At 67.4% G+C, this 57,671-nt stretch carries 41 protein-coding genes and 2 pseudogenes (2 of these 43 only partly in view); 20 read left to right on the plus strand and 23 right to left on the minus strand.

Annotated elements, in window-relative coordinates:
* The 6 genes from ACWCPQ_RS00800 to ACWCPQ_RS00825 form a co-directional block, all read right to left on the minus strand.
* On the minus strand, window positions 1-1,517 hold the 5' portion of the coding sequence (locus ACWCPQ_RS00800) for a hypothetical protein (RefSeq protein WP_449893256.1). It extends 340 nt beyond the left edge of the window; only the first 1,517 of its 1,857 coding nucleotides appear in the window; it begins with the start codon at window positions 1,515-1,517; its stop codon lies off the left edge, out of view.
* A 908-nt stretch (window positions 1,518-2,425) separates the two neighbouring features.
* Window positions 2,426-2,617: a hypothetical protein gene (locus ACWCPQ_RS00805; RefSeq protein ID WP_449893258.1), complete on the minus strand. Its 192-nt coding sequence runs from the start codon at window positions 2,615-2,617 to the stop codon at window positions 2,426-2,428.
* 19 nt (window positions 2,618-2,636) lie between these two features.
* Window positions 2,637-20,834 (minus strand): amino acid adenylation domain-containing protein, encoded by an 18,198-nt coding sequence (locus ACWCPQ_RS00810; RefSeq protein ID WP_449893260.1) that lies wholly within the window; start codon window positions 20,832-20,834, stop codon window positions 2,637-2,639.
* 999 nt (window positions 20,835-21,833) lie between these two features.
* The gene (locus ACWCPQ_RS00815) at window positions 21,834-22,160 is read right to left on the minus strand and encodes a hypothetical protein (RefSeq protein ID WP_449893262.1); all 327 of its coding nucleotides are present in this window, start codon (window positions 22,158-22,160) and stop codon (window positions 21,834-21,836) included.
* Complete coding sequence (locus tag ACWCPQ_RS00820; protein ID WP_449893263.1) at window positions 22,153-22,443, minus strand: hypothetical protein; 291 nt, start codon at window positions 22,441-22,443, stop codon at window positions 22,153-22,155. Before ACWCPQ_RS00820 ends, ACWCPQ_RS00815 begins: the two co-directional genes overlap by 8 nt.
* A 95-nt stretch (window positions 22,444-22,538) precedes the next feature.
* Window positions 22,539-22,889 carry a hypothetical protein gene (locus tag ACWCPQ_RS00825; protein WP_449893265.1) on the minus strand — a complete coding sequence of 117 codons (351 nt, stop codon included), beginning with the start codon at window positions 22,887-22,889 and terminating at the stop codon, window positions 22,539-22,541.
* A 179-nt stretch (window positions 22,890-23,068) separates the two neighbouring features.
* Between ACWCPQ_RS00825 and ACWCPQ_RS00830 the strand changes: the two genes are divergently transcribed.
* The 4 genes from ACWCPQ_RS00830 to ACWCPQ_RS00845 all read left to right on the plus strand — a co-directional run bounded on the left by ACWCPQ_RS00830 (window position 23,069) and on the right by ACWCPQ_RS00845 (window position 27,291).
* Entirely contained in the window at window positions 23,069-23,476 is a 408-nt protein-coding gene (locus ACWCPQ_RS00830; RefSeq protein WP_449894358.1) for a Fur family transcriptional regulator, read from the plus strand.
* A gap of 24 nt (window positions 23,477-23,500) precedes the next feature.
* Window positions 23,501-25,684: a catalase/peroxidase HPI gene (gene katG / locus ACWCPQ_RS00835; RefSeq protein WP_449893267.1), complete on the plus strand. Its 2,184-nt coding sequence runs from the start codon at window positions 23,501-23,503 to the stop codon at window positions 25,682-25,684.
* A 188-nt stretch (window positions 25,685-25,872) separates the two neighbouring features.
* Window positions 25,873-26,757 (plus strand): SCO6745 family protein, encoded by an 885-nt coding sequence (locus ACWCPQ_RS00840; RefSeq protein WP_449893269.1) that lies wholly within the window; start codon window positions 25,873-25,875, stop codon window positions 26,755-26,757.
* A gap of 54 nt (window positions 26,758-26,811) precedes the next feature.
* Entirely contained in the window at window positions 26,812-27,291 is a 480-nt protein-coding gene (locus tag ACWCPQ_RS00845; protein WP_449893270.1) for an OsmC family protein, read from the plus strand.
* Window positions 27,292-27,297: 6 nt separating this feature from the next.
* On the opposite strand, the gene ACWCPQ_RS00850 is transcribed toward ACWCPQ_RS00845, so the two are convergent.
* The 4 genes from ACWCPQ_RS00850 to ACWCPQ_RS00865 all read right to left on the minus strand — a co-directional run bounded on the left by ACWCPQ_RS00850 (window position 27,298) and on the right by ACWCPQ_RS00865 (window position 29,621).
* Window positions 27,298-27,690 (minus strand): SRPBCC family protein, encoded by a 393-nt coding sequence (locus ACWCPQ_RS00850; RefSeq protein ID WP_449893272.1) that lies wholly within the window; start codon window positions 27,688-27,690, stop codon window positions 27,298-27,300.
* 5 nt (window positions 27,691-27,695) lie between these two features.
* Window positions 27,696-28,283, minus strand: coding sequence for a CGNR zinc finger domain-containing protein (locus ACWCPQ_RS00855; protein WP_449893274.1), 588 nt, complete (start codon window positions 28,281-28,283; stop codon window positions 27,696-27,698).
* 115 nt (window positions 28,284-28,398) lie between these two features.
* Entirely contained in the window at window positions 28,399-28,938 is a 540-nt protein-coding gene (locus tag ACWCPQ_RS00860) for a hypothetical protein (protein WP_449893276.1), read from the minus strand.
* A 38-nt stretch (window positions 28,939-28,976) separates the two neighbouring features.
* Window positions 28,977-29,621 carry a DUF308 domain-containing protein gene (locus ACWCPQ_RS00865; protein WP_449893278.1) on the minus strand — a complete coding sequence of 215 codons (645 nt, stop codon included), beginning with the start codon at window positions 29,619-29,621 and terminating at the stop codon, window positions 28,977-28,979.
* A 103-nt stretch (window positions 29,622-29,724) separates the two neighbouring features.
* Between ACWCPQ_RS00865 and ACWCPQ_RS00870 the strand changes: the two genes are divergently transcribed.
* From ACWCPQ_RS00870 to ACWCPQ_RS00880, 3 genes are all read left to right on the plus strand, one after another.
* On the plus strand, window positions 29,725-30,060 hold the full coding sequence (locus ACWCPQ_RS00870; protein ID WP_449893280.1) for a DUF6191 domain-containing protein: 336 nt from the start codon (window positions 29,725-29,727) through the stop codon (window positions 30,058-30,060).
* A gap of 108 nt (window positions 30,061-30,168) precedes the next feature.
* Window positions 30,169-31,386, plus strand: a complete 1,218-nt coding sequence (locus ACWCPQ_RS00875) for a TerC/Alx family metal homeostasis membrane protein (protein WP_449893282.1) — start codon at window positions 30,169-30,171, stop codon at window positions 31,384-31,386.
* Between the two features lie 213 nt (window positions 31,387-31,599).
* The gene (locus ACWCPQ_RS00880; RefSeq protein ID WP_449893284.1) at window positions 31,600-32,280 is read left to right on the plus strand and encodes a hypothetical protein; all 681 of its coding nucleotides are present in this window, start codon (window positions 31,600-31,602) and stop codon (window positions 32,278-32,280) included.
* Window positions 32,281-32,353: 73 nt separating this feature from the next.
* Here ACWCPQ_RS00880 and ACWCPQ_RS00885 read toward each other — a convergent pair whose 3' ends face one another.
* Both ACWCPQ_RS00885 and ACWCPQ_RS00890 read right to left on the minus strand, forming a co-directional pair.
* Window positions 32,354-32,983 carry a maltokinase N-terminal cap-like domain-containing protein gene (locus tag ACWCPQ_RS00885; protein WP_449893286.1) on the minus strand — a complete coding sequence of 210 codons (630 nt, stop codon included), beginning with the start codon at window positions 32,981-32,983 and terminating at the stop codon, window positions 32,354-32,356.
* An 18-nt stretch (window positions 32,984-33,001) separates the two neighbouring features.
* Complete coding sequence (locus ACWCPQ_RS00890; RefSeq protein ID WP_449893288.1) at window positions 33,002-33,976, minus strand: hypothetical protein; 975 nt, start codon at window positions 33,974-33,976, stop codon at window positions 33,002-33,004.
* Between the two features lie 395 nt (window positions 33,977-34,371).
* Between ACWCPQ_RS00890 and ACWCPQ_RS00895 the strand changes: the two genes are divergently transcribed.
* On the plus strand, window positions 34,372-35,574 hold the full coding sequence (locus ACWCPQ_RS00895) for a tyrosine-type recombinase/integrase (protein WP_449893290.1): 1,203 nt from the start codon (window positions 34,372-34,374) through the stop codon (window positions 35,572-35,574).
* Between the two features lie 245 nt (window positions 35,575-35,819).
* Window positions 35,820-36,320 (plus strand): hypothetical protein, encoded by a 501-nt coding sequence (locus tag ACWCPQ_RS00900; protein WP_449893292.1) that lies wholly within the window; start codon window positions 35,820-35,822, stop codon window positions 36,318-36,320.
* A gap of 259 nt (window positions 36,321-36,579) precedes the next feature.
* On the opposite strand, the gene ACWCPQ_RS00905 is transcribed toward ACWCPQ_RS00900, so the two are convergent.
* On the minus strand, window positions 36,580-37,350 hold the full coding sequence (locus ACWCPQ_RS00905) for an SDR family NAD(P)-dependent oxidoreductase (RefSeq protein WP_449893293.1): 771 nt from the start codon (window positions 37,348-37,350) through the stop codon (window positions 36,580-36,582).
* 214 nt (window positions 37,351-37,564) lie between these two features.
* Between ACWCPQ_RS00905 and ACWCPQ_RS00910 the strand changes: the two genes are divergently transcribed.
* On the plus strand, window positions 37,565-37,792 hold the full coding sequence (locus tag ACWCPQ_RS00910) for a hypothetical protein (RefSeq protein WP_449893295.1): 228 nt from the start codon (window positions 37,565-37,567) through the stop codon (window positions 37,790-37,792).
* Between the two features lie 16 nt (window positions 37,793-37,808).
* Here ACWCPQ_RS00910 and ACWCPQ_RS00915 read toward each other — a convergent pair whose 3' ends face one another.
* Entirely contained in the window at window positions 37,809-40,637 is a 2,829-nt protein-coding gene (locus ACWCPQ_RS00915; RefSeq protein WP_449893297.1) for an ATP-binding protein, read from the minus strand.
* 242 nt (window positions 40,638-40,879) lie between these two features.
* On the opposite strand from ACWCPQ_RS00915, the gene ACWCPQ_RS00920 reads away from it, so the two are divergent.
* On the plus strand, window positions 40,880-41,239 hold the full coding sequence (locus ACWCPQ_RS00920) for a VOC family protein (RefSeq protein ID WP_449893299.1): 360 nt from the start codon (window positions 40,880-40,882) through the stop codon (window positions 41,237-41,239).
* A 60-nt stretch (window positions 41,240-41,299) separates the two neighbouring features.
* Window positions 41,300-41,770: an iron chaperone gene (locus ACWCPQ_RS00925; protein WP_449893301.1), complete on the plus strand. Its 471-nt coding sequence runs from the start codon at window positions 41,300-41,302 to the stop codon at window positions 41,768-41,770.
* Window positions 41,771-41,816: 46 nt separating this feature from the next.
* Here the strand turns inward: ACWCPQ_RS00925 and ACWCPQ_RS00930 are convergent, their stop codons facing one another.
* Complete coding sequence (locus tag ACWCPQ_RS00930; protein WP_449893303.1) at window positions 41,817-42,254, minus strand: MarR family winged helix-turn-helix transcriptional regulator; 438 nt, start codon at window positions 42,252-42,254, stop codon at window positions 41,817-41,819.
* Between the two features lie 84 nt (window positions 42,255-42,338).
* Here ACWCPQ_RS00930 and ACWCPQ_RS00935 point away from each other — a divergent pair, with 84 nt between their 5' ends.
* Together ACWCPQ_RS00935 and ACWCPQ_RS00940 are read left to right on the plus strand one after the other, a co-directional pair.
* On the plus strand, window positions 42,339-43,580 hold the full coding sequence (locus tag ACWCPQ_RS00935; protein ID WP_449893305.1) for an epoxide hydrolase family protein: 1,242 nt from the start codon (window positions 42,339-42,341) through the stop codon (window positions 43,578-43,580).
* A 491-nt stretch (window positions 43,581-44,071) separates the two neighbouring features.
* The gene (locus ACWCPQ_RS00940) at window positions 44,072-44,800 is read left to right on the plus strand and encodes an alpha/beta hydrolase (protein ID WP_449893306.1); all 729 of its coding nucleotides are present in this window, start codon (window positions 44,072-44,074) and stop codon (window positions 44,798-44,800) included.
* Between the two features lie 485 nt (window positions 44,801-45,285).
* Here the strand turns inward: ACWCPQ_RS00940 and ACWCPQ_RS00945 are convergent, their stop codons facing one another.
* The 4 genes from ACWCPQ_RS00945 to ACWCPQ_RS00960 form a co-directional block, all read right to left on the minus strand.
* Complete coding sequence (locus ACWCPQ_RS00945; RefSeq protein WP_449893309.1) at window positions 45,286-46,164, minus strand: hypothetical protein; 879 nt, start codon at window positions 46,162-46,164, stop codon at window positions 45,286-45,288.
* A gap of 114 nt (window positions 46,165-46,278) precedes the next feature.
* On the minus strand, window positions 46,279-46,500 hold the full coding sequence (locus tag ACWCPQ_RS00950; RefSeq protein WP_449893311.1) for a WXG100 family type VII secretion target: 222 nt from the start codon (window positions 46,498-46,500) through the stop codon (window positions 46,279-46,281).
* 218 nt (window positions 46,501-46,718) lie between these two features.
* Window positions 46,719-47,717, minus strand: coding sequence for an NADP-dependent oxidoreductase (locus ACWCPQ_RS00955; RefSeq protein WP_195071851.1), 999 nt, complete (start codon window positions 47,715-47,717; stop codon window positions 46,719-46,721).
* Between the two features lie 137 nt (window positions 47,718-47,854).
* Window positions 47,855-48,415: a TetR/AcrR family transcriptional regulator gene (locus tag ACWCPQ_RS00960; RefSeq protein WP_449893313.1), complete on the minus strand. Its 561-nt coding sequence runs from the start codon at window positions 48,413-48,415 to the stop codon at window positions 47,855-47,857.
* 262 nt (window positions 48,416-48,677) lie between these two features.
* Here ACWCPQ_RS00960 and ACWCPQ_RS00965 point away from each other — a divergent pair, with 262 nt between their 5' ends.
* Window positions 48,678-49,511: an alpha/beta fold hydrolase gene (locus ACWCPQ_RS00965; RefSeq protein ID WP_379265523.1), complete on the plus strand. Its 834-nt coding sequence runs from the start codon at window positions 48,678-48,680 to the stop codon at window positions 49,509-49,511.
* Window positions 49,512-49,580: 69 nt separating this feature from the next.
* Entirely contained in the window at window positions 49,581-50,441 is an 861-nt protein-coding gene (locus tag ACWCPQ_RS00970) for an alpha/beta fold hydrolase (RefSeq protein WP_195071854.1), read from the plus strand.
* Window positions 50,442-50,652: 211 nt separating this feature from the next.
* Here ACWCPQ_RS00970 and ACWCPQ_RS00975 read toward each other — a convergent pair.
* Window positions 50,653-51,892, minus strand: a pseudogene (locus ACWCPQ_RS00975) (transposase); the annotation flags it as partial.
* Between ACWCPQ_RS00975 and ACWCPQ_RS00980 the strand changes: the two are divergent.
* A pseudogene (locus tag ACWCPQ_RS00980) lies at window positions 51,882-52,397 on the plus strand (alpha/beta hydrolase); the annotation flags it as partial. The pseudogenes ACWCPQ_RS00975 and ACWCPQ_RS00980 overlap by 11 nt on opposite strands.
* Before the next feature lie 421 nt (window positions 52,398-52,818).
* Here the strand turns inward: ACWCPQ_RS00980 and ACWCPQ_RS00985 are convergent.
* The 3 genes from ACWCPQ_RS00985 to ACWCPQ_RS00995 are packed head-to-tail and all read right to left on the minus strand — an operon-like array spanning window position 52,819 to window position 55,747.
* Window positions 52,819-53,739, minus strand: coding sequence for an NAD-dependent epimerase/dehydratase family protein (locus ACWCPQ_RS00985; RefSeq protein WP_449893316.1), 921 nt, complete (start codon window positions 53,737-53,739; stop codon window positions 52,819-52,821).
* Between the two features lie 33 nt (window positions 53,740-53,772).
* Complete coding sequence (locus ACWCPQ_RS00990; RefSeq protein ID WP_449893317.1) at window positions 53,773-54,552, minus strand: alpha/beta fold hydrolase; 780 nt, start codon at window positions 54,550-54,552, stop codon at window positions 53,773-53,775.
* Entirely contained in the window at window positions 54,539-55,747 is a 1,209-nt protein-coding gene (locus ACWCPQ_RS00995) for a saccharopine dehydrogenase family protein (RefSeq protein ID WP_449893319.1), read from the minus strand. The genes ACWCPQ_RS00990 and ACWCPQ_RS00995 overlap by 14 nt, the downstream gene beginning before the upstream one ends.
* 70 nt (window positions 55,748-55,817) lie before the next feature.
* On the opposite strand from ACWCPQ_RS00995, the gene ACWCPQ_RS01000 reads away from it, so the two are divergent.
* The 3 genes from ACWCPQ_RS01000 to ACWCPQ_RS01010 form a co-directional block, all read left to right on the plus strand.
* On the plus strand, window positions 55,818-56,393 hold the full coding sequence (locus tag ACWCPQ_RS01000; protein ID WP_449893321.1) for a TetR/AcrR family transcriptional regulator: 576 nt from the start codon (window positions 55,818-55,820) through the stop codon (window positions 56,391-56,393).
* A 104-nt stretch (window positions 56,394-56,497) separates the two neighbouring features.
* The gene (locus tag ACWCPQ_RS01005; protein ID WP_449893323.1) at window positions 56,498-57,427 is read left to right on the plus strand and encodes an acetoacetate decarboxylase family protein; all 930 of its coding nucleotides are present in this window, start codon (window positions 56,498-56,500) and stop codon (window positions 57,425-57,427) included.
* 7 nt (window positions 57,428-57,434) lie between these two features.
* Window positions 57,435-57,671, plus strand: the 5' portion of a protein-coding gene (locus tag ACWCPQ_RS01010) for a succinic semialdehyde dehydrogenase (RefSeq protein ID WP_449893325.1). 1,350 nt of this gene lie beyond the right edge of the window; the window shows 237 of its 1,587 coding nt (coding positions 1-237); it begins with the start codon at window positions 57,435-57,437; its stop codon lies off the right edge, out of view.

Consider the following 57,671-nt stretch of genomic DNA (forward strand, 5'->3'; position numbering starts at 1 on the left):
ACAGCAGCGATCTCGGGATGGTCGACGTACTCCTCGAGGGCCCTCAGGGCTTGTTCGGCGGAGTATGCCTCAGCGAGTTCAAGAGCGTCCGGGATCACCTCGAGGCGGGCTTCCAATGTGGGATTACCCAGATGGGGCTGTGCTTCCTGTGCGATCGTCAGTGTCCGGGCACTGAGCAGGCGGGCTCGATCCGCCGGATCGGCAGGGTCGTGGAGGACGGGTTCGGGCGGCGGTGTACCCGCCAGCTGTTTGGCCAGTACTCGACCGGCGACCGATCCCATGACAGAGACATCGCCCTCCCCGGTCATCGCGGCGTGACAAACACCGAGGTAGCTGGCGACCCGGTTGGCGCTGAACATGCCCTGGGCAGCCATTTTCACGCGGCAGTCGGTGACGGTCTGCAGTGCGTGCCGCTGGATGAAGTCTTTGGCCAGCATCACCGCCACCACCGGCTCGCGAGCGGTGAGATCCGCACCCACCAGCGATGTCTTCACCGCGTTGCCGTAGAGGGTGCGGCCGACGGTGCCGGCCAGATCGGTGAGCAGTGTGTCACGCACATGAGGGATGTCGAGCATGGTCGGCTTGTCGGTGCGCGTCATCGGAACGACTCGCCTGCTCGCGTAGTTCAGGGCGATGTAGAGCGAGGCCCGGGCCTCGGCGTTCAGACACGAGGACAGCGCTAGACGTCCGACGGTCAGCTGACTACTCGCCGAGGCGAACGCACGTTTGCGACTTGCCTCGTCGCGCCAGGTGAGGACACCGGCGTCGTCTATGGTGGCGAGGTCGTTGCTCAGCCAGGCGTCCCGGTCGACTCGGAGGTTGTCGAAGCTGATGACCGAGTTGTCCATGATGACCAGCGGCTGATGACCGAGCTGGGTGATCGTCACACCGGCGGCCGGGGCGCCGTCGGCGTCGCGAAGACGTGCGGTGAACAGGTGGACGCCCTGATCGACACCTGCCGAGTCGATGAGCCGGGCTCCGACGACGCATACTCGAGACACCGGAATCCCGACGCTGGGCATAAATTTGCGGGCTTGCGGATCCGGCGTATTGAGCACGAACCCGTCGCCGTCCCAGGTTGCAGTGGTCCGCATGTACTGGATGTTGGAGCCGCACTCGTACTCGGTCAGCAGAATGACACCGACAGCGGTGGCATCGTCGAGATCCAGCAGGTACGGCGTGGCCGAATCGGAGTCGGTGAGTGTGGCCAAGCTCCCCGTGGCCAGGTTGTAATGGCCGGAGATCAACGGAATCAGGTCTGTCGCCAGCACCGCGCATTGATCGAACACGGCGAACAGCTTGGGGAGGTCGGTCGCGACGGCGCGGGCGCCTATCTGTCGGACGAGGTCGCCCAACTGGTCGTAGGCGTTGAGGCGCCGCTGTTCCTGGTTCTGCTGCTCCGTGACTGCGTAGTCCGGGTTGTTCAGGATCTTCTGCAGCTGCTGATGGAACTCCGGACTGCCGTGCCGAATGACCTCGGCCAGCGAAGTCTGGTCCACGTCCGCGTCGGTAGCCATAACCGCCTCCTACTAGATTCCGTCCCGACGGTCGCTCGTGCACCGCTGGGCATACTGGGCCATCACCTCCGAACCTCGACGCAAGACGAACCAGGCGGCCACCGCATATCACACGGACGCCACCGGGACCGGAGCAAAGAAGCCGGAGGGATCACCTGTCAATAGATCAATTCACCACGCACCTTCGCCGTGGAGCCTCGTGCCGTGGGCGGCCACCGGCAGCTGCGCGCCGCGGCCGATCCTGGGCGCGTGCGGATTCCGGTCGCCTCCAGGATCGCGATAGGGCGCAAGGAAGTTCCGGCGACCGGAACCCCACCGTCCGGGGTGGCGGGTGGGGTAGGCAGTCCGTTCGGATCGGTCGGCCTGTGGTCTGGCTGTATGGTCGAGCCGATGTTGCGGTCGCTTCGAACTGTGGCACTATCTTTGCCACCCAGTTGCTATCGATCGACCGAGGCACGAAAAGTATTGTCTCACAATCGGTCTTCACGCTCATGGGGAACAATCACAACAATTGGTCTAGGCCGATGACCTGCTAATCCGCTGATACCGGCTGACCAGGCCGTACTCTGCCACGACGAGACATCTCGCCTGTCTGCAAGTTCGCCAGAATTATTAGCCGACGAAACGGTCGGTACTGTTTGTGGCTTCCAGTGATCGAGGCGTGCGTCGATGATTCGGGCGATCTACCCAACGCCAGGAGCCGATCATGGCCGGATGAGCTGCGTGTAAACCGATCTTCGAGAACTGGCCGCCAATCCTTGGCTCCGCCCTCGAAACCAGCGGCGTGGGGGTGCGGTCCACCGTCACCGTGAAGTTACAACAGGTCCTGCCGAGGGCCTGCGGCTACCGAACACCCGGTGAACCCGCAGTTCCCCGCGAGCATGAGGAGAGCGCCAGCCGCCCGACAGTCAGCTGGCTATCGCCGAGGCGAAGGACCGCTCGCGGCTAGTTTCGTCGCGCCAGGTGAGGACACCGGCGTCGTCTATGGTGGCGAGGTCGTTGCTCAGCCAGGCGTCCCGGTCGACTCGGAGGTTGTCGAAGCTGATGACCGAGTTGTCCATGATGACCAGCGGTTGATGGTCGAGCTGCATAATCGTCAATACGCCGTGTAACGAAGGTTCAGTCCAAGCGGGCGTTGAGGATTCGGGCTATCTGCTCGACCGCTACCGGTTCGGTCATCGCGAGGTGTGCGGCGTCGATATCGATATTCGCGATCTCGCCGCGGACCACCGGTGCCCAGCCCGCGGAACCGGTGGCATCGGGGCTGCGGTCCACGGTGGCGGTGAAGTAGAGCAGATCGGCGTCGAGGACTTGTGGCTGCCAGATACTCGACGCGCGCATGGACTGGTTGTAGGCGTCGGTCATTCGCTGGATCATGTCGGCGTCCACCGCGAACCCCTCGCCGAGATGTTGCTCGATGAGGGTGGCGGCCTCCTGCGGGGTGGCGTTCTCGTCCACGAAATCGATACCCAGGACCGGACCGAGGTTGCTGATCAGTTCACCGGCGGTGACCGTGGTGACCTCCGCCGGGTCGATATTGCCCGCCTCGGCGTCCAGCAGGGCCAGCAGGGCGACCTGCTCCCCCGCCGCTCGCATCTCGACCGCGATTGCCTGGGCTATCTGACCACCCAGTGACCAGCCGAGCAGGTGGTAGGGACCGTGCGGCTGGATGCGCTGGATCTCGGTGACGTATCGGCGGGCGGTTTCTTCGATGGTGGCGGGCCCGGGGACCTCGCCGCTGATCTGGGGTGCCTGGATTCCGTAGATGGGCCGACCGGGTGTGAGATATTCGGCGAACGGGCGGTAGCTCCAGGCCAGGCCGGAGGCCGGGTGGATACAGAACAGCGGTTCCCGGTCGCCGCCGGTGCGGATGGGCAGCAGGACATCGAAACCGAAGGCGGTGGCCGGATCGGCGTGGGTCTCGCCGGAGCGCATACCCGATTCGATCCGCTTGGCCAGGTCCGCGGGCCGGGGATCGGACAGGATCCAGCTCACCGGGACGTCGTAGTCGAGTTCCTTCTTCAGTTCGCTCACCACCTGCACCGAGCGCAGCGAGTTCCCGCCGAGGGCGTAGAAGTCGTCGTCGGCGCCGACCCGTTCCACGCCGAGCACGTGCCCGTAGGCCCGGGCCACCTCGCCTTCCAGCCAGGAGGCCGGTTCCCGGTACTCCCCTACCGCGAATTCGGGTTCCGGGAGGTGGTTGCGGTCGAGCTTTCCGGAGGCTGTGAAGGGGACGCTGTCGAGCACCATCACGGTCGTGGGCACCATATAGCCGGGAAGTTCGGTGGCGGCGTGCGTGAGGACCGCGGCGGTGTCGACGACGGCGCCGGCCGCGGGTGCGAGATAGCCGACCAGTTGGTCACCGGCCGGTGTGGTGTGTATCGCGACGATCGCGCGGGCGACGGTGTCGTGTTCGGCGAGCACGGCTTCGATCTCACCGAGTTCGATCCGCAGACCACGTAATTTCACCTGGAAATCTGTGCGGCCCAGATATTCCAGTTCGCCGCTGGGCAGCCGGCGGGCCAGGTCGCCGGTGCGGTACAGCCGCTCCCCCGCGGTGAACGGGTCGGGGACGAACCGTTCCGCGGTGAGGCCGGGGCGGTCCTGGTAGCCGCGGGCGGCCTGATTGCCTGCCAGATACAGGTCTCCCGCCACGCCGGGTGCCGACGGCCGCAACCGGCTGTCGAGTACGTAGGCGCGGACATTCCATACCGGAGTGCCCATGGGGATGTTTCCGCCGTCGGCGGCGGTGACCAGGTGTTCGGTGGCGTGCAGGGTGAATTCGGTGGGTCCGTACAGATTGTGCAGCCCGACGTCGGGCATGACCCGGCGGGCGGCGGACACGACCTCTTGGCCGAACGCTTCACCGCCCACGAGCAGGGCCCGCAGCGATGCCAGTGATCCGTCGGGTGTCGCGTCGGCGAACGCGGCGAGCATGGAGGGGACGAACGAGGTGAGGGTGACGCGGTGGGCGGCGATGGTGTCGGCGAGGTAGGCGGGATCGGTGTGCCCGTACGGTTCGGCGACGACCATGCGCGCCCCCGCGATCAGGGTGGCGAACAGTTCCCACACCGACACGTCGAACGTCGCGGGAGTCTTCTGCAACACCACATCGTCAGGGGTGAGCCAATAGGTGCCGTTGATCCAGTGCAACTGGTTGAGCACCGCACGGTTCGGTACGGATACGCCTTTGGGGCGCCCGGTGGAACCGGAGGTGAACAGAACGTAGGCGACATTGTCCGGCCGCAGCGAGGTCAGGCGCTCGCTGTCGGTGACGGGGCTGTCGTCGTATGCGGAGGCGTCCAGATCGTCCAGGGTCGACAGCACCAGGACCGGGTTCGCGGTCGCCAGCATGTAGTCGATTCGTTCGGCCGGGTGGTCCGGGTCGATCGGGACGTACCCGCCGCCGGCGGCATGTATCGCGTACATGGCGGTCACCTGATCCAGTGACCTGTGCATCCGCAGTGCCACCAGGGTTTCCGGGCCCACACCGCGGGCGATGAGCAGTCTGGCCAGGCGGTTGACGCGGGATGCGAACTGCCCGTAGGTCAGGGTCTCCTCGGCTGTGGTGATCGCGGTGCGGTCGTGGTGGATGCGCACCGAGTCGGTGAACGCGGAGGCGAGTGTTTCGTCCGGTGCGAGTGGGTAGCTGGTGTTGTTCCACCACACCAGTTCGGCGTCGCGTTCGTCGGCTTCGAGCAGGTCCACATCGTGTACGGTCCGGCCGGGGTCGGTGGCCATGGCGTCGAGCAGGCGCAGCAGGCGGTCGACGATGCTGGTGGCGGTCGCTTCGTCGAAGAGGTCGGTGGCGTAGGTGATACCACCGGAGATCCCGGTCGGGGTGCCGGCGGTGTCATGGGAGTCCGACACTGTGACCTGGAGGTCGAACAGGGAGGTTCCGGTGTCGGCTTCGACGGCCGATACCGACAGGTCCGGTAGTTCGAAGTCGGTGGTGCCGAGGTTCTGGAACGCGAGCATCACCTGGAACAGCGGGTGGTGGGCGTGGGTCCGCACCGGGTTCAGTTCCTGTACGAGCCGTTCGAACGGGACGTCGGCGTGCCCGAATGCGGCCAGGTCGGTGCCGCGTACGTGTTCGAGCAACTGGGTGAATGTCATTCCCGCGGTGAGCCGGGTGCGCAGGACGAGTGTGTTGACGAACATGCCGACCAGATCGTCGAGTTCGGGTTCGCCGCGGCCCGCATAGGGGGTGCCGATGGCGATATCGTCGGTGTGCGCGAGGCGGCCCAGGGTGGCCGCCAGGGCGGCGTGGAAGACCATGAACAGGGTGGTGTTGTGCGCGCGGGCCACCTGTTCCAGTTTCGCGTGTAGTTCGGCGTCGAGTTCGATCGGTACGTTCGCGCCCGCATAGGTCTGCACGGGTGGCCGCGGCCGGTCGGTGGGTAGTTCCAGCAGCGCGGGCAGGTCGCCGAGCTGGTCGGTCCAGTAGTCGATCTGCGCGCGGAGCAGCGAACCCGGGTCGTCTTCGGTGCCCAGGACGCTGTGCTGCCAGATGGCGTAGTCGGCGTACTGGACGGCGAGCGGTGGCCAGCCGGGCGGTTCGTGGTGCAGCCGCGCCGAATAGGCGGCCATCATGTCCCGGGCGAGTGGGGCCAGTGAGGATCCGTCTCCGGAGATGTGGTGCAGCACGACGGCGAGGATCCATTCGTCGTGGCCCAGTTCGTACAGGCGTACCCGGAACGGTACTTCGGCGGTCAGATCGAACACCGCCGAGACGAAATCGGAGAGTTCGGCCACCAGTTCGGCCTGTTCGACGGGGATGACGGCCATCGGGGGTGCCGTTTCGGCGGCGGGGAGTACGAGCTGTGCCGGTTCGCCTCCGGACTGCGGGTAGACGGTGCGGAGCACTTCGTGCCGGGTCATCACATCGGCGACGGCGGAGCGCAGGGCGTCGATACGGAGCTGTCCGGTCAGCCGGATGACAATCGGGATGCTGTAGGCGGCGGAGTCGGGTTCGAACCGGTTCAGGAACCACATGCGCTGCTGCGCGTAGGACAGCGGGATGTGATCCGGACGCTGTTGGGCGGTCAGCGAGATCCGGCCGGTATCGGCATGCGATTCCGCGCGCGCGGCCAATTTCGCGACGGTGGGCGCTTCGAAGATGATCGACACCGGTACCGAGGCGTCGAGCGCGGCACCGATCCGGGCCGCGACGCGAGTCGCGACCAGGCTGTTGCCGCCGAGTTCGAAGAAGTCGTCGTCGGCGCCCACCGGGCCGTCGACGCCGAGCACTTCGGCGTACACGGCGGCCACGATCTCCTCCACCGGTGAGGACGGCTCCCGGAACTGCCGGGCCTGGAGCACCGGCGCGGGCAGGGCCTTGCGATCGAGTTTGCCGTTGGGTGACAGCGGAATCTCGTCGAGGACCAGTACCGCGGCGGGAATCATGTAGGAGGGCAGTGTTTCGGCCGCTGTCGCGGCGAGTTCTTCGCCGGTGATGTCGGCGCCCGGTGCCGGCACCACATAGGACACCAGCAGAACAGGGCCCGTACCTTCGCGGCGAGGTACGGTCACGGCGAACGATACGTCGTCGCGGGCGCTGAGGACCGCGTCGATCTCGCCGAGTTCCACCCGGAAGCCGCGGACTTTGACCTGGAAGTCGTTGCGTCCGACGAATTCGAGGTCGTGGTCGGCGTTCCAGCGCACGACGTCGCCGGTGCGGTACATGCGCAGGCCGCTGTCTCCGTAGGGGCAGGCGACGAAACGTCCGGCGCTGGTGCCGGTCCGGTTGAGGTAGCCGCGGGCCAGTCCGGGGCCGGCCAGATACAGTTCGCCGGACACTCCGACGGGCACCGGCTGCAGCCGGTCGTCGAGTACCAGGGCGCGCATTCCGGGGCGCGGTCCGCCGATACGTGGCCGGGCGCCGGGCAGCATATGGGGGGCGCCGGTGGCGACGACCGAGGTTTCGGTGGGCCCGTACAGGATCCGGAATTCGCGGGTGCCGGCGGCGTCGGTACCGGCCCACCGTTTCACCAGGTCCGAGGGGACCTCTTCGCCGCCGGACATGACGACCTGGAGGTCGTCGAGTCCGGCGGGGTCGACCGACGCGAGGGCGACCGGGGTGACGAACGCGTGGGTGACCCGTTGGGTGCGGAGGAGTTCGGCGAGTTCGCTGCCGCCGTACATTCCGGGCGGGGCAAGCACCAGTACGGAGGCGTTGCCGAAGGCGAGCAGGATTTCCAGCAGTGAGGCGTCGAAGGACGGCGAGGCGAAATGCAGGACCCGGGAGGTGTGTCCGGTGGTGTGGCCGGCGCGCTGGGCCGCGAGGTAATCGGCGATGGCGCGGTGTTCTACGGCGACACCCTTGGGCACACCGGTGGAGCCGGAGGTGAAGACGATGTAGGCGGTGTGGCCGGCCCGCAGTGGCGCCGCCCGATCGCCGTCGGTGACCTGATCGCCGGGTAGTGCGTCGATCCCGGCGCGGACGGTGTCGTCGTCGAGGACGAGCCAGTCCAGGGCGTCGGGCAGTTCGGTCCGTGCAGTTGTCACCGTGACACCGAGCTTGGCACCGGAATCGGCGACCATCTGCTCGATGCGACTCGCCGGGTAGCGGGGGTCGACCGGGACATAGGTCGCCCCGGATTTGACGACCGCCCACCAGGCGACCACCGATTCGATCGACCGGGTCACGGCGACCAGCACCGGGTCCTCCGGTCCGGCGCCGCGCCGGATCAGTTCCCGGGCCAGCCGGTTCGATCGGATATCGAGTTCGGTGTAGGTCAGTTCGGTATCGCCGGAGACGAGGGCGGCTCCGGCACCGTTGTCGCGTACCGCCGCGGCGAAAGCATCCGGGAGCAGGGCGGGTGCGCCTTCGATACGCGGGCCGACCCGGGAGACCAGCGTGGTGTGTTCGTCGGCGTCGAGCCAGTCGATATCGCCGACGGCGGTGGACGGGTCGGCGGCGACGGCTTCCAGTACCCGGATCAGGCGCTGGGCGAAACCGGCGACGGTCGTCTCGTCGAACAGGTCGCGCGCGAACATCATCATGCCGGATATCCCCTGGGCGGTACCGGCTTTCCCGTAGGAGTCGGAGACGACGAGTTGCAGGTCGAACTGGCACATCCCGGTGTCCACGTCGTCGCGGGATACGGTGACATCGGGCAGCACCACATCGACCGAGGACAGGTTCTGGAACGCCAGCGCCACCTGGAACAGCGGATGCCGGTCTGCCGATCGTTGTGGTTTCAGTTCTTCCACGACTCGTTCGAAGGGGACGTCGGCGTGTTCGAACGCCTGCAGATCCGTTTCCTTCGTCCGGGTCAGCAGGTCGGCGAACGATTCGCCGGAGCGGATCGGGGTGCGCAGTACCAGGGTGTTGACGAACATGCCGACCAGGTCGTCGAGACCGGGTTCACTGCGTCCGGCGATCGGGGTACCGACCACCACATCGTCGGTGCTGCTCAACCGGCCCAGCATTACCGCGAGCGCGGCGTGCAGGACCATGAACAGTGACGAGCCCCTGGCGTGGGCCAGTTCCATCAGCCGTTCGTGCAGGCCGGCCCCGATTTCGAGGGGCACCCGGCCGCCGGACAGGGACGCCACTGCCGGGCGTGGCCGGTCGGCCGGCAGGTCGAGCCGGTCGGGGGCACCCGCGAGGGCGGCGCGCCAGTATTCCAGCTGCGCCGACATGAGCGAATCGGGATCCTGCGCCGATCCCAGCATCCGGCGCTGCCACAGTGCGAAATCGGCGTATTGCACCGGTAGCGGCTCCCACAGCGGCGCGTGTCCGGCGACCCGGGCAGCGTAGGCCCACATCACGTCGCGGGCCAGCGGGCCCATGGACTGGCCGTCGCCGGCGATATGGTGGACCACCAGTACCAGCAGGTACTCGGGTTGCTGGTCGCCGCCGGTCCGGAACAGCCCGACGCGCATCGGCACCTGCACGGTGACATCGAAGCCGCGCCGCAGGAATTCGGTGACCACCTCGCGGATCGCGGCAGGGTCCACCCGCACCGGTTCCGGCGCCATTTCGGGTTCGCTCAGGATCACCTGTTCGGGATCACCGGCGGTTTCCGGGTAGATCGTCCGCAGCACCTCGTGGCGGTCGGCGACGTCACGCAGCGCCGCGGCCAGGGCGTCGGTGTCGAGGCGGCCGGTCAGCCGCAGCATCACCGGAATGTTGTAGGCGGCCGAGTCCGGTTCGAACCGGTTGAGGAACCACATCCGCTGCTGTGCAAGCGACAGCGGGATCGGGTCGGGCCGAACGCCCGCGGTGAGCGGTACCCGATCGCCGCCGTGCAGGGATCCCGCGTATTCGGCGAGACCGGCGACAGTGGGCGTCTCGAATATGGACCGGACCGGCACCCGCACGTCCAGGGCGGCGCCGACCCGCGCCACCACCAGCGACGCGCTCAGCGAATCGCCACCGAGATCGAAGAAGTCGTCGTCGGCTCCGACCCGTTCGACGCCGAGGACATGTTCGAAGGCCTCCGCGACCACGGTTTCCACCGGGGTGGCCGGGGCGCGGAACTCCCGCGTGGTGAACACCGGTTCCGGTAGACGGTCGCGGTCCAGTTTGCCGTTGGAGGTCAGCGGTAGCTCGTCGAGCAGTAGTACGGCGGCGGGCACCATGTACGGAGGCAGCGCTTCGGCCAGGGCAGCGGTCAGTTCCACCCCGGTGACAGTGGTGCCGGGCTTGGGCACCACATAGGAGACCAGGGCTACGGGACGGCCCTCGGTGCTGCGCGGCACGGTCACCGCGAACGCGATATCGGCGCGAGCGCCGAGGGCGGCGTCGACCTCGCCCAGCTCGACCCGGTTGCCGCGGACCTTGACCTGGAAATCGTTACGGCCCACGAATTCGAGGGCGTCGTCCCGGTTGCGGCGCACGATATCGCCGGTGCGGTACATGCGGTGGCCGGGGTCACCGAACGGGCAGGCGACGAAACGCGCCGAGCTGAGCCCGGTACGACCGATGTAGCCGTCGGCCAGGCCCGGTCCGAACAGATACAGTTCACCCGCCACACCGGCCGGGACGGGTCGCAGCCAGGTGTCGAGGACCGTTGCCGAGACCGGTCCTACCGGTCCGCCGATCGTGATCGGGGCCCCGGGGGCCAGTGCGCTGTCGGCGGTGGCCCAGATCGTGGTTTCGCTGGGGCCGTACAGGTTGACCATGGTGCGTCCTGGAGCCCACCGGTCGACCAGTTCGGGTCCGACGGGTTCACCGGCGGAGGACAGTACTCGCAGTTCGCCGAGACCGTCGTGTGGGAGGGTGGCCAGCGCCGACGGGGTCAGCAGAGCGTGGGTGATGTGTTCGTGCCGGATCAGCTCGGCCAGTTCGGGTCCGCCGTACACATCCGGGGGCGCCACCACCAGCCGGCCGCCGGAACCGTGCGCCATCAGCAGCTCGAACACCGAGGCGTCGAAATTGGGTGAGGCGACCTGTAGAACCGTCGAGTCCTGGTCGACGCCGAGGATCCGGCGCTGCGCCGCCGCGACATCGGCGAGTGCGCGGTGGGCCACCAGCACGCCCTTGGGTGTGCCGGTGGAGCCGGAGGTGTAGATCACGTATGCCGGGTGGTCCGGCCTGATCGGTCCGCCGCGGTCGGCGTCGGTGACCGGTGCCGCGATCTCCGGTTCGTCGCTCGCGGTGTCGGTGTCGGTGTCGACGATCAGCCAGTCGACGGTGTCGGGCAGGTGCTGCCGGGAGGCGCTGTCGGTGAGTCCGAGGGTGGTGCCGGAATCCGACAGCAGGAACTCGATACGTTCCGGGGGCAGGTTCGGATCCATGGGCAGGAACGCGGCACCCGCTTTCGCGGCGGCCCAGATCGTGACGATCGTGTCCAGGGATCGGGGCAGTGCGACGGCGACCAGGGTTCCCGGTCGGCCGCCGTGCCGGATCAGCCGGCGGGCGAGCCGGTTCGCGCGTTCGTCGAGTTGCCGGTAGGTCAGTGCGACTGATCCATAGGTGGTCGCGGTCGCGTCGGGGGCGGCGGCCGCGGTCGCGGCGAGCAGGCCGCCCAGCGTATCCGCCGGGAGATGCTCGGTGCGGGGGGCGGGCATGATCGGGTCCCGGATGTCGGCCGGGGCGAGTTCACCGAGCCGGGTGGCCGGTGCGTGTGCGATGCGGTGCAGTATTTCGACGAAGCGGTCCAGGATCCGGCCGGCCTGCCCGGTATCGAATTCCCGGTCGAGGAAGCGCAGCGTGATCTGCAGACCCTGCCCGTGCTCGTCCTGTTTCGGTGCGACCACCAGGCTCAGCGGGAACGGGGTCGCGTCGACACCGGTGATCTCGTCGACGCGCAGACCCGCCGATTCGACGAGCTGCTGCAGGGCGGGGCGGTCGACCGGGAAGGACTGGAATGCGATCGCGGTGTCGAAGAGTTCGGTCACTCCGGCGCTGCGATGGATATCGGGGAGCCCGATGTAGTGGTGGTCGAGCATGGTGGCGTGCTGTGACTGGATGCGGGTCAGCAACTCGCGCAGCGAGACCGCCGGATCGAGCGCGACCCGGACCGGGATCGTGTTCAGGAACATACCGAGGGTCTGTTCCACCCGAGGCAGTTCGGGTGGGCGGCCCGACACCGCGGACCCGAAGATCACATCGGTTTCCCCGGTGAGGGTGCGCAGGTTCAGGGCCCATGCGGCGGCGATCGCGGTGTTGAGGGTGACGGCGGCGTCGGCGGTCACCGCGCGTAAGCGGGTGAGCTGGTCGGCCGCCAGTTCCGCGGTGACTTCGGTCGCCGACGTCGTACCTGCGCGCCCGGCGTGGCGGGCGACGCGGGTGGGTGAGTCGACGTCGGCGTAGGCCTGTGCCCAGGCGGCCCGGGATGCGGTGAGGTCCTGTCGGGACAGCCAGCGCAGGTAGTCGCGGTAGGAGGGGGCGGCCCCGGCGGCGCCGATATGCTCCGGTGTGCCGTAGTAGTCGAGCAGTTCGCGCAGCATCAACGGCATGGACCAACCGTCCAGGATCACGTGATGGTTGGTGATCAGCAGCCGGGAAACCCCGGATTCGGCACGGATCAGGGTGAAGCGGATGAGCGGCGGGTCCGACAGGTCGAAACCGGCGGCCGCGTCGGCGGCGGCGATCCGGTTCCATTCGGTCGCGGGGTCGGTAGCGCCGAGTGCCAGCGTCACTTCCTGGAACCGGACCTCGGCGTGATCGAGCACGATCTGGCACGGCCCGGCGGCGGTTTCCACGTAGGCGGCACGCAGGATGTCGTGTCGGTCGGCCACGGCCTGCGCGGCGTAGCGTAACCGTTCGCTGTCGACCGGGCCGGTGAAACCGATGACCGTCTGCACGGTGTAGTTGTCGCCGGCGGTGGGGTCGAAGGTGGAGTGGAAGTGGATACCGGATTGCATCGGCGACAGGGGCCAGACATCGGCCAGCCGCTCGTAACGTTGTTCGAGTTGTTCGATATCGGTCTGGGTGAGCCGCACCAGCGGGAAGTCCGCTGGACGATATGCGCGGTCCTCGATGCGTTGTGCCCTGCCGGGTAGGTCGTCGACGGTGGGGGCGTCGGATTCGTTGCGGGCCGTCGCGGCGAGGGCGGCGACCGTTTTCCCTTCGAACACATCGCGGGGCGTGAGGGTGAGCCCGGCGGCACGCGCCAGCGCCACCAGCCGCATGGAGACGATGCTGTCACCGCCGAGGGCGAAGAAGTTGCTCTCCGCCGACACGGTATCCAGGTGCAGGATCTCGGCGAACAGTTGTGCCATGACCCGCTCGGCGGGGGTGGACGGTGGACGGCCGGGGGCCTGTTCGGCGCGGAAGTCACGTTCGCGCAGCGCTTTCCGGTCGATCTTGCCGACCGGTGTCAACGGCATCGATTCCAGTTCCACGACGGCCGCGGGGTTCATGTAGTGGGCCAGCGAACCGGCGAGGTCGTCGTGCAGGGCCGCTGTATCCAGGGTGGTGCCCGGCGTGGGCACCACATAGGACACCAGGACCGGTTCCCCGGTGGGACCCTCCTGGGCGACGGTGGCGACCCGGGCGACGCCGGGATACCGGGCCAGGTGGGCATCGACCTCCCCCGGTTCGATCCGCAGCCCGTGGATCTTCACCTGTTGATCGCCGCGGCCCAGATATTCCAGTTCCAGGCCGCCGCGGCCGCGTATCCAGCGCACCGAGTCGCCGGTGCGGTACATCCGTTCCCCGTGAGGTGAGCGCGGGTCGGCGACGAACCGCGCGGCGGTGGTGGCGGGGTGGTCGAAGTATCCGCGGGCCAGGCCGGGGCCGCCGATATACAGTTCCCCGGCGATACCGACCGGTACCGGGCGCAGCCACAGATCGAGTACCGCCGCGGTCACACCGCGGATCGGTCCGCCGACGGTCACCGGTTCACCAGGGGTCAGCACATCGGATCCGGTTGCCCAGATCGTGGTTTCGGTCGGACCGTAGTGGTTCATGAGCCGGCGTCCGGGTGCCCACTGGTTCACGATGTCGGATCCGGTGGCCTCACCGACCACAGCGATCGTTCCGAGTCCCGGCAGCCCGGCCGGGTCCATGGTGCCCAGTACCGACGGGGTGATGATGGCATGGGTGACGCGCTGGTCACGCAGGAGCTTCTCCAGATCGTCGCCGCCGTACACTTCCGGCGGCGCGATCACCAGGCAGGCGCCGCTGCCGTGGGCGAGCAGGAGCTCCGAGACGTAGGCGTCGAATCCCGGTGAGGCGACCTGTAGTACCGCCGAATCCGGGGTTACCCGGAACGCTTCGGTCTGGGCGGCGACGAGATCGGCCAGACCGCGATGGCCCACCTGCACTGCCTTGGGCTTACCTGTCGATCCGGAGGTGTAGATCATGTAGGCCGCGTTGTCGGGCAGCAGCCGGTCAGCAGTGACCGGTTCGCCGACGGGATCCGGTGATTGCGCGGTGTCGACGATCAACCAGCCGACCGAATCCGGTAGATGCTGTACCACGGCGTCGGTCGTCACGCCGAGCGCACTGTGTGAATCGGTCAGCAGTTCCGCGAGACGTTCGGGTGGGTTGGCCGGGTCGAGCGGGACGAAGGTCGCGCCCGTCCGTGCCACGGCCCAGATCGCCGCGACCAGTTCGGCCGATCGGGGAAGGACCAGTGCCACGAAGGTTTCCCGGCTCGCCCCGCGAGCGGTCAGCCGCCGGGCCAGGGCGTCGGCGTGCTGCTCCAGTTCGCGGTAGGTGAGGGTGCTGTCGCCGGCGCGCACGGCCGGTGCGTCCGGATAGCGGCGCGCGGTGGCCGTCAGGATGTCGTGCAGGCTGCGTTCGGGGACCGGCGGTTCACCATGGACCGAGCGGAGTTCGGTCTCCTCGGGTTCCCGGTTCGAGGAGACCGCCGCGACCGGGCGCCCCGGCTCGGTGACCAGCCGGGTCAGCAGCAGTTCGAAGCGTTCGAGCAGGGTGCGCGCGTGGTCGCGATCGAAACGGTCGGTGGTGAACCGCAACGTCACGGTATGGGTCGCGGACTCCTCGGTGTCGGTGGCGTCCCGCGACGGGGGCGTCACCTGCAGGCTCAACGGGTAGGGGGTGGCGTCCTGGGCGTCGAGATCGAGCAGCCGCAGCCCGGCGGCACCGAGGTCGCGGGACAGGCCCTCCCGGTCGAGCGGGTAGGACTCCAGCACGGTGACCGTATCGAACATATCGGCGATCCCGGCTGCTCGCTGGAGTTCCGCCAGACCGATGTTGCGGTGATCGAGCATGGCGGCCTGCTCGGACTGGACACGCGTGAGCAGCTCGGCGACCGTTTCGCGCGGGTCGAGCCGCACGCGCACCGGCAAGGTGTTGATGAACAGCCCGACCATGTACTCGACGCCCTGGATATGCGGTGGACGATGCGAGACCGTGTTGCCGAACACCACATCGGAGCGGCCGGTCAGGGTGGTGAGCAACAACGCCCACGCCACCTGGATCGACGTATTGGCGGTGACACCGTGGGAACGGCCCAGATCGAGGAGCGCGGCGGTGGTCGCGGTGTCGAGGCGCAACCCGACCTCACCGCTGTCCGCGGTGACCGCACGGTTCGGCCGGCCGGCGACCTGGGTGGGGCTTTCGATTCCGTCCAGCATCTGCTGCCAGGCCGCAGCCGCCGCGGCCGCGTCCTGGCCGTGCAGCCATTGCAGGTAGTCGCGGTAGGAACGCGGCGGCGCGAGTTCGGCCGCGTCGTCGCCGAATGCGTACAGCGACAGCAGTTCGTGGATCAGCACCGGCATCGACCAGCCGTCGAGTACGAGGTGATGGTTGGTGACCAGCAGCCGGCATTCGTCGGCGCCGGTGCGCACCAGATGGAAACGCAGCAGCGGGGGCCGGGCCGGATCGAACGGCGCGGTGGCCGCGACCGCGAGCTCGTGCAGCCGGTCGGCGTGCTCGGCGTCGTCGATATCGCTGATATCGGTGTACTGCCAGTCGGCTTCGGTGTCACCGAGCACGAGCTGGCGTGGTCCGCCGGCGCTCTCGACGAACGCGGTACGCAGGCTGTCGTGGCGGTCGACGAGCGCCTGGGCGGCCCACCGCATCCGGTCCGGGTCGGCCGCACCGGCGAAGCTCAGGGCCGCCTGCACGGTGTAACCGTCGGTGGTGTCGCGGTCGTAGATCGCGTGGAACAGCAACCCGGTCTGCAGTGCGGTCAACGGCCACACATCGGTCAGCGACGGATAGTCGCGCAGCCAGCCGTCGATCTCGTCCTGCGAGACGGTGACGAGCGGGAAATCCGATGGGGTGTAGCCGCCCGCGGCTTCGGACCGGATATGTCCGGCGAGGGCGCGCAGCGCCCGCACCCACAGGCCGGCGAGTTCGTCGACCTCGGCGGGGTCGAGGATCTGTCCGGCGAACTCCCAGGTCGCTTCGAGTTCGAGACCTTCGGGGCCCGGTTCGGCGATCGCGTTGATATCGAGCAACGCGGGCAGCGCCATCCGCGGATCGCCGGTCGCGGCCAATGAGGTGAATTCACGGGTGGGTGTCCACGCCCCCGAGGTTTCGCGGACACCCACCCGCCCCAGATAGTTGAAGCTGATCTGAGGTTCCGGCGAGCTCCCCAGCTCGGCACTGCCCTGAGAGTCCAAGCACCGCAACATTCCGTAGCCGATGCCGTTGTCGGGCACCGCCCGCAGCTGCTCTTTCACCTGTTGGACAGCGCGTCCCGCGGCGGCCCCGCCGGCGAAGGCGTCCTCCGGGTCGATATCCCGCAATTCGAGACGCATCGGGAACCGGGTAGTGAACCAGCCGACCGTGGAGCTCAGATCGGAGCCCGGTACCGCCTGTTCCTCGCGGCCGTGTCCCTCCAGGGAGATCAGCTCCGCGCCCGCCGACATACCGCGCCGGCGCCGCCATTCCCCCAGCGCCAGGGCCAGGGCTGTCAGCAGTGGGTCGTTGGCGCTGCCGTGGAAGCGGGCCGGGATGGTGGTGAGCACGGCCTCGGTGACATCGGACGGGATCCGGATCCGGATCCGGCCCGCGGTGGCGGCGACATCACGTTCGGGGTCCAGGCGGCGGGCGCCGAGGAGCCGGTCGCCCCGGGCGTGGATTTCCTTCCACATCTCCAGTTCCGTGGTGCGCCGGGCCGGTGCCTGTTCGACCAGGCCGTGCGCCCAGCGTCGCACCGAGGTGCCGGATCCGGTGAAATGCGGTTCGCTGCCTTCGCTGATCTGTGCCCAGGCCTGTGCGAGATCGGTGAGCAGGATCCGCCACGATACGGCGTCGACGGCGAGATGGTGGATCACCAGCCACAGCAGGTCGGGGCCCGAACCGGTATCGTCCTGCAGCCGTACGGCCTGCAGCAGAACACCGTTGCCCGGGTCCAGCCGATCGGCTGCCGTCTGGAGATGCGCATCGACCTCGGTGGCGTCGCGCCGCTCCAGCAGCACCCGGGACAGCGCCGTATCCGCGTCGACCGCGCCCCGGTCCAGGACATCGACGAATCGGTCCACCGATTCGGCACCGCGCAGGACCGCGCGCAAGATGTCGTGCCGGTCCAGCAGGGCCTGTAGTGCCCGGACCAGATCGGTGTGTTCGAGGTTGTCCGGTAGTTCGATCAGGGTGGCCTGCGCGAACCGGGTGTAGTGGCCGCGGCCGAGCATGGCGTGCATGATCGGTGACAGCGGCATCGGCCCGACCGCGCCGCCCGCCAGTTCGGCCAGGCGCGGGGCGTCCCCGGCTTCGGTCGCTACGGTGGCCAGCCCGGCGACGGTCTTGTATTCGAAAACGTTCTGGGTGGAGAAGCTCAACCCGACCGCCTTGGCCCGGGCCACCAGCTGGATCGACAGGATGCTGTCGCCGCCCAGTGCGAAGAAGCTGTCGTCGGCTCCCGCGTGCGAGACCCCGAGCACTTCCGCGAACAGGCCCGCCACCAGATTCTCCCGCGGGGTGGCCGGCGCCCGGCCGACCGGGGCGGTCCCGAAATCGGGTTCGGGCAGCGCGTGCCGATCCATCTTGCCGAACGCGTTCACCGGCAGACTGTCCAGCGGCAGGATCACTGCCGGGACCATGTGCGGAGGCAGGGATTCGCGCGCGAAGCGCTGGAGTTCGGTGATATCGATACGACGGCCCTGAACCGGGACCACATAGGACGCCAGTACAGTCGCGTCGGCCTTGTTCTGTACCGGCACGGTGACCGACAGGTCCACGTCCTCGTGGCCGGTGAGGGCGGCGTCGATCTCACCGGGTTCGATCCGGTAGCCGCGGATCTTCACCTGGAAATCGCTGCGCCCCATCAACTCCAACGTCATCGCGGCGCTGTCCCCGGAGGACCAGCGTGCGAGATCGCCGGTGCGGTACATGCGGTCCCCCGGGTCGCCGTACGGGTCGGCGACGAACCGGGCCGCGGTCTCACCGAACCGGTGACTGTAGCCGCGGGCCAGACCCGGACCGGACAGATACAGTTCGCCCGCGGTGCCTCTGGGCACCGGTTGCAGGGTCCGGTCCAGCACCATGGCGGATACACCACGGATGGGGCCGCCGACGGTCAGGTCGCGGCCGGGTTCGATGGGCGCTCCGGCCGCGGTCACGGTGGTTTCGGTGGGGCCGTATTCGTTGTACATCGACCAGGACCGCGTCCACCGTTCGATGACGTGCGGCGGGCACACGTCGCCGCCGACCACGACGACCCGCAGATCGGTGAGCGGTTCGGGGTCGACCGTCGCCAGCATCGCGGGAGTCAGCGTCAGGTGCGTGACGCGCTCTTCGGCGAGCAGCCGGGTCAGCGGTTCACCGCCGATCACCTCCGGCGGCACGATGATCAGAGTCGAGCCGTTGGCGAAGCAGGTCAGGAACTGTTCCTGCGAGGCATCGAAACTCGGTGAGAGTGCATAGGACACCCGGGACCGGTCGTCGAGACCGTGGGCGTCGCTGCGGTCGGCGATGAGGTTCGCCAGCCCGGTGTGGGTGACCTGCACGCCCTTCGGCAGCCCGGTGGACCCGGAAGTGTAGGTCATATAGGCGGTGTTGGCGGGTCGCAGGGGGCGGATCCGGTCGGCGTCGGTGACCGGATCGCCCGCCTCGGACTCGATCGCCCGCTGGGTCCCCGGGTCGTCGAGCACGACCGTATGCACGTCCTGCGGCAGCCGCTCCCGGTATTCACCGACGGTGACCACCACGCGCGCACCGCTGTCGCTGATCATATGCTCGATACGTTTCGGGGGATATTCGGGGTCGACCTGCACGATCGCCGCACCGGATGCGGCGACCGCCCACGCCGCGATCACCGATTCCGCCGAACGGCGCAGCACGATCGCGACCGCGGTATCAGGTCCGCATCCCAGGGCGACGAGATGGCGGGCGAGCCGGGCGGACCCGGTGCCGAGCTCTTCGTAGGTCAGCATCCGGCCGGGCGCCGCGACCGCACTGCCGGCGCGGTGGCGGCGGGCGCTCTCGGACAGGATGTCGGGCAGCAGCCGGGTCCCGGTGCCGTGGGGGCCGCGGACGGGTAGCAGTGCGGTGCGTTCGTGCGCCTCCAGCAGCGGTAGCCCGCACACGCGGTATTCCGTTCCACCGGCGAGGAATTCGTGTAGGAACATGAGGAACCGCCGGTGGTGCGCGGCGAGTTCGGCCGGGCTGTACACGTTCGGGTTCCCCTGGAAGTCGATATGGGTGCTGTCGCGGCCCGCTCCGGGGTAGATGTTGACGAACAGGTCGGCGGTCGGGCCGGAGGTGAGTACGTTGAGACGTCCGGTCGTCTCCCCGAATACGACCTCGTTCTCGACCATCATGAGATTGACGGCCGGACCGAACGACGCGGCCTCGTCCCGCGCGATCCCCATATCGTGGAAGATGTCCTCCTGGCGGTACCGCTGGCGCCGCAGCGCGCTGGTCAGCTCGCTCTGCGTGGCGTCGATCAACTCTCCGACTGTGCTGTCGGCGACCCGGACCCGCAGCGGGACCACATTGGCGACCATGCCGCCGGAGCGGCGCAGTATCGCCGAATGCCGACCCGAGACCGGCAGACTCAGCAGTACTTCGTCGCTGCCGGTCATCCGGGCGAGGTAGGCGGCGAACGCCGCGACCACGATCGGGGTCACACTGGTCCCGCGCTCGGCCACCACTCTGTCGAGCAGCTGTGCGGTGTCCTCGGGCAGGGCGGCGCTGACGAGTTCCGGATGGATGGTGGGCTTGCTGATCCGGCCAGCCAGACTGACCACCGGCGGCGCACCGGCAAGGTGTTCGGTCCAGTATTTGCGGTCGTTGTCGAAACGTTCCGATCCGCGGTAGGCCAGATCCTGTTCGATGATGTCGCCCAGGTACTTCGCCGTCGCGGGCGGTGCGTCGTTCCCCTCGACCCAGGAGTTGTACAGCTCGGTGATGCGGTGCAGCATCGTCACCGCGGCGAAACCGTCCAACGCGATGTGGTGGGCGCGCTGATACCACAGGTAGTGGTCCGAGCCCACCTGGTAGATGACGCTTTTCATGAGGTGGTCGCCCAGCAGGTCCAGCGGTGCCGCGTAGTCCTCGCCCATCAGTCGGTGCGCGGTCGCTACCGGGTGGGCGTGGCGGCGCAGATCCACCACCGACACCTGGGGTACGTCGAGATCGTCGACGTACTGACACGGTTCGCCGTCCACCTCGATCAGGTGGATATGCCCGGACCCGAATTCGCGGTCGGCGGTCTCGCATGCCTCGATCAGCAGATCCGTTTTGAGCTCACCGATGATCTCCACGTACTGGGCCACCGAGATCGGCGAGGAACCCGCGAGATGCTGCGCGAACCAGATTCCGCGCTGGGCGGCCGACAGCCGGAGCACGTCACGGCGGGGCGGACCGGTGAAGACGCCCGCGTTCACTCGCGCATCCGAACCGTTACCCGAAACCGAGTAGCCCGATGCCGTGGCGGAATCGGTGTGCGCTGAGCTCGACCGGCTCCGGTTGCTGTCGACATTGCGCTTGGACTGGGGCACCTGTCCTCCATTTCCCGGCATTCGAGAGGCTCCCCGGAAGGGGACGATCACGGTTTCTCCAACGCGCAGGGGATTACATTGGAACAACAATTGATGTCGCCGATTCGAGACATTTCTCAGTCGATGAAAAGCGAAATGAAGAACGCGTTGTCTCGAATTCGATTCCTAAAGGAAATAAACTGGGATACGCGAGACCTGGCGGTTACAAATCAACAGGCTCCCGTCAGCGGCCCGGTAGATCGGCCGAACCGCTGCAAGGGGTTGTGTTCCGTGGCAATTTCGGCGGGCCGTACGGCGGCGACGACGCTACCCGGCGGACCTGCCGCATGCGGCGTCCGCGGTCCGTGCGTACGTATCGTTACCATCCCGGCAGCATGATGCGTGCAGGTCACGGACGGGGATCGGAACCGAGTCGGGGTCGCTGAGCGGGGATCATCGGTATTCATCGGTCGCACCAAATCGCCTTCTGGGCTTATCTCTGCGCCAGTTGTTCCCGGTGGATACCCCACAACCCCGACAATCGGGGGAATCCTTTGTCATGCCGATCTGCCGCAATTCTGGCAATCGGACCGGCAGTCGCCGAAGTGCGTTCCACATATTCTCGACGACCAGCTTCGGAACGCCATAATAAGCGAGGTTCGGCGAGCTCCGCAACGACGATCCCGGCGACCCGGTTCCGCGGCGGCACAGCAGGCGTCACAGGTGGTTTTTTTACTTCGGAAATCCGAAGTGATCGGAAGCCCGAGCGAGAATGCATCGGCGCCCGTCGATCGGCCGGTTCGCGAAACCCTTCGGCGTGTGCTCGTGGCCGGTGGGGCCGCAGGAGTGGAATGCGGGCCCGGAGCGGCGCCGTCCTGCCCGCCCCGCCGCGAGGCTTACGCCGCGGCGTCTGCGCCGCCGGATTGCGCGGCAGTCGTTCCCGGGGCCCGGCCGTGGGCACGACTGCGCGGTAACCGGGCCGGCGTTGTGTGTACCGGCCCGGTTTCGGTGCGGTGTCGGTCAGGCGGTGGGCCGCAGGCTGGACAGCACGCGAATGGCGTCCGACAACGGGATCATGCGTTCGGGTTGTTCACTGGACAGGCCCAGTTCGATGTACTGGCGGATCAGCATCGACGGCGTGATGCAGTGCGCCGCGGCTACCTCGCGTATTCGGTCGCGCGTGTCCTGCGGCAGTTTGAGCGAAGTCGTGACCATACCGCGCTCGATCTCATCGGTGGCCGGCGGCAGCGGCGGCACCTGCACGGTGTCGTCGAAGGCCAACTCGGCGAGGAACTGTTCGGCCTCGGCGCCGCTGCGCGGAAAACCGGGTTCGGGTTCGTTATTCATCTCGGGTCGCCTCCCATGCGGTGAATTCGGCGAGCTGGCGCGGCCCCATGGGTGCGGCCATGAGGATCTGCCACCGGTCGGGGTGCGAACGCGGTCGCAGGACCACCACCAGTGGCCGCCCGTCCTCGGTGCGGCCCCAGACGGTGAGCACCGCCAGTGCCTGAGCGGTGGTCGCCGGACGCGACCACCGCCGCGGCGAGTACAGCACCTCCACCACTTCCCAGGCCGCGACCTCGAAGTGTCGAAGGAACGGTTCGCTGGACGCGTGCCATTCGTACTCCACGACTGCACACGATAATACCCCGGTATTACCGTGGTGCGGGCGCGCCGTCCGCCGGGCGCGACGGGGCCGTATGGGGTGGTGGTCGCGTGGGTGGCTCAGCGCCAGTGGGCGGCGTCCGGGATGCCGGTGGTGAAGATGCTGTAGAAGAACTGGCCGGGGGCGAGTTCGTTCATATCGTGCCAGGTGCCCGCCGGGTCGCGCTGGTAGAAGTCGGCGGTACCGGTTCCGTTGTCGTAGCAGACGATTCCGGTGGTGCCGAAAGGGCTCCAATACACAGCGGTAGCGGGGCGGGAAGCTTCCAGCGGAGTCCGGAACAGGTGGCCGCAGTGGCTGATCTCGGGATCGTAATAGCTGGGTTGCGCGACCGCTGTCGCGGCCGGACCGGCACAGCCGAGAGCGGCGGCACCGAATGCGGTGATAATCCTGCGGCGAACCGTGCGGCGCATATAGTCTGCCCTCCCGAGTGGGTCGGAATCGTCACGACGCGTGGACGCATGTTACCCGGCGCACAGCCCTGCCGCGCATTTTCTTGATCAAGCCCAGATTTTGACCGAAACAGATACTTGATTCATTCAAGAAAGTCGGTAAGCTCCGGGATGTGACCACGACCGCGGAGTTCGAGAACATGTTGCGCGACGCCGCGCTCCGTGTGACCGCACCGCGACTGGCGGTACTGAGCGCGGTGCACGAGAGCCCGCACTCCGATACCGACACGATCATCGGCCGCGTCCGTGATTCCCTGGGAGCCGTCTCGCACCAGGCCGTCTACGACGTCCTGCGCGCGCTGACGACCGCCGGGCTATTGCGTCGCATCCAGCCCACCGGTTCGGTGGCCCGCTACGAAACCCGGGTCGCCGACAACCACCACCACCTCGTATGCCGGTCCTGCGGCGCGATCGCCGACGTCGACTGCGCCACCGGCCCCGCCCCGTGCCTGACCGCCGCCGACGACCACGGTTTCACCATCGAGGAAGCCGAGGTCATCTACTGGGGTCTGTGCCCCGACTGTTCCGTATCGCCCAGCCCGAAATGACCGACGTTCACCGGAAGGAACGCAGTGTCCGACAGCACCACAGGCCAGTGCCCGTTCGCGGCCAAACACCCCACCACGGGTGCCGGCAACCGTGATTGGTGGCCGAATCAGCTCAATCTGAAGATCCTGCGCAAGAACGCACCCGCCTCGGATCCGATGGAGCCCGACTTCGATTACGCGACGGAGTTCCGGACTCTCGACCTGAACGAGGTCCGCCGCGATATCACCGCGATCCTCACCGATTCGCAGGACTGGTGGCCTGCCGACTTCGGTCACTACGGCCCGCTGATGATCCGGATGGCCTGGCACAGCGCCGGCACCTACCGCACCATCGACGGTCGCGGCGGCGGCGGTGGCGGTATGCAGCGTTTCGCACCCCTGAACAGCTGGCCCGACAACGGCAACCTCGACAAGGCCCGCCGACTGCTGTGGCCGGTCAAGAAGAAGTACGGCAAAAAGCTGTCCTGGGCCGACCTCATGATCTTCGCGGGCAATGTCGCGCTGGAATCCATGGGCTTGCAGACCTTCGGTTTCGCCGGCGGCCGCGCCGATCTGTGGGAGCCGGACGAGGACGTCTACTGGGGCCCCGAATCGGGCTGGCTCGACGACGAACGCTACAGCGGTGAACGCGATCTGGAGAACCCGCTGGGCGCGGTCCAGATGGGCCTGATCTACGTCAATCCCGAAGGCCCCAACGGCAATCCCGATCCGCTGGCCGCCGCCGTGGACATCAAGGAAACCTTCGGCCGGATGGCGATGGACCACGAGGAGACCATCGCGCTGATCGCCGGTGGCCACACCTTCGGCAAGACCCACGGCGCCGGCGATGCCGCGCTGGTCGGCGCGGAACCCGAGGGCGGGCTCATCGAGCAGCAGGGCTTCGGATGGAAGAGCACCCACGGGTCCGGTAAAGCCGGTGACGCGATCACCAGCGGCCTGGAGGTCACCTGGACCACCAAACCCACGCAGTGGACCAACGATTTCTTCGAGATCCTCTTCGGCTACGAATGGGAGCTCACCCAGAGCCCGGCCGGCGCCAACCAGTGGGTCGCCAAAGACGCCGAGGAGATCATCCCCGACGCGCACGACCCGGCCCAGCGCAAGAAGCCGATGATGCTGACCACCGACCTCGCGCTGCGTTTCGACCCCGAGTTCGAGCCCATCTCGCGCCGCTTCCTGGAGAACCCGCAACAATTCGCGGACGCGTTCGCCCGCGCCTGGTACAAGCTGACCCACCGCGATATGGGCCCGATCGAGCGCTACCTGGGTGCGGAGGTCCCGGACGAGGTACTGCTCTGGCAGGATCCAATCCCCGCCGTGGACTTCGAGGTGATCGACGAAGCCGATATCGCCGCACTCAAGGAGCAGGTGCTGGCCACCGGTCTCACCGTGCCGCAGCTGGTGTCCACCGCGTGGGCTTCCGCATCGACCTTCCGGTCCAGCGATAAGCGGGGCGGCGCCAACGGCGCCCGAATCCGGCTGGAACCGCAGCGGAGCTGGGATATCAACGAACCCGAGCAGCTGGCGACCGTGCTGAGCGCGCTGGAGAAGGTGCAGGAGTCGTTCAACGGCGCCCAATCCGGCGGTAAGAAGGTGTCGCTGGCCGATCTGATCGTGATCGCCGGCGCCGCCGGTGTCGAACAGGCCGCGAAAGCGGCGGGCGTGCAGGTCACCGTACCGGTGACGCCCGGTCGTAACGATGCGCTGCAGGAACAGACCGATGTGGATTCCTTCGCGGTGCTCGAACCCCGGGCCGACGGCTTCCGCAACTACATCGGCAAGGGCCACCGGCTGCCGTCGGAGCACCTGCTGATCGATCGCGCGAATCTGCTCGGGGTTACCGCGCCGGAGCTGACCGTGCTGATCGGCGGGCTGCGGGTGCTGGGCGCGAACTACAAGCAGTCGGAGCAGGGTGTGTTCACCGACAAGGTCGGGACACTCACCAACGACTTCTTCGTGAACCTGCTCGATATGGGTATCGAGTGGAAGGCCACCGACGAATCCCAGGAGACCTTCGAAGCTCGCGATACCGCGACCGGCGAGGTCAAGTGGACCGGCACCCGCTACGACCTGCTGTTCGGCTCGAACTCCGAACTGCGCGCAGTGGCCGAGGTGTACGCGGCCGACGACGCGAAGGAGAAGTTCGTGCGCGACTTCGTGTCGGCCTGGAACAAGGTGATCGACGCGGACCGGTTCGATCTGGTCTGATCCGGTTCGGATGAACCGATAGCGGCAGCGCAGCGCCCGGAAGTCCTCGGACTTCCGGGCGCTGCGTCGTGTGGCGGGTCGGGTAGTCGTCTATGCCGCGGTGCGATCCGGACGGCGCCATGACCACGCTCGTGATCACGGATTCTCCACGCGGAAACCGCCGGCGAGCGCCCAGTAGCGTGGCGGCCATGAGCACCGCACTCCCCGCGTTCGCGCGGCAGGCATGGAGCCTGCTCGAACCATTGCACGCCGTCACCTATTTCTCACCCGAACCGTTGCAGGCATTGAAAACCGCGGGCTACCGGGGGTTCTGGACGGGGTATTTCGCCGGCCGCGCCGCCCCGCTCGGCGCGGCCGGGCCCGAAGTCGTGCACGCACTGTTCTACAACTTCACCATCGAGCGGATCCGCCGAGCACTGCCCGCGGCATGGGAATACGCCGCCCCGGAAGCGGCACTCACCGCGCGGGAGCACGGGGCGACCGCGGCGCTGCGCCGCCAGCTCGGCGCGCTCGCCGACAGCCCGGATGTCGAGGTTGCGGCCGAACTGGCGGCACGGGCGGCCGCCGCGGCGCCGCTGGAGGGGCGTGCCCTGTTCGCCGCCAACCGGGCCCTCCCGGAACCGGCCGACCCGGTCGCGCGGTTGTGGCATGCGGCGACCCTGTTGCGGGAACATCGCGGTGACGGACATATCGCGGCCCTGATAGCGGCCGGTATCGGTGGGCGGGAATCGCATGTACTGCAAACGCTGGTGCGCGGGATACCCCGTGAGATCTACACGGTATCCAGAGATTTCGACGACCGGGAATGGCAGACACTGCTCGACGGGCTGCGCGCCCGGGGGCTCGCCGGCGCAGACGGCCCCACCGAAGAAGGGACGGCGGTGAAAGCGGGGATCGAATCCCGCACCGACGCCGCGGCCGCGGCGGCGTACGCAGTATTGAGCGTCGAGGAACGCGCGGAACTCCGCCGGGCACTGCGTCCGCTCACCCGCGCGGTGCTGGCGTGCGGGGAGATCCCCGCGATCACGCCCATCGGCCTGGATCTCCAAGAGGATTCGGCTGTGGACCGATGAGGCCGGAACCGGGCCGCTCGACAGAACAGGCGCCCGGCAGCGACGATCACAACCATGGCAGGTAAGACGCACCGATACGAATGTCGCACCCACTGGACCGGGGCAGGTGAGCGAGGAACGGTGGATTACCGCTCCTACGACCGTGCCTACGTCTCCCGCGTACCGGGTCGCCCCGACCTGCCGGGTTCTGCGGACCCGGCTTTCCGCGGCGACCCGGCCCGCTGGAATCCCGAACTGCTACTCCTCGCATCGCTGAGCCAGTGTCATCTGCTGTGGTATCTGCATCTATGCGCGGTCGGCGGGGTCACGGTTCTGGAATACCGCGACGACGCGGTGGCCACCATGGCCGAGGACAGCGACGGTGGTGGGCGGTTCACCGCGGCCGAACTGCGCCCGGTGGTCACGGTCGCCTCCGCGGAGATGGTCGACCGGGCCCGCGAATTGCACGGCGTGGCCCACACCCGATGTTTCATCGCGGCGTCGGTGAACTTTCCGGTCACCCATTCGCCACGGATCGAGGTCGCCGCGGGCTGAGCCGACTCAGCCCGCGGCCAGGGCCGCGCCGATCCGGTCCATCACCTGTAGCCAATGCGCCCGCTGCTGTTCGCGCTGTCCGGCGCTCGACATCCGCTCCTGATGGAAACGCACCCGGGTGCGATCGCCGGCCGCGGCAGTGAGTGCGACCTGCACGGTGGTGGGACCGTAGGTGAGGCGGATGCGGTCGCCGGGACGGTAGCTGCGGACCTCGCCGGTCACCCCGGTATCGGTGCGATACGGCGCGCCGGGCTCGGGTGCCGGAGCGGCACCCGGTCCGAGCCAGCAGGCCAGGCCCGCGGGGCCGGTGAGATAGTCCCAGACGACGTCCTGCGGGTAGGGCAGGGTGCGAGAGACGCCGATCTGCCATCCTGCGTCGGCGGTGAGTCCAGTGGGCACGGTGGTCATCCTTTCTCGGGGTTGCGCGCGCGGTGCGCGCGCACTTTGTCGCGGTTGCCGCAGTGCTCCATCGAGCACCACCGGCGGCGGCCGGGGCGTGAGGTGTCGACGTAGATCAGTTGACAGTCCGCGGCCGCGCAGGTGCGGATTCGGTGGGCGTAGGGGCCGGTCAGCAGGTCGATCGCGTCCCGGGCCACCGTCGACAGCAGCCCGGTGCCGGAGCCCGGGGACCAGGTGCGGGCACCTGATCGGGTGAGGCCGGGGATCAGTGGGGGCGCGGCGGCGAATTCGTTCAGCAGATCGAGGTCGCCGGCGCTCAGTGATTCTGCGCGGGCGCGAGCGTGGGCGATTCCGAAGAGGGTGTCGCGGAAATGCCGGGTGGCGGTGACTTCGGCGGCGGTCACGGTGAGGTCGGGTGTCGGGGTGAGCCGGCAACGGCCGGCCCAGGCGATCACATCGTTGGGGGTGTGCAGTACTTCGTATACCCGGTAGGGGCCGGGGCCTCCGGTGGGGAGCAGTTCCAGGCACAGTGCGCCGGGGTCGAAGTGGTAGTCGATGCCGGTGCGGGAGCGCAGTATCAGGCCGGAAGGCATGTAACTACTTTAACCGGTTACGTCCGGCCGGGCGAGGCGAGACCCCATTTTCCGGAATGATCCGATATCGCCCCGGATCGCCGGCTCTCCCGCCGCGACCGGATACACCGGCGTGCTACCAGACCAGAGTGAAGTCCGGGATACGTACCCGGCCGAAGAACCGCTTCGCGATATCGCTGCCGTCGCAGTTGTAGCCGTTCATGATGTCGGCCAGTTCGGTCGCCAGTTCCTGCAACTGCGGGCTGACACATTCGATACCGTCGTCGAGTACCCAGCCCCATTCCCGCGGCACATTGTCGATGGTGATATCGATACAGCCGTGGTGTGGCAGATCGACGGTGATCTCGATCTGGACCGGTGCGTCACCGAGCGGATCCCGGATCGCCGGCTCGCCCAGACGGGTCTGCGGCGCGAACATGATGCGGCCCAGCGCGATATCGGCGCGGATCATCTCGGCAACCGACGGCAGATCGGCATGTTTACCGACGCGATGATGACGATCTCCGTACGTACGGTCACCGGTCGCCGAATAGCCGGACCGGTCCAGCATCCGGTCCAGCATGCGCTGCGCGGTCGCGCGCTCGTCGGCGCCGGTGTTGGGGTGCTCGATGAGCGCACGTAGGCGCATGATCCGATGGCTCGTAATGATCGCCATACCTGGAAGGGTATCGAAATCGGTGCCCTTCCGGCGCGTCAGTCGCGGGTGCGTCCCCCGGAACCTCCCGCGCTCGCGATCACCGTCGTCAGATGCTCGTCCGGAGTCAGCGCGACCCCCGCGCCCTGGATGGCGGCCGGTGAACGGACAGCCGTCCAGATCTCCAGCACTCCGAACAGCGTGATGCAGCAACCCGCGACGAGAGCCAGTGTCTCGATATCGTCGAACGGCGCGATCGCGATCACCAAACCGGCGGTGAGTGTCAGCAGACCGAACACTTCCTGTTTCCCGCTGCCGGTCACCTCGTCGTCGTCCCACACCCCGGCCACCGCGTGCGCGATACCCCGCACCGACCACGCCAATCCCAGCCACATCGCCAGCAGCAGGGTCCAATCCCCCGCCCGGAAGCACAATGCCGCGGTCAGCAGCGAGACCAGCGCGGCCAGCAGCAGCAGCGCCCGCGGGAACCGGCCCAGCCGGCTCCCGAACGCCACCGCCGCCAGGGTCACCGCGCTGCACAGCAGCGAGAACATGAACAGATTGCCGACCGTACTCAGCGATTTGTCCGGCCAGATCACCGTCGCCACCCCGATCACCACCGAACAGACCCCCATCGCCAGCACCGTCTGGCGGACACCGCGGCCGAACACCGGAGCAGCGTCCGCTTCCTCGTAGGTCGGCATAGCAGAATGATATGGGTCCGCACCCGAATTGCCCAACGGTTGCCGCGAGTGTCCGGTTATCCGCTCGGCGCCGCGGCGGCCCGCACCGCCCTACAATCCCGATATGGGAGTCGTGTGGGCGATGACGTTGCCCGGGTTGGTGTGCCTGCTCATCGCACTGGCATTCGCCGAAGTCACGGTCAACCGGATCACCGGCGGGCGGCTGCTGCCCTGGACCCGGCGGCACGGTTCGCGCACGGTCGCGGCCACCGGATTCGAACAGGTGAACGCCATGTTCCAGGGGTCCAAACACATCGAGTTCGAACAACGACAGCACGCACTGATGCACCGCGACGAAGAATCCGACGGCGCGCCACCGCTGCTCGCCTTCGATTCCGTGGCCAACCGGATCACGTTCACCCCGATCCCCCGGCCCGATCGGGACACGGCACCGGAGTAACCCCCCGCCACGACGACCCCTCGACACCACCTGCGCAAACCCGGCCGCGGCCGGAACCGGGGCTACAGTCGCCCCAGTCCCGCACATACACACCGGGCAGGAGACAACGTGACCGTTCCCGCACTGGCCTGGGTGTGCGCACTCGCGCTGATCGCCGCACTGCTGCTGTTCGATTTCTACTTCCATGTCCGCAGCGCGCACACGCCGTCGCTGACCGAGGCCGCGGTCTGGTCGGCCGCCTACGTCGGTATCGCCGTGGCTTTCGGATTCGGGGTGTGGATTCTCGGCGGGACGACGATGGGGGTCGAATACTTCGCCGGCTACATCACCGAGAAAGCGCTGTCGGTGGACAACCTGTTCGTCTTCCTGATCATCTTGACGACCTTCCGGGTCCCGAGTGCGGCCCAGCAGAAAGTACTGCTGGTCGGAATCGTGTTCTCCCTGGTGGTGCGCACCGGGTTCATCTTCGTCGGCGCCACCCTCATCAACCGGTTCGCCTGGGTGTTCTACGTGTTCGGGGCGGCACTGCTGATCACCGCCGGGAACATGCTGAAACCGGAGAGCGAGGACAGCCATTCCGGCGATACGTTCGTCCTGCGCCTGGCCCGCCGGTTCCTGCGCACCACCGACGCCTACGACGGCGACAAACTCGTCACCGTGATCGACGGGCGCCGCCGGCTGACGCCGATGCTGCTGGCCATGGTCGCCATCGGCGGCACCGACGTACTGTTCGCGCTGGATTCGATCCCCGCCATCTTCGGGCTCACCCAGAACGTCTTTCTCGTCTTCACCGCCACCGCGTTCTCCCTGCTCGGCCTGCGCCAATTGTTCTTCCTGCTGGAAGGGCTGCTGGATCGGTTGATCTATCTCGGTTTCGGACTGGCCGCGATCCTGGCCTTCATCGGGGTGAAACTCGTCCTGCACGCCCTGCACGAGAACAATGTGCCGTTCATCAACCACGGGGATCCGGTACCGGTGACCGAGATATCCACCGCCGCATCGCTGGCGGTGATCGTGGTGGTGCTGCTGGTGACGGTCGCCGCATCCTTGCTCAGCCCGGCGGGACGCGCCCAGACCGCGGTGGCCAATGCCCGCAGGCACGCCACCCGCTATCTGGATCTCGGCTACGAGGCCGATCAGGCGCTGCGCGAACGCACCTACACGGAGATGACCGCCGAAGAGGACACGATCGCCGCGTTGCCGCGGAAATACACGCGGCGGATCCGGGAGGGCGAAACCGAACTGATGGCACTGCTGGAACGAGCCCATATCGTGCACGCAGACCGGATCGCGCGGATGGAAGCCGGTCTGCCGCTGCGCATGTAAAAACCGGGCAGCGAAAAGTTAACGCGGTCACAATATTTCGCTAACACGTTAACGAAACGGACACGCTGTGGGTAGCGGCCGGGAAACACTGCGCGCCCACGATCGTCTGGCGGCGCGTATGCCGGTACGGGCCCACCGAGCACACCCACTGGATGAGACCTGCGCAGCGGGTGACTCGATGTCCATTTGCTGCAAGACAAAGGCTGTAGACAGATGCAAACTCGCCGGTACATCGCCGCTTCCCTGCTCGCCGTCGCCGCTCTAGGCGCCACCTCCGCCACCGCCTACGCCGCGCCGACTCCCACCGCGCCCGACAACGGTTCCACCCTGCAGACCGACATCTTGCCGGGAATCCACTACACCGCAAGCATCGTCGACAGCTCGGTCGTGCTGCGCACCCAGGGCGGATCGCTCACTGTGCAGGGCAGCCAATTCCAGGTCCTCGACGATCAGGGCCGCCTCGTCGCCGGCCTGCCCCTCACCTACCTCAAAGACGGTAAGGAATGGCCGATCGCGGCCCAGGTCGACGGGAACACTGCCACGTTCACCCCGAGTACCGATCCGGCACAGGCCCGCCCGGCGGCCATGTTGCAGCCGGTCGGTGCCGAGGACTTCGACAGTGCACTGAGCATGGCCGCCACCCAGTTCGGTCTGGCCACCGGTATCGGCACCCTGCTGGGCAGCCTCATCGGCGGAGCGCTCGGCTGTGTCGCCGGGGCAGTGATCGGGGCCCCGCTGGTGGTTCCGACCTTCTTCGTCGGACCGATCGGGTTGTGTATCACCGGGGCCGCGGCCGGGGTCACCCTCGGTGTCGCCGCGGGTGTGGTCCTGATCGGGGTGCCGGTCGGGATCGCGGCGGCGCTGCAGTTCTACGACACGGTGTACGTGAAATAACGCGGCAGGGTGTGCGTTGCCCGCAAGCGAACCGATGGGCAACGCACACCGCCGCGAAGCCTGGACGACGGCTTCACCGCAATTCCGAGAGGACCACACTGCGGACCGTAGTGCCGTCCGGCGCACTCCACGGCAGGATCACCTGGCCGGAGCGCAGGACCGGTTCCGACCGGCCCAGCACCCGGTGCACCCGCAGTTGCCCGGCGGCGAGGGTGATATCAGTTCCGACCGGGTTCTCCGCCGTCGACACCAGCGCCGATCCGCCGGCGGGAAGTCTGGCGGCGGCGACCAGAACACCGAGTTCGGGAGTGTCGCTTTCGGTACCGTGCTGTGCCTGCGCGCCACCGGCCAGCAGCGCGACCATCCGGTCGGCAGCCACCGGGTCCCGGGTGCCGTCATAGATCCACCGGGTGCCGAGCACTCCGTGTTCCGCAGTGCCCAGCAAGGCATCGGGTTCGGTCTCCAGCTCGGTGTCCCGATAGCTCAGCGGCACGAAATAGGTGATCGGCTCGGCGCTGCCGGTATCGGTGACCACCAGCATCTCGATCCCCACCGCGCCGGCCGGGTCGTCGAGCCGGAAACCACCCACTCGGCGCAGGTCCTCCGCTCTGCCGGGACCCGAATACCACGGTCGGTTCGGGAGCCAACGACCGAGTAGCTCCAGTTTCGACGGTTCCAGGGTCGTGCGATGGATGAGAGCCATACCGGAGATTGTGCTACGTCATCCCGCGTCGCCGGCAGGCACCGGTGCCTGCCGGGTATGTGTCGCGCGTTCGGCCAGTAGATCGTCGAGCTGACGTTCGGCTCGTTCGGCGCGCGCCAGGGTCTGGGTCCGGGCGTGTTCGAGTGCTTCCAGTCGCTGCGCGGCCTCCGCGCGCGTCTTCTCCAGGCGGTCGCCGGCTTCGGTACGTGCGGCCGCGAGATCGGCGACGGATGACCGGCGGACTTCGGCGAGTTCATTGCGTAGTGCGTCGGTATCCGCGCGCAGGCGGTTCAGTTCCGCGCGTGTCTCCTGCGCGGCTTCGGCGCGTTCGGCGGCCGATCGTTCGGCGCGTTCGAGGGCGCGCTCGGTATCGGCGGCCCGCTGTACCGCCAGGTCGCGTTCGGCTGCCGCCGCGGCTTCGCGCCGGGTGGCGTCCCGGCGTATCCGCTCGACCTCCGTCTCGGCCGCGCGCTGTGCCCGCTCGATCTCCTGGGCGCAGTGATCCCGGAGTCGCTCCTGTTCGGCTGTTGATTCGTTGCGTACGGTGCGTATTTCGGCCTCGGCGGCGCTGCGGGCGGCGAAAACGTCGTCGGCGGCGCGGGCGGTGATCTTCTCGACCTCGCGGAGCGCTTCGTCGCGGTCGCGGACGGCTGCGGTCGTGCGGGCATCCGCGGCGGCGATACTCGTTTCAGCTGTCTCGGCGGCGAGGGCCGCGTCCTCGGCGGCATCCTCGGCCCGGCCGCGGGCCTCGTGTGCTTCCCGTCGGGCCTGTTCGGCTGCGGCGGCGGCCATTTCGGCTTCGGCGATCCGCCGGGCCGCGTCCGCTTGGACGGCCTGCACCTGCGCCTCGGCTGCGGACGGGTCGGCGAGGGTGCTCATCTCGGTAACCGCGGCGGAGAGGGTGGTGCCGAGTTGGTCGGCGAGGGTGCGGAATTGAGTGAGGAGTTCATCGGCGCGGAGGCGGGCGGTGGTTACCGGACCCTGTGGTGTCACAGTGACGTTTTCCGTGGGGGCCTCTGCCTCTTGCTGTAAGCGCTGCCGCTCTCGCCATGCGCGCCAACGAGTGTGGTCCGGGAGTTCGCAGTACTCGGACGGGCGGCCAGGGCCGGCGGGTTTGGCGAGGGGGCGAGTGCAGCCGGGGTAGTTGCAGACTGAGGGCACCGGCAAATCGTAGCGTTGTTTCGTTTGTGAACTACGTATTTCGACGAAACGTAATGGGTGAGTCGTTCGCACGGGCTCCGGAGGCCCGATTCGGTCTAACCGCCGATAAGTGAACATTATCGGCGGTCAGGATTGTAGAGTGAGTGAGAGCGGCTGATTCGTAATACGTTTCGTTACGTTTCGGCCAACCAAACGAATCGAGTTACGAAATTACCGAGGGGCTCACCGTGACCGAATACGACACCGACCTCGCTCTGCCCGACACCGTCCGCACCGAACTGCGGCGCGGTGTCACCAGCGTCCTCGTCGACACCGCCGCACTACGCCAGGTACGCGAACGCTTCGACAGCGAACAGGCCACCGCGCTCGGCCGCTACCTCACGGCCTCCCAATCCCCCAACACCCTGCGCGCGTACCGCACCGACTGGATCGCCTGGGCCGCCTGGTGCGCCGGTGAGAACCGTTGCGCCCTACCGGCCGACCCGCTCGATATCGCCGTCTACCTCGCCGCCGCTGCCGATGCCCGCACACCCGACGGCCGCCACTCCTACAGCCCGGCCACCCTGGAACGGAAATCCGCCGCCATCGCCGCCGTGCACGCAGCCAACGGATTACCCGCCCCCACCCGCAGCGACGTCGTCCGACTCACCCTGCGCGGTATCCGCCGCACCCGCCGCGCCCGGCCCACCCGGAAAAGGCCGATCCTGCTGCACACCCTCGGTGAACTCCTCGCCGGTCTACCCGAAGCCGGCTGGCCCGGCGAACCCGCCCGGCGCCGCGACACCCTGCTGTTGCTCCTCGGCTTCGCCGGAGCCCTGCGCCGCAGCGAACTCGCGGGCCTGCGGATCGCCGATATCCACTTCGGTACCGACCACGGCACCGGCGAACCGCTGCTACTGATCCACCTGCCCACCACGAAAACCGACCCCACCGGCATCACCGAACAACGCGTCGCGCTCCCCCGCGGGCAGCAGGCATCCACCTGCCCGGTCTGTGCCTGCGCCGACTGGATGCACGTGCTGACCGCCGACGCCGCGGCCCCGGGAAGTCTGCGCGAATGGGTGGCCGATCAGCCCGCCACCGACATCCGCATGCACCGCTGTCATGGATACCGCCCCGATCCACGGCTGCGACCCGACCAGCCATTGTTCCCCGCGATCAACCGGCACGGTGGGCTGGGTGCGGCACCGATCTCCGGACGGGCCGTCGCCGAGCTCGTCAAACGCTACGCGGCCCGCGCGGGCCTGGATCCCGCACTCTTCTCCGGACATTCGCTGCGCGCCGGTTTCGCCACGCAGGCCGCACTCGGCGGGGCTGCCGACCGCGAGATAATGCGCCAGGGGCGGTGGAGCAACCCCCGCACCGTGCACCGCTACATCCGCACCGCCGACCCGCTCGCCGACAATGCGGTCACCAAACTCGGGCTCTGACAACGAGCCCGGTGCCCGTGGATGACGGTGCGGTCTCGGTATGGCATCCGCCGATGCCGCGGGTGAGCGCATCGCCCGGCGTTATGCCGGGGTCGCGTCCGATAACCGCGATATACCCTCCGAACTGGGGTTTTTTCGCCGATGTTTCCCCGAACGTGACCATGGGTAGCGCCCCTGCTGTGCGAGGATATTGAGCGCTCCACGAGTCAGTCCGTTTCAAACCGACCCTTTGGAAGGATGCTCAGATGGCGCAAGACACCAGCACTGCGACCCGTTCCAGCAACGGAAGCAGTCAGCAGGAAATCCAGAGCCTGGACGTGCTGCGCATGGGCCTGGACGAGATCCGGCAGGAATGCCAGCAGGCCCGGCAGTACGCGCAGCAGGCCCAGAACATCGCCCGGCAGGTGCAACAGCAGTCCCGCCAGGTGCAGCACCAGTCGCAGATCGCGCAGAACCAGGCCAACCAGGCCAACAACCAGGCCCAGCAGGCCCGCCAGCAGGCGATCCAGGCCCAGAACCAGGCCCAGCAGGCCCTGAGCGAGGCCGACCGGGCCCAGGCTCAGGCCCAGCAGGCGCAGAGCGAGGCCAACCAGGCCGCGCAGCGCTGTCAGTCGGCCCAGGACCAGGCCGACCAGGCCGCGCAGCTCGCGCAGCAGGCCGAGGATCAGTCCAGCCGTTCCCAGGATCGCGCCATGCAGTGGGAGCTGCAGTTCCATCAGCTGCGTCAGCAGATGCGCCAGATGTAATCGAGCTGCCTATCCCGCCGGGTTCGCACCCGGCGATCGGATACAGCCGACGCGGGGTCCGGTGAACTCATGAGTTCACCGGACCCCGTGCTCGTAGATCGGGATCGTCGCGGAGCCCCTACCCCCAGACCGGCCGCGATAGCGACGGATTCCATATCTGGCAATCGACACACGTCACAGTTTCGAATTCGATAATCGTGGCGTGTCGCGGTCGGAGTTGTGCGATACCGCCCGCTCCCCGCGCTCGACCGAGCGCGGTTCAGACCATCGGAGCCGGAATCGCGGTGATCAGACCGCCGTCCACCAGCAGATCTTGCCCGTTCACGTAGGAAGCCTCGTCCGACGCCAGGAAAGCCACCGCCGAGGCGATATCCGCCGGCGAACCCAGACGGCCCGCGGCGACCGACGATATCGCGGCAGCCTTCGCCTCCTCGGATACCTCGGCTCGGTACGAGGGCGTATCGATGTAGCCGGGGCTGATCGAATTCACCCGGATACGACGCGGTGCGAGTTCGGCAGCCAGGGTCTGGGCGAGATTGCGGACCGCCGCCTTGGTCGCCGAATACAACGACGCGGCCGGAACGCCTCGATGCACCGCCCACGACGAGTTCACCACGATCGCACCGTGATCGGACACGAACGGCAGCGCCTTCTGCACAGTGAAGAACACGCCCTTGAGATTCGTGGCCACCACCCGATCGAAATACTCCTCGGTGATCTCGCCGGCGGGGACGAAAGCGGCGGTCCCGGCATTGGCGAACACCACATCGAGACGACCGAAACGGGACCGCGCCGTCTCCATGAGGGCATCGAGATCGCCCGGGACGGCGACATCTCCGGGCACAGTGACCAACCGGTCACCCGCGTCCAGATCGTACGCGGCGGTGGCGAGTCCGGCGCGGTCGCGACCGGTGATGATCACCCGCGCTCCCTCGTCCAGCAGGCGGCGCGCGGTGGCCAGGCCCATACCGCTGCTACCGCCGGTGACCAGGGCGAATCTACCGTCGAAACGAGAAGGAGTGCTGGGCATCTCGGAACCTTTCCCACAGGGCAATTGGTTCGATGAACATCGAACCGAGCAGGAACATTCCGGTGTCGGTGCCGGCAACCGCATCCGCGACGACATTCACAACTACCGGGGCACATGTCGGCGAAATTCCACCACTGCTGCTAGACACCTGTATGGATGCTCGTCCGTGTAGCTGGGCCGAGCTACACGGACGAGCACAACGGAGGAAACACCGATGAGCACAGAACACCCCGTACCGGTCGTCATCGGTGGCGCCTCCGGAATCGGCTGGGCCACCGCACAACTCATGGCCGAACGCGGCGACACCGTCGTCATCGCCGACCTCGACGGCGACGCCGCGAACACCCGCGCCATCGACCTCGACGGCGGCGCCCACACCAAACGCTATCCGGACATCGTCGCGCGGATCGCGGATCTGACAGCCGACACCGAAACATCCTGAACCACGGGAGCAGACGTCAACGCGTCTCCGGACGCAAGAAACCGAGCTCACCCAAGGCCGCTGCACCCGGCCCGGCAAAAGAACCACCGGCCAGCACCAGTGTGCGGGCCCGCTGATACACGCACCCCGCCGCCTCGAAAGCGGCCGCCACCACAGGCAGCGATCCAAGGCCGCCGTCCGACAGCGCGGCAGCACGCTCCACGATCGCGCCGGCCACCGGATCACCGGCCGTCACCGCCCGGGCAGTCGCCAACCGCTCCCGCGCCGCCGGATCACCCACCAGAACCGCCGCCTCGGCACGTAACGCGACATACCAGTGCCGCCACACCCAAACCGCCCGCTGATCCATCTCCTCCGGCTCCGGCGCCAACACAGCCGCAGCACCGGCCGCATCCCCCTCGTGCAACAGCACCAGCGCATCGAAAACCGCGAAATAGGCATCCCGCTGCGCCGGAACCACACCGAGCTCACCGGCGATCCCCAGCCACTCGGCGCGAGCCGACGCAGCACCGCGCAACCCGTGGACCATCGCCACCGCAGCCGCCGCCGGCCCCAGCGTCGGAGCATGCCCGCGCCCCGCGAACACCCACGCATCCAGAAAGCGATCCGCAGCCGCCAGCACCTCGCCCGACCGGCCCGCCAGCGCATCCGCCACCAACAACCGCGACGTAGCGAAATCACCCCGCTCCGCCAGCAACGGCAGATCACGCAACTGCTCACCCCAACGGCGCGCACCCACCAGATCACCCACCCCGATACACGACTCGGCCGCCTCCGCGAGCGCGTTCATCCGCTCCAGCGCGCTCGCCGGCGACGCCGGCACCGGCGCGAGCAACGCCACCCGCCGCCGAGCCGTATCCACCGAACCGAAAGTGTCGCCCGCCCACAACTGCGCCGCCGCGAACGCGTCCAACGCCGCACTCTGTACCAGCGGATCGCCGATACGGAACGCCGCCTCGACCGCGCGCTCCGCCGCACCGACAGCCACGCCCACCTCCGAGCCGGACACCGGCCGAGCCGAATCACCGGAATCCGACGGCACCCCACATTCCGCCAACGCGATCGCCGCAGCCGCACCGAGATCCTCCCCGGCCAGCGCACGAGCTTCCGACAACAGCGCTGCCGCCTCGACCACCGGAAGCGGCCCGGCGAAAGTCTCGGCCATCCGATAGACCGTGATCGCCGCAGTCGCCAGATCGGTCGCCGCCGCAGCCCGGTCACCCGCCCCCCGCGCGATATCGGCGGCCGCCCGAAACAGCCGATACATATCCGCACCGTCCAACCGGCAACCCGCCACCGCCGCCGCACCGCGCAGCGCCGCCGCCGCGCGCACCGCGTCACCGGCCAGCGCCGCCGCCTGCTCATACCGACGTTGAGACTCACCGACCAGATTCCGGGCAAAAGCCAGCTCCGCCAGAGACAACGCCAGATCATGAGCCGCCGCCCGGAACTCGGGCTTGTCCACGGCCCACCCGAGAGCGGCCCGCAGATCATCGGCCGCCGCATCGAACCCAGCCCGCCACTCACCCGCCGCACCGGGCAGATCCCGCGCCAGTCCCGCACCGACCTCCACACACCTACGCAAATGGCGGGCACGGACCTCCGCCAGTTCACCGGCCTCATCGAGTCGTTCCAGCCCGTACCGGCGGATCGTCGTCAGCATCCGGTAACGAGTGCCGGCCGAAGACATGACCGCAATCAACAGACTCTGCTCGGCCAACCGCGCCAAACCATCCGCAACCGCCACCGGCTCCAGCGGCGCGAACCCGGCCACCCCAGCGATATCGGCCGCGGTGAACGGCGCCACGAACACCGCGATTCGCCGCAACAGACACCGATCGGGCTCATCCAGCAACGCCTGACTCCAATCGAGCATCGCCCGCACCGAACGATGCCGATCATCGGCCCGGCGCCCCCCGACCAACAGCCGCAACGGGTCGGCCAGACTCGCCGTCAAACCATCGAGACCCAACGACGGCAGCCGCGCCGCCGCCAACTCGATCGCCAGCGCCGAACCGTCCAACCGCCGGCACACCTCGGTGACCCGATCCAGCTGCCCCGGCTCCACCGGGCAGCCCAGCGCAGCCGCACGATCCAGAAAAAGCGCGACAGCATCCGAATCCGCCGCATCCGACACAACCGCCTCGCCCACGGACAACGGCGGCACCACATACACCTGCTCGAACGGCACCATGAGCCGGGCCCGGCTCGTGACCAGTACCCGGACACCCCGACACCGCGCCAGCAACCGTTCGACGAACGGCGCCACCCCCTCCCGCAGATGCTCACAATTGTCGAGCACCAGCAGAGTTTCCCGGTCGGCGAGCGCGGTCAGGACCGAAGCCTCGAGACTGCGCCCCGGCTGCTCACCGAGCCCCAGCGCCGCAGCCACCGCGGCCCCCGTCATCGCCGCATCGGTCACCGGAACGAGATCCACGAACCACGCGCCACCGGGCAGCACCCCGGACAGATCCGCGGCGACGGTCAACGCCAACCGGGTCTTACCGACACCACCGGGACCCAGCGCGGTGACCTGCCGGTGCGCCGTCACCGCGGCCCGAAGCGCCGCCCGTTCGCGAGAACGGCCGACGAACGACGTCAACGGCGACGGCAGCACCGACACCGTCTCGGGACGACGCTCCGCGAACTCCACCGCGCGATCTGCCAGCGCCCGCCGATCGGGAACACCGACCTTGCGCAACAGCGAGGACACATGCGTTTCCACGGTGCGCACCGAGATGAACAGCTGTGCGGCGATCTCGGCATTGCTGCGATGTTGCCCTACCAGATCCAGAACTTCGGCCTCCCGGCCCGAGATCCCGCCGGTGACCTTCTGCTTCGACACGCCACCCATCTTCCCGCACCCGCTCCGTACCGCTACGGGGGCACGACTACGTGCCCTTTCCGTGGTGCGTTCCGTGGTCGGCACGGATGGCACCGCACATCCACGCCCATAACGTAATCGGCATGGACGCGAGAGAAACGGTCCAGCGGAGAAATCGCCGGTCGGACGCCCGGACGAAGACCCGCGACCCTCGTTCGACCCGTCCACCCACCAACCGCTACCCCGAACCATCAGGAGAGACCATGAGCGCCGAAACCACCTTCGGAATCAAAACCGTGCTGCATCCCGTATCGGACCTGGACAAGGCCAAAACGGTGTACACCGCGCTGCTCGGTGTACAGCCGCAGACCGAAGGCACCTACTACGTCGGGTTCGACACCGCCGGCGGCCAGCACATCGGCTTGGTCCCCGGCGGCGGCCCCCAGGGCATGACCTCGCCGGTGGCCTACTGGCACGTCACCGATATCGAGGCGAAGCTGGCCGATGTCACCGCCGCCGGCGCCCAGGTACGAGAACCGATCCGCGACGTCGGTGCGGGCCGACTGGTCGCCACCGTCACCGACCTCGACGGCAACGTACTGGGCCTCATCCAGGACCGCTGAACCACTCGCAACGAACCGACTCCACCTACCCGGCACCCCGAACCACACAGAGGAAAAATCATGGCCGTCCAGCAGAAATCCGCCACCCGTACGAAGAACGCCGCAGCGGTCGCCTTTTCCGACGAAGAGCGCGCCGCGATGAAGGAACACGCCCAGGAACTGAAGACGGCCGCGCGCCGCGGCGCACGGGCAGCCAAAGCGGACGGCGAAAACGATGTGCTCGCGAAGATCGCGGAGATGTCGGACACCGACCGCGTCATGGCGGAACGGATCCACGCCATCGTCAAAGCCAACGCGCCCGAGCTGTCACCGAAACTCTGGTACGGGATGCCGGCCTACGCCAAGGACGGCAAGGTCGTCTGCTTCTTCCAGAGCGCCGCGAAGTTCAAGGCTCGCTATGCCACGCTCGGGTTCAACGATTCGGCCAACCTCGACGACGGCGCACTGTGGCCGACGGCCTTCGCGCTCGCCGAGATGACATCCGCCGCCGAGGCCGGCATCGCCGACATCCTCAAGAAATCGGTGAGCTGACCACTTTCCTGACCGCCGCCGGCCGGATACCGCACCGGCGGCTCGGTCAGCGCTCTTGCTCCAGCCGCGCGAGCCGGTCCAAGGCGGGCAGTGCAGCGGCGAGCGCCCTGCGGTGTTCGGGTTCCAACTCCGAGATCATCGGAATCAGGTGCCGGACCCGATCGTCGTGGCGGGCCTGCCGGACCCGCCGACCCGCATCAGTGAGGTGCACGATCACAGCTCGACCGTCGCCGGGGTCTCGACGGCGCAACACCAGACCGTCACGCTCCATACGCGCGACCAGTTGCGTGATACCCGGCTGCGTCAGCTGTTCGGACCGGGTCAGCTCGGTCAACCGCGCCGGGCCGCGGTGCGCCAGGGTGTCGAGCACGGACAGCGTGGTGAACGGAAGCTTCTCCTGCACGGGGATCCGGATGTAGACGCGGTTGAAGGCCTCGATCGCCGCGGCGAAGGCATTCGGGTCGAGATCGTCGGTATCGGCCACGGCTGCAACTCTATACGCAACTTATAAAAATTGTTTAAATAAGCTGCTTATGTAAAATCGTCCGCATATGCCACAGGAGGCCAGATGCGCGACACGAACCACAATGCCCGGCCGTTCCCCCTGAAGCCGACGAAGATCCATGTCCCCGACAGCGTCCTCACCGACCTGCGGCAACGGTTGGACCTGACCCGCCTGCCCGACGACGTCGGCAACGAAGACCGGTACTACGGCGTGCCCCGCAGCGACCTCCAGAAGCTCGTGGACTACTGGCGGCACGGATACGACTGGCGCGCAGCCGAAGCCGAGATCAACACCTACCAGCACTTCGAGGTGGAAATCGACCGCGTACCGGTGCATTTCATGCGAATACCCGGCGTCGGACCGGACCCGATGCCCCTGATCCTGACGCACGGCTGGCCCTGGACGTTCTGGCACTGGTCCAAGGTCGTCGACCTACTGGCGGATCCGGGAGCCCACGGTGGCGATCCGGCCGACGCGTTCGATGTGATCGTCCCGTCCTTTCCCGGCTTCGGATTCTCCAGCCCGCTGACGAATCGCCCGGATATGAACTTCTGGAAGGTCGCCGACCTCTGGCACACCCTCATGACCGACGTGCTCGGCCACCGGAAATACGGTGCCGCCGGCTGCGACGTGGGCGCACTGGTCACCGCGCAGCTGGGCCACAAATACGCTGACGAACTGGCTGCGGTCCACATCGGATCCGGCCTGGAACTCACCCTGTTCAACGGCGACCGCGCCTGGGACTTCAGCGGCGGGCGGCCGATCCCCGCCGACCTATCCGCGGCGGCACGCGCACGAACGGTGGAATTGGACAGGCGCTTCGCCGTCCACCTGGCCGCACACCTCCTCGCGCCCAGCACGCTCGCCCACGCCCTGTCCGACTCCCCGGCCGGCATGCTGGCCTGGATCTTGGAACGCTGGTTCAACTGGAGCGACAACAGCGGCAATATCGACACCGTGTTCAGCAGAGACGACCTGCTCACGCACGCCACGATCTACTGGGCCACCAACACCATCGGTACTTCGATACGCCTCTACGCCAACCACAACCGCTACCCCTGGACACCCTCCCACGACCGCCTCCCGGCCGTGGAGGCGCCGACCGGCATCACTTTCGTGGGCTACGAGAACCCACCCGGAGTCGGCACCGCCGACCGCATCGAACACTATCGCCGCAGTGATCGCTCCCGGTGGTACAACCACGTGAATCTCAGTGTCCACGAGCGAGGCGGCCACTTCATTCCCTGGGAGATCCCCGTCCAGTGGACCGACGACCTGCGCCGCACCTTCCGCGGGCGGCGCTGAGACAGAACACAGCCGGGCCCAGTCCACCCGACACAGGTGCGCAACCCGCAGACGTCACTGACCGGAACCCCTGTGTAGATGTTGTTTTTGGGGTTCGAAGTATGGCTTTGATTGCTGGATGAGCAGCAATCATGTATTGATGCGCATATCGTCGTATCGCTCTTATTTTGATCGGCATGTCTGTTCGCGTCGTCTTCTGCTCCAGCCAAAGCCGGCCCCGCTGGACGGCCCCCGATCCTCGCTCGAGTCGAGAGCCGTCGGTGTACACGAACCGCTTTGCACAGCCCCACTCCCCTACTGCCGACCGGACCTCCGTGAAAACCCGTTGCCGGACGACGGGACCGCTGCTAATTTTCCAGGCGACCGTGCGAAAGAACGAGGAGGTGGTATCCGTGAACGCAGTATCGACATGGGTGCTCCCCTCCGGGGTCACGGTCGGGCGATAGATCGTCCGGGAGCGCCGCTCGACAGCACTCCCGAAAGGCACGACTGTGCAATTCACTTCCGAACATCGCCTCGACGACATCCTCGAACGCGAATTCACCCTCGGCGAGATCCCCGGCATCCTGTGGACGCCCGGAACAGTAGCCGACCCGGTACCGCTGATCCTGCTCGGCCAGCCGGGCGGACTGCACACGATGTATCCGCGGCTACTCGACCGGGCCCGGCACGCCGTGGCGGCGGGGTACGCCGCGGCTACCATCGAGCTTCCCTGGAGCGGTGAGCGGCCTCGTTCGGCCGCCACCGAACAGGCTCGCGCCGACCTTCGCCGGGCCGTCCGAGCCGGCGAAGCGGTCGACGACGGCATCGTCGACCGCCTCGTCCTCCCCCTGGTGGACCGGGCGGTCCCGGAATCCCGAACAGTCCTGGATGCGCTTCTGGCGCTGCCCGAGATAGGCGGCCCGGTCGGGTATTCGGGCGGGGTGATATCCATCGGGGTCCGACTGGCAGTGGTCGAGCCGCGTATCTCGGCCGCCGTACTTTTCGCCGGAAGTTACGTGCCCCGCAGCATGTTCGACGAGGCGCGGCAGGTCACCATTCCGCTGCATGTACTGCTGCAGTGGGACGACGAAGGAAACGACCGGCAAATGGCTCTCGACCTGTTCGACGCCTTCGGCTCCGAGGAGAAGACGCTGCACGCCAATATGGGCGGGCACACCGGCGTCCCGTCGTACGCGGCGGACGAAGGCAACCGCTTCTTCGCCAGACACCTGACCTGAGTCCGGCCGCCGGCTGAGTTCGGGCGCCACTTGCCGAAATCACGGCCGGCCCGAACTCGACGGTGCGCACCATCGGCGGCAGAAGTGACCGGGTGGCATCGGGCCCCCGGCCGCTTCTGCCGCTTACCCGAGGGCACCGGACGAGGGGGTAGCGGCTCATCCGCCAGAAATCCGGCGGTAGTGAGTTATGCGAGTCGTCCTGGCGTGATGACGGTTCCGGGACAGGGCGACTCGGGAAACTATCTGCCGTAATGCTGGAGGGCGTTCGGATGGGATCGGTGCGGACGCTTCCGGCGAGAACGGCTGGTGTCCGACTTGCGGATGCGGTGCGGGTGTATCTCGCCACGATCCCCGCGGTGAATACCCGCCGCGGTTACGCTGCCGCGCAGGATCGGTTGGTCCGCGATTTCGGTGCGGATAGTGATGTGGCGCTGCTGGATCCGGATCGGGTCGGTGGATGGTTCGTGTTCGTGTGGGGCGAGAAGTCACCCAAGACGTTCAATCTGCGGCTGACGGCACTGTCGTCGGCGTGTGCGTATTGGCACGAGCAGCAGTGGCTGAGCACCGATCCGGTGGTCCGGCTGCGGGCGCGTCCGGCGGCGCCGGACAACAGCAAGGCCATGACCTCGGCCGAGGTGAGCGAGTTGCTGGGCAGGGATGCTCCGCTGCGGGAGCGGGTGCTGTGGACGATGCTGTACGAGTCCGCGGCCCGCGTGGAGGAGATCCTCACTCTCGACATCACCGATCTCGATACCGTGAACCGGTGCGCGACCGTCACCCGCAAGGGCGGCGCCCGCGACGTCATCTACTGGCAGACCGGAACCGCGCGGCTGCTTCCCCGGCTGATCGCCGGGCGCAGGTCCGGGCCGTTGTTCCTGACCGACCGCGGTGGCGATCTCGCCCACGGGGATGACGACCCCGATCTTGTCGAGCAGATCGACCGCCCCGGACAGGCCCTCGGCCACCAGGCCGTTGCCCGGCCCGCCGGCCGACGGCAGATCCGGCCGGTTGACCATCGAGATCCAGTCGGGATCCGGAATCCGGGCCGGTTCCGGGGCGGTGTTGCCGATCACGCTGGCCCAGTCGGCCATCGCGTGGTTGTAGCCCATCTCCCCGAGCAGAATGGCGTAGCCGCGGGCGGCCTCGGCCAGCAGCATCGCGGTGTCGACGGCTTCGTTGGCGCGCGCGTCGTAGTCGGCGGCCCACGCTTTCGCGTCGTCGTAGGAGCCGGCCATCTCCTCGCAGTCGGCCAGCGCCGACCACCGGTTATCGACCGCGCGACCGAACCCCAGCGCCGCGGCACCCAGCGCGGTAGCGGCGTCGTAGTAGACCTGGGGATCGACGTCGACGGTGGTCGGGCTCACTGCCCGCTTCCGGTGCAGCGCCCCGGCCCAGCATCGCCACGTTCGTGGCCACGGCGTTGGTGTAGTTGGTGTGCGCGGTGCGGGCGGCCTCACGCATCCGCAACACCCCGTCCTTCATGTCCCCCACCCCATCGAGCCATTCGGCGTGAGCGTCGTCGTAGGCAGTGGCGGCAGATCAGAATCGGTGCCCTGGAAATTCATCCCCTGCACCCCCATCAACTCCGCCATATCCCCCAGCGACTCCAAAACCTCCAACGCCCCGGCCCGTGCCTCTTCCCAACCGCCGGCATACGCCGTCGCCGCAGCCGATTTCCAGGTACCGAGCAGGTACTCCATGTCGGAAGGGGTCCCGGTAGTAACCGCCGAAAAATCAACGGATATGGGGCCTGACCCAGATAACGGGGCCGCTTCGCGCACGGCTGGAGCGCTATGGCCGCAGGTCGGCAGATGCACTACCCCGGATATCGGGCTGTTATCCGGGGTATCAGACTTGATCGGTGCCACTTGGTGAAAGAGCCCGGGGCGCGGATGCGCCGGAATTGGTCCACTTGCGCTCAGTCCATCGTGATAACGACCTTGCCGTGGGCTTTGCCCTGTTCGACGAATCCGAGGGCTTCGAGGGTTCGGTCGAACGGGAAGGTCCGGTCCAGGACCGGCTGCAGGACGCCGGCGTCGTAGAGGGCGGCGAGGTCACGCAGTTGCGCTCCGTTGGCTTGCATGAAGAAGAACTCGTACCGCGCCCCCCGCTTCTTCGCGGCGTTGCGGATGTTGCGGCTGAGCAGACCCAGTGGCAGCCTCATGAAACGCGGCAAGCCCAACTGCTTGGCGAGGCCGGCGTCGGGTGGGCCCGCGACTCCGATTGCCAGGCCTCCTGGTTTGAGTACGGTGACGGACTTTTCGAGGTTCTTCCCGCCGAGCGAGTCCAGTACGAAGTCGTACCCGGACAGCACCTGCGAGAAATCTTCCTTGGTGTAGTCGATGACGCTATCGGCGCCGAGCCTGTGCAGGCGATCTGCGTCGCGACCGTTCGCGGTCGTGGCGACGTGCGCGCCGAGATGCTTGGCAAGTTGGATGACGGTGGAGCCCAGGCCTCCGGCACCGGCGTGAACGAGGACCTTCTGACCGGGTTGCAGGTGTGCGCGGTCGACCAAGACCTGCCAGGCGGCGAGAGCGACCAGCGGAACCGCTGCAGCTTCGTGCAAACTCAGCGAGACCGGCTTGGGTGCCAGATCGGCCTGATCGATCGCGATGTACTCGGCGAAGGCTCCGATGCGCAGATCACGGGGCCGCGAATAGATCTCGTCGCCCACCGCGAAACCCTGTACCGCCGAACCGACCTCGGTGACCACTCCCGCGACGTCGTGTCCGAGGACGAATGGCTTGCGATACTTGAGCAGCTGCTTGAACTCGCCGTTGCGGATCATCACGTCCAACGGGTTGATGCTCGCCGCGCTCACCTTGACCAGCACATCGGTAGGACCCACAGTCGGCACCGGCACCGCTGCAGCACCCAGGCCGTCCTTGCCGTATTTCCGAACGACGAACGCCTTCATGACAAATCCTCCTTCTGATGGCGGGGCGGCATCGAGGCCGTCGCGGGTACCTCGTTCTCCGTATCGCGCGCCGACCAAACTCTTCATGAGGTTGCTTGTTGTTGGGGCCGCCTGAAGAGTGAAGGTGCCTGTACGCGTTACGTTTCGAGAAGCTTCTGGGCATTGCTGATCCCAGAGACCAGGATCTCGTCGGACAGCGCCGGGTCGGAGACGGCGCGGGCAAGTTGCAAGGTGGCGACGAGGATGGTGAACAGTCCCAGTGCGGTGGTACGCGCCCCGGCGGGATCAGCTCGGGACAAGCGGGCGGCGATCTCGTTGACGATGGCTTGCATGCCGTGGGTGTAAGCCTGGCGCACGGCATCGTCGCAGCGGCCGACCTCGTCGAGCAGGGCGGCGTTGGGGCAACCCGATTCTGGATGGTCGCGATGGAACGGCGAAAGATACTCGCGCACGAACTCCTCGATTGCTGCGCGCCCGGGTGGTAGCACGCTCAGGGTTTCGTGCTGGATGCGCAGCTGATCGGCCATCACGTTGGCCACCAGATCGCTCTTCGAGGCGAAGTGCGCATAGAACGCGCCGTTCGTCAGGCCTGCATCCGACATCAGTGTCGCGATGCCCGATGCGTCGATGCCGCCCTGCTTGAAGCGCGCACTAGCGGTATCAATGATCCGGCGCCGGGTTTCGGCTTTGCGTTTCACGTCATATCTCGGCATTGCTGCTGACTTCCTGATCGCCGTCGAAATCTCGTACTTGCCAAAGTCTACCGCATAGGCTTACGGTCGTAATATTACGATCATAAGCTAATGTGCGGGCTTGCTGTACGAACAGGTGCCCTGAACCTGCAACCAGCACGAAATACGCGAATCCAGGCCGCACTGACCGAACTCGAGACACGCAGCGCCATCGCCCCCTGATCGCACTCGTCGGACAGCTACACCGGATCTACTGGGAAGGCCCGCAATGACTACCTGGAAAGACGCACCCAACCGCACCATCGATGTCAACGGCACCACCTTCACCTACCGCGAACTCGGCAAACCCTCCGAGGTGCCCGTGGTGTTCCTGCACCATCTGACCGCGGTCCTCGACGACTGGGATCCCCGCGTCATCGACGGCATCGCCGCACACCATCGCGTCATCGCCTTCGACAACCGCGGCGTCGGCGCCACCGCAGGCTCGGTGCCATCCACCGTCGAACAGATGGGCACCGACGCCATCGCGTTCATCCGCGCACTCGGTCTGCAGAAAGTCGATCTGCTCGGGTTCTCACTCGGTGGCGGTGTCGCACAGATGGTGGTCCTGCAAGCACCCGAACTGGTCCGCCGCCTGATCGTGGCCGGGTCCGGGCCCCGCGGTGGCGGCGGCATCGACAAGATGGGCTCCATTGTCGGCCTCGCCTACCTCAAAGCGTTGCTCACCCTCAGCGACCCCCGCAACTTCCTGTTCTTCCCCCGCAATCCCGAAGGCAAACAGGCCGCGGCCGACTACCTGCGCCGCCTCAAAGAACGCACTGCCGACCGCGACAAGCGGATCTCGATCCAGGCTGCCATCGCCCAGATCAAGGCCATCCGGCACGCCGGCCGCTCCCAGCCCGACGACCTGTCCGTCATCACCCACCCGGTCTTGGTAGCCAACGGCGATAACGACCTCATGGTCGCCAGCAGCCACTCCGCCGATATGGCGCGCCGGCTGCCCAACGCACAACTGAAGATCTACCCGAACTCCGGGCACGGCGGCATCTTCCAGCACCACCAGCGCTTCGTGCCCGACGCGTTGCAATTCCTCGCCGACTAACCATCCGACCACCGCACCCACCGCCAACCACCAACTGCATTCAACCCGATCCCAGGAGGAGTAAGCGCCATGAGCACCGCCGACGAGCCAGTCATCACCTCATACGCGAACGCACCCGCGAAGACCCTCATCGCGGGAGGCACCACGTTCGCCTACCGCGAACTCGGCCCGAAGGGCGGCATCCCCGTCGTGTTCTTCGTGCACCTGGCCGCGACCCTGGACAACTGGGACCCGCGCATCGTGGACGCGATCGCGAAAACCCGTCACGTGATCACCTTCGACCAGCGGGGCGTCGGAGCCTCCTCCGGCACCGTCCCCGACACCATCGAGCAGGCAGCCGACGACGCATACACCTTCATCACCAAGGGCCTCGGCTACGACAAGATCGACATCTTCTCGTTCTCCATGGGCGGCATGATCGCCCAAGACCTCGTCGTCAAGCACCCTGACCTGGTCCGCAAGCTCGTCCTCACCGGCACCGGACCCCGCGGCGGGAAGGACATCGACAAGGTCGTGGGCGTGACTTACTGGGACATCTTCCGTTCCGTGATCACCCGCTCGGACCCGAAGGAGTTCCTCTTCTTCAACCGCGACAGAGTCGGCAAGAAGGCCGGGAAGGCGTTCGTGGAGCGCCTCCAGGAGCGCACCGTCGACCGCGACAAGCCCATCAGCATCGCGGCGTTCCGCACCCAACTCAAGGCCATCCAGCGATACGGCCGCTCCGCGCCGTCGGACCTGTCGGTCATCACCCAGCCCACCCTGATCGCCAACGGCGACAACGACCGCATGGTCCCTTCCATCCTCTCCACGGACCTGCACCAGCGGATCAAGGGATCCGAGCTGATCATCTACCCGAACTCCGGACACGGCGGCGTCTTCCAGTACTGGGAAGAATTCGCCCCCGTCGCCGCGAAGTTCCTCGCCCCCTGACCTGCCGAGCGCACACCAAGAGAACGGAAGGGCATGACCATGCATGTGTAAGTCACGTGTCATCCGACGTGGGGCGAGCCGACTGCTCATATCGAGTTTTCACCTCGCCGTACGGCAGGACGTGCGACCAAAACAACGGGGTGGGGCCGCGTTGGGTCCTCGACGGTGAGCAGCCCGTCCAAGTCCGCTGGCACCCCTGAACTCGCGCGGGTCAGAACAGCGTGTCACGCACCCGCAGCGGCCGGTACCCGGTCGGCCCGAGCTGGGCAAGTCGGCGTCGATGTCGACCTCGATCGCGCCGAAGAAGTTGATGTTCTCGCTGTGCGCCGGGCTGATGTGGGCCAGCACATCGTCATCGATCCGTCGTCCGGACCGGCGCATCTGTTCGACCGCGAGCCCGTAGTACTCGGTGGTCCACGCAATCACGGCGTTCGTAGCCAGGGTCAGGCACCACGCTTGTTCGGTCTGGCCCTCCAGATGCCGGGCCCGGATCATGCCCTCGTGGGCATAGAGCAGGTCCCGGCGCAGCGCGTGCAGGGACTCGCCCTTGTTGAGCTGGCGGGAGATCTTGCGCCGATAGTCCGGGTCGGACAAATACTTCGCGGCGTAGATGGTGCGGCGCATCGCCCCGTACTCCTTGAGCGCCGCCGCGAGCGCGTCCTGGCGACCGGACGCGGACAGCTTACCGACCAGCAGGGATGCGGTGGCATGCCCGAATTTCAGTGATCCGGCCAACCGGAGCAGGTCGTCGTAGTGCTCGGCGATCAGGTCCAGGTTCAGTTTCCGGGTCATCAGCGGGCCCGCGTGTGGGAACCGGGCCTCGGTCTCGGTGCGGTGCCCGGCCGGTACAGGGTGATCCGCCCCAGGTCCCGGATCCGCGGCGAGAGCTGCAACCCGAGCAGGTCGAACAGCCCGAAGTTCACCAGCGTCACGCCGTGGGTGTCGGTGGCGTGCTCGGTGATCGGCAGATCCGTGGCATTGCCCAGGATCTCGTCGAGCACGTAGTGCGCCTCGCGGCGAGTAGCGACGATGACCTTGGTGCCGTAGGTGGCGTGCTGATCGGTGACATGGGTGTAGGTCGACAGGCCCTCGTTGGCGAAATAGCGGCTCAGTGCGCGGGCGGTCACAGACTTGCCGCGGGTCGGGAACCGCTGCCCATCCGACGAGGACAGGGTGCCGGCGCCGAACACCGCGGTCAGCGGCAACCTTTGGTGGTAGCCGATGAGCGCCGAGTTCGCCGCCCGCAGCGTCTCCTCCCGCACATACCACTCGCTGGTCCATGCGAGGATGTCGTAGGAAATCCCGGACGCCTCCGCCATCCGGGTCAGCCCCAGGTTCGTCGAATACGCCAGCAGCACCGCGATCAGGTTCCGTTTCAGCTCCGGGGTCCGGGCCTGCTTGCCGGTGGCGTGGGTGAAGCAGTCCAGGTAGCCGGTGCGTTTGTCCACCTCCCGCGTCGCCGTCGCCGGCGAGTCCGTCGGCGGATGCATGTCCGCGGTCTTCGCGCAGATGAACAAGGACCGCGGCGGCCTTTCGCTCAAGGCGCAGGTCCTGCTTTATCCCGTGACGGGGCCGGACTTCGACACCCAGTCGTACCACCAGTTCGCCGAGCACTACTACCTCACCCGCGACGGGATGAAGTGGTTCTGGGACGCTTACACGACCGACGAGAGCAAGCGCGAGGAGAAGTACGCCTCGCCCCTGCGGGCCACCCTCGAAGACCTCCACGGGCTGCCCCCCGCTCTCGTCATTACCGCGGAGGCCGACGTCCTGCGGGACGGGGGCGAACTCTACGCGAACAAGCTCCGTGAGGCCGGCGTCGAGGTGACGGGCGTCCGTATCAGCGGCACCGTCCACGACTTCATGCTGCTGGACAGCCTGCGGAACACCCCGGCCACCAATGTCGCACGGAAGCTGTCCATCGACGCATTGCGAAAGGCGCTCCACCAGGAATGACACCCGCAGGCCAACCGACCACCCGCGCACGAGCTCACCAGCTCGCTTGTCAGCCTCCGATCCGGGGGGCGCCATTCTCTGTGCCGTGTGCGCCGGTGTCTTCGTGCTCGCCGAGACCCATCTGCTCGACTCGCGAGACGCAACGACCCGCTGGGCGTTCGTCGAGGAGCTGGCGCGACGGCACCCGAGCGTTCGGTGGACGCTTCACCTCGCCACACGGCGCGCGTCGCAAAGGCCCGCGAGGCCATGGAGCTGACCAACGAACCGGTCGCGCAGATCTCGCGCAGCGTCGGCTACCTGGACGCGTGTCGAACTTTCGGCGGCTTTTCCCGCGCGCAACGGGAGTCACGCCGTCGGAGTACCCCGACCGGTTCGGCATCGCGACATGCGTCGGCAGTCATCAGGATGACTAGTCCGGCGATCAGTCGGCGAGGATCCGCTCCACTCCTTCCCGATAGGTGGTGATCTGAAAGTCGGGAAAGCGAGCCGCGAACTTCGAGCTGTCGAAGATGTTGTCGTCGCGGTAGCGGCCGAGCAGCTCGTACATCTCGTCGAGCGGTTTGACGAAGTGGCGCCCGAGGTGGAAAGCGGGCATCGGCAGCACCGTGTAGCCGATCTTGCGACCGGTGACCTCGCCGGCGATTGCGATGAGCTGGGCGTAGGACTGCCGGTTCGGGTCGATCGGTAGGTGCCACGTCTGGCCGTAGGTGTCGGGGGTGTTGCCGAGCAGGGCCAGCGCTCGGCTCGCGTCGGGGGTCCAGATCAGGGAGCGCTCGGTGTGGGCGTCGACCGGGACGAACGGTCGTTTGCCCGCCCGGATCCGGTCGAACACCAACGAGTTCGTGTAGCTCTTGGTCGAGCCGGGCCCGTAGAATTCGGGGGCGCGGCCGATGAGGCCCTGAAGCCGGCCGGCCCGGATAGCCTCGAACAGCATGGTGGCGAGCTCGGCACGGACACGGCCCTTGCGACCACCTGGTGCGAATGCTATCGATTCGGTCTGGGGTGCCGATGTTCCGGGATACATATAGGTGTTGTCGAAGAAGACGAGTTTTGTCCTGTGTACGGCGCAGGCGTCGATGACGTTGCGCATGATGACGGGGAACTTCTGCTCCCACAGCTGCGAGTCCAGGGGTAGGCCGACGGTGAGGTAGGCGATCTGGCTGCCCGCGACAGCACGGCTGGTGGCCTCGGCGTCGGTGAGGTCTGCGGCCACGAGTTCATCGGTGTCGTTGACCTGCGAGGGCTTGCGGCTGACGAGTCGAATGTCGGTGGTGTGGTTGCGGTGGAGCTCGTTCACGAGCTCGTCGGCGATCGGTCCGCCGGCGCCGAGTACGGTCTGCATGTGGTCTCCTCGAGGTGATGGGGTGGCGTCGGCTCAGTTGCGAGCAGCGTCGTGCCACCACATGACGATGCGGTTGACCACCGTGGCCGGGGTGCGGACCCAGCCGATGTGGTCGTTGGTCGAGCCTGGGGGCACCTGGTCGCTGGTGTGGTGCCAGCGTGTCACGGAGGTCGAGGCGAAGAGTCGCCTGGTGAGGTCGTCGACGGCTCCGACCGGCGACAGCGCGTCGTCGCCCAGGCTGATGACGAGGGCCGGCGTGGTGATCGGCTGCTCGATCGCGTATGGCGGTCGGCCGGTGAGGACCATGCGCGCCCATTCGCGCATGAACGTGCGGGCTCCGGGGCCGCCGAACGCCGGCTTCGGGAGGTAGCCGAACACCGCCGTCGTCGCCGGGACCACTAGCGCCGCCATGGCAGCGAGGTGGAGACCCCCGTAGGCGAAGTGCCGATAGTGCGGGATCGCGCCGGCGACCGTGATCACCCCGTCGGCCGGTGGACAGGTGAGCTCGTGCCCGGCTACGAGCTGTCCCCCGAGGCTGTGTCCGAGGAGGAGCACCGGCCGTGCAGGGGCCTCCGCACGCGCGGCGGCGACTGCCTGTGTGATGTCGTAGATCTCGTCGCGGTAGGCCCAGTCCTCGCGTCGGCTCGCCGGTGGGCGGCCGCGCTCGAACCCTCGCCGGTGCAGCGCTCGGGCCTGCCACCCGTGTCGCTCGAACTCGGCGACCAGTGGCCGGTAGTAGCCGGAGCCGATTGCCATCGCCGGCGAGATGAGGACGATCGGCGTGTCGGCGCCACCCTTTTCAGCGTCGGCCATGGGTCGCTCGTTCCGAGGTGTTCACGGTGAAGGAGATACCGGCGTCGCCGAGCCGGCGCAGCAGGTTCTCACCCATCGCGGCGGCGGTGGTGACCTGACCGGCAGTGGGCGGGTTGTCGTCGAAGGCCAGGCACAGTGCCGACTCGGCCAGCATCTTGGCTGTGTCGGTGTAGCCGGGGTCTCCGCCACTGACCTGGGTGTGCACGGTCTGACCGCCGCCCTCCCCGATGAAGTCGACCGTGAACCACGTGCGATCGCGCCGCTGTGCCGACGGCCCCTCTCCCTGGGGAATGCGTCGGCCGATGGCGCGGCGCAGAGGCGGGACCTGCACCGCTGCCAGGGCCGCGGCGAAGCCGACCACTACGCCGGCGAGGGTCGCCACGCGTCGGGTCCCGGCGTAGTGGGAGTAGGTGAAGTCGGGCCCGTAGTCCGGGCGAGCGAGCGCGGAACGTCGTACGACGTCGGGGTCGATCGTGGGCAGCGGGATCAGCCAGGTCCCGAGCGTGCGGTCGCGACGGGGGCGGCCGACGCGGGCGCGAACCTGTCGTCCCCGCGGCTGCGGCTCGAGGCGACGGCGTCCGGCAGCGGCCTGCAGCATGGCGCGCGGTCGCGACAGCTGGCCGAGACCGGAGTGCAGCGTGCCGCCCGAGATGGTGGCGTTCGTGCGGACCACCCCCCGAAGGGTCACCGGCACCCCGGACGGCAGCTGCTGGACGGTGAAGAGCGCGCCGAGATCGTGCGGGATCGAGTCGAAGCCGCAGGCGTGGACGATGCGAGCACCCGTCCGCTCGGCCGTCGCGTGATGCTCGACGTACATCCGGTCGACGAACTCGGGCTCGCCGGTGAGGTCGACGTAGTCCGTGCCGGCCGCAGCACAGGCGGCCACGAGCGGTTCGCCGTACTCCAGGTAGGGGCCGACCGTGGTGATCACGACCCGTGCGGACTCGGCGACGCGGATCAGGGACTGACGGTCCGAGGAGTCCGCGTGGAGAAGCGCAACGTCTCCCAGCTGCTGGTTGATCCGGACGAGGCGATCGCGGACGGCCTCCAGCTTGGCTTGGTTGCGTCCGGCCAGGGCGAGCCTTGCTTCGGGACGGAGATGGGCAGCGAGGTACTCGGCGGTCAGGCCGCCGGTGAAGCCGGTGGCGCCGAAGAGCACGACGTCGAAGGGGCGCGGGTGCGTGCGTGGGGACATCGGGTCTCGGTTCCTCCGGATATGCGCTATGTTTACAGTGCTAACAGAGCGTAGAAGGGCAAAGTAAGCAATGTCAACATCAGAGAAGAGTGGCTATCACCACGGCGACCTGCGGGCGGCGCTGCTGTCGGCCGCGATGGAGATGCTCGAGGCCGGCGAGTCCTTCTCGCTCCGCGCGATTGCGCGCAGGGCCGGTGTGTCGCCGACGGCGCCGTACCGCCACTTCGCAGACCGCGACGCACTGGAGTCAGCCCTGGCCGCCGAGGGCTTTCGGGACCTGCTGGCAGACCTGGGCGAGGGACGCAACCCACCCGCCTCGCTCTCGGATCTGGCCGAGTTCGCGACCGCCTACGTCGCCTTCGCGCTGCGGCGCCCGGCTCTGTTCCGCGTGATGTTCGGCAAGCCATGCGACGACGCGGACGACGAGCGGGTCAAGGCGGCCGACGCCCTGCACGAGCTGCTGGCCGACGCGCTGGACCAGGTCTTTCCCGAGGCGGACGCCTCGGCGCTGGCGTCGGCCGGCTGGGGGCTCGCCCATGGGCTGGCTTGCCTGTACCTCGACGGCAAGCTGCATGCGACCTCGGGCGAGGAGGTCGCCGCGCGGGTGCGCGGCGCCTTCCTCGCGATCGCGTCGGTCGGCCTCTGATGCGTGTCGCACCCGCCGCACGCCTCACATGAAGCGTTGTTGACAGTGCTCACATAACGTGCAATCCTCGGTGTTAACACCGCTTACATCAGAGGAGAAAGTCGATGGCATCGACCGGCAAGCCGACCGATCGGACCGTAGCGGTCGACCTCGGAGGGCGTCTCGTCGCCGTCCCCGAAGGCGGCCTCTACGACCGGTTTCGGATGAACACCGATCTCGACGAGGTCGCGCAGGACCCGCGGGTCAGTAGTGTCGACTTTTTCCGCCGGATGCCGAAGACCCGCGTGGACTCCCGCATCGGACCCACGCTGACGCCGAACTTCTACTACCGCATCTCCACGGCCCGGCTCACGATGCTCGCCCCGGCCAAGGCGATCCGGGCTCGCCTGCCGAAGGCGCTGGATCCGCTCGAGATTGCTCCGGGGCTCGGGATCGTCTCGGTGATGGCCTTCCGGTACGACGTGTGCGATATCGACTTCTACACCGAGGCCGCCGTCGGCATCGCCGTCAAGCCGGCGCGCCACGGCGGCGGGCTGGGCCTGCTCGACCTGGTCACCGGTCTGAAGAACGACTCCCTGCACTCCTACGTGCTCGCGCTTCCGGTCAACACCGAGATCGCGCAGTTGCGCGGCCACGACGGCTACGGCTTCCCCAAATGGGTCACCCAGCTCGATGTCGACATCGACACCGAGCGCACCTACGCCAGGGTCGCCAACGACCAGGGTGGCCTCGACCTCGCCCTCTCGGCGCCCACCCCGAAGCAGACCGCCCGGCCCACCGGCGCGCACGTCTCGACTCTGACCTCCTACACCACGATCGACGGTGGCTGGCACTCCACGACCAGCCAGATCAACATGCTCTCCTCGGGCACCGCTCGATTCCCCCGCGGCCTGGACCTCCAGCTCGGCGAGGGCCGGATGAGCGAGAACTTGCGCTCGCTGAAACCGATCCGGACGATCCAGCTCGATGTCACCACCGAAGGCCAGCTGGCACTGCACATGCCAGTGCCCACCTCCGTCCAGGATCGGAGCTGAGGACACGATGACCACCACGAATTCCGGCCACGTCGCCACCGTCCTTCCGGCCTCGCTGACATCGGCCCGGGTCCAACAGTTGGCCACCCTGGTCGCCGCCGGTGCCGGCGCCCAGCGGGTCACCACGACCTCCCCGTACACCGGCGCACCACTCGCGGACCTGCCCGTCTCCAACCCCGAAAACGTCGAAGAGGCCTTCGTCCGAGCACGCGCTGCACAGGCCGCCTGGGCGGCCGTCCCGGTG

Source organism: Nocardia sp. NPDC001965 (assembly GCF_053594175.1).

Bases quoted from the DNA above. Each gene is read 5' to 3' on its own strand.
- ACWCPQ_RS00815 (WP_449893262.1), bottom strand. From the start codon at position 22,160: ATGAATAACGAACCCGAACCCGGTTTTCCGCGCAGCGGCGCCGAGGCC.
- ACWCPQ_RS00825 (WP_449893265.1), bottom strand. From the start codon at position 22,889: ATGCGCCGCACGGTTCGCCGCAGGATTATCACCGCATTCGGTGCCGCC.
- ACWCPQ_RS00830 (WP_449894358.1), top strand. From the start codon at position 23,069: ATGTTGCGCGACGCCGCGCTCCGTGTGACCGCACCGCGACTGGCGGTA.
- ACWCPQ_RS00840 (WP_449893269.1), top strand. From the start codon at position 25,873: ATGAGCACCGCACTCCCCGCGTTCGCGCGGCAGGCATGGAGCCTGCTC.
- ACWCPQ_RS00845 (WP_449893270.1), top strand. From the start codon at position 26,812: ATGGCAGGTAAGACGCACCGATACGAATGTCGCACCCACTGGACCGGG.
- ACWCPQ_RS00855 (WP_449893274.1), bottom strand. From the start codon at position 28,283: ATGCCTTCCGGCCTGATACTGCGCTCCCGCACCGGCATCGACTACCAC.
- ACWCPQ_RS00860 (WP_449893276.1), bottom strand. From the start codon at position 28,938: ATGGCGATCATTACGAGCCATCGGATCATGCGCCTACGTGCGCTCATC.
- ACWCPQ_RS00865 (WP_449893278.1), bottom strand. From the start codon at position 29,621: ATGCCGACCTACGAGGAAGCGGACGCTGCTCCGGTGTTCGGCCGCGGT.
- ACWCPQ_RS00870 (WP_449893280.1), top strand. From the start codon at position 29,725: ATGGGAGTCGTGTGGGCGATGACGTTGCCCGGGTTGGTGTGCCTGCTC.
- ACWCPQ_RS00880 (WP_449893284.1), top strand. From the start codon at position 31,600: ATGCAAACTCGCCGGTACATCGCCGCTTCCCTGCTCGCCGTCGCCGCT.
- ACWCPQ_RS00885 (WP_449893286.1), bottom strand. From the start codon at position 32,983: ATGGCTCTCATCCATCGCACGACCCTGGAACCGTCGAAACTGGAGCTA.
- ACWCPQ_RS00900 (WP_449893292.1), top strand. From the start codon at position 35,820: ATGGCGCAAGACACCAGCACTGCGACCCGTTCCAGCAACGGAAGCAGT.
- ACWCPQ_RS00905 (WP_449893293.1), bottom strand. From the start codon at position 37,350: ATGCCCAGCACTCCTTCTCGTTTCGACGGTAGATTCGCCCTGGTCACC.
- ACWCPQ_RS00910 (WP_449893295.1), top strand. From the start codon at position 37,565: ATGAGCACAGAACACCCCGTACCGGTCGTCATCGGTGGCGCCTCCGGA.
- ACWCPQ_RS00920 (WP_449893299.1), top strand. From the start codon at position 40,880: ATGAGCGCCGAAACCACCTTCGGAATCAAAACCGTGCTGCATCCCGTA.
- ACWCPQ_RS00925 (WP_449893301.1), top strand. From the start codon at position 41,300: ATGGCCGTCCAGCAGAAATCCGCCACCCGTACGAAGAACGCCGCAGCG.
- ACWCPQ_RS00935 (WP_449893305.1), top strand. From the start codon at position 42,339: ATGCGCGACACGAACCACAATGCCCGGCCGTTCCCCCTGAAGCCGACG.
- ACWCPQ_RS00950 (WP_449893311.1), bottom strand. From the start codon at position 46,500: ATGGAGTACCTGCTCGGTACCTGGAAATCGGCTGCGGCGACGGCGTAT.
- ACWCPQ_RS00955 (WP_195071851.1), bottom strand. From the start codon at position 47,717: ATGAAGGCGTTCGTCGTTCGGAAATACGGCAAGGACGGCCTGGGTGCT.
- ACWCPQ_RS00965 (WP_379265523.1), top strand. From the start codon at position 48,678: ATGACTACCTGGAAAGACGCACCCAACCGCACCATCGATGTCAACGGC.
- ACWCPQ_RS00970 (WP_195071854.1), top strand. From the start codon at position 49,581: ATGAGCACCGCCGACGAGCCAGTCATCACCTCATACGCGAACGCACCC.
- ACWCPQ_RS00985 (WP_449893316.1), bottom strand. From the start codon at position 53,739: ATGCAGACCGTACTCGGCGCCGGCGGACCGATCGCCGACGAGCTCGTG.
- ACWCPQ_RS00990 (WP_449893317.1), bottom strand. From the start codon at position 54,552: ATGGCCGACGCTGAAAAGGGTGGCGCCGACACGCCGATCGTCCTCATC.
- ACWCPQ_RS00995 (WP_449893319.1), bottom strand. From the start codon at position 55,747: ATGTCCCCACGCACGCACCCGCGCCCCTTCGACGTCGTGCTCTTCGGC.
- ACWCPQ_RS01000 (WP_449893321.1), top strand. From the start codon at position 55,818: ATGTCAACATCAGAGAAGAGTGGCTATCACCACGGCGACCTGCGGGCG.
- ACWCPQ_RS01005 (WP_449893323.1), top strand. From the start codon at position 56,498: ATGGCATCGACCGGCAAGCCGACCGATCGGACCGTAGCGGTCGACCTC.